Annotated in this window: 61 protein-coding genes, 1 tRNA gene and 2 pseudogenes (1 of these 64 cut by a window edge); 18 read left to right on the top strand and 46 right to left on the bottom strand. The window is 38.2% G+C overall.

The window, feature by feature from the left end; genetic code table 11:
* The 5 genes from OOZ15_RS08090 to OOZ15_RS08070 form a co-directional block, all read right to left on the bottom strand.
* Positions 1-309, bottom strand: partial view of a LacI family DNA-binding transcriptional regulator gene (locus OOZ15_RS08090; protein WP_265955682.1) — the 5' portion only. The gene continues 717 nt to the left of window position 1, outside the view; the window shows 309 of its 1,026 coding nt (coding positions 1-309); its start codon is at positions 307-309; its stop codon lies beyond the left edge, outside the window.
* Between the two features lie 109 nt (positions 310-418).
* Positions 419-1,393, bottom strand: a complete 975-nt coding sequence (locus tag OOZ15_RS08085) for a LuxE/PaaK family acyltransferase (RefSeq protein WP_265955681.1) — start codon at positions 1,391-1,393, stop codon at positions 419-421.
* A 275-nt stretch (positions 1,394-1,668) separates the two neighbouring features.
* Positions 1,669-2,841 carry an acetyltransferase domain-containing protein gene (locus OOZ15_RS08080; RefSeq protein WP_265955680.1) on the bottom strand — a complete coding sequence of 391 codons (1,173 nt, stop codon included), beginning with the start codon at positions 2,839-2,841 and terminating at the stop codon, positions 1,669-1,671.
* A 49-nt stretch (positions 2,842-2,890) separates the two neighbouring features.
* Positions 2,891-3,523 carry a LysE family translocator gene (locus tag OOZ15_RS08075; RefSeq protein WP_265955678.1) on the bottom strand — a complete coding sequence of 211 codons (633 nt, stop codon included), beginning with the start codon at positions 3,521-3,523 and terminating at the stop codon, positions 2,891-2,893.
* The gene (locus tag OOZ15_RS08070) at positions 3,523-4,023 is read right to left on the bottom strand and encodes a cupin domain-containing protein (protein WP_265955677.1); all 501 of its coding nucleotides are present in this window, start codon (positions 4,021-4,023) and stop codon (positions 3,523-3,525) included. Before OOZ15_RS08070 ends, OOZ15_RS08075 begins: the two co-directional genes overlap by 1 nt.
* A gap of 131 nt (positions 4,024-4,154) precedes the next feature.
* Here OOZ15_RS08070 and OOZ15_RS08065 point away from each other — a divergent pair, with 131 nt between their 5' ends.
* The gene (locus OOZ15_RS08065) at positions 4,155-4,601 is read left to right on the top strand and encodes an Lrp/AsnC family transcriptional regulator (RefSeq protein WP_265955676.1); all 447 of its coding nucleotides are present in this window, start codon (positions 4,155-4,157) and stop codon (positions 4,599-4,601) included.
* 456 nt (positions 4,602-5,057) lie between these two features.
* Here the strand turns inward: OOZ15_RS08065 and OOZ15_RS08060 are convergent, their stop codons facing one another.
* Positions 5,058-6,605, bottom strand: coding sequence for a T9SS type A sorting domain-containing protein (locus tag OOZ15_RS08060; protein WP_265955675.1), 1,548 nt, complete (start codon positions 6,603-6,605; stop codon positions 5,058-5,060).
* Between the two features lie 85 nt (positions 6,606-6,690).
* Here OOZ15_RS08060 and OOZ15_RS08055 point away from each other — a divergent pair, with 85 nt between their 5' ends.
* A complete protein-coding gene (locus tag OOZ15_RS08055; protein WP_265955673.1) occupies positions 6,691-7,167 on the top strand; it encodes a hypothetical protein in 477 nt (158 codons plus the stop codon).
* Positions 7,168-7,841: 674 nt separating this feature from the next.
* Here OOZ15_RS08055 and OOZ15_RS08050 read toward each other — a convergent pair.
* Positions 7,842-9,785 (bottom strand): hypothetical protein, encoded by a 1,944-nt coding sequence (locus tag OOZ15_RS08050; RefSeq protein ID WP_265955671.1) that lies wholly within the window; start codon positions 9,783-9,785, stop codon positions 7,842-7,844.
* 52 nt (positions 9,786-9,837) lie between these two features.
* Positions 9,838-12,630 carry a TonB-dependent receptor gene (locus OOZ15_RS08045; RefSeq protein ID WP_265955668.1) on the bottom strand — a complete coding sequence of 931 codons (2,793 nt, stop codon included), beginning with the start codon at positions 12,628-12,630 and terminating at the stop codon, positions 9,838-9,840.
* 417 nt (positions 12,631-13,047) lie between these two features.
* Between OOZ15_RS08045 and OOZ15_RS08040 the strand changes: the two genes are divergently transcribed.
* The gene (locus tag OOZ15_RS08040; protein ID WP_265955667.1) at positions 13,048-13,734 is read left to right on the top strand and encodes a response regulator transcription factor; all 687 of its coding nucleotides are present in this window, start codon (positions 13,048-13,050) and stop codon (positions 13,732-13,734) included.
* A gap of 214 nt (positions 13,735-13,948) precedes the next feature.
* On the top strand, positions 13,949-14,893 hold the full coding sequence (locus OOZ15_RS08035) for a sensor histidine kinase (protein WP_416337315.1): 945 nt from the start codon (positions 13,949-13,951) through the stop codon (positions 14,891-14,893).
* On the opposite strand, the gene OOZ15_RS08030 is transcribed toward OOZ15_RS08035, so the two are convergent.
* A complete protein-coding gene (locus OOZ15_RS08030; protein ID WP_265955664.1) occupies positions 14,846-15,886 on the bottom strand; it encodes a glycosyltransferase in 1,041 nt (346 codons plus the stop codon). The genes OOZ15_RS08035 and OOZ15_RS08030 overlap by 48 nt on opposite strands.
* Positions 15,887-15,977: 91 nt before the next feature.
* On the opposite strand from OOZ15_RS08030, the gene trmB reads away from it, so the two are divergent.
* The 3 genes from trmB to OOZ15_RS08015 all read left to right on the top strand — a co-directional run bounded on the left by trmB (position 15,978) and on the right by OOZ15_RS08015 (position 17,747).
* Entirely contained in the window at positions 15,978-16,652 is a 675-nt protein-coding gene (trmB, locus tag OOZ15_RS08025) for a tRNA (guanosine(46)-N7)-methyltransferase TrmB (RefSeq protein WP_265955662.1), read from the top strand.
* A 41-nt stretch (positions 16,653-16,693) separates the two neighbouring features.
* Positions 16,694-17,338 carry a LysE family transporter gene (locus OOZ15_RS08020; RefSeq protein WP_265955660.1) on the top strand — a complete coding sequence of 215 codons (645 nt, stop codon included), beginning with the start codon at positions 16,694-16,696 and terminating at the stop codon, positions 17,336-17,338.
* Positions 17,339-17,411: 73 nt separating this feature from the next.
* The gene (locus OOZ15_RS08015) at positions 17,412-17,747 is read left to right on the top strand and encodes an MGMT family protein (RefSeq protein WP_265955658.1); all 336 of its coding nucleotides are present in this window, start codon (positions 17,412-17,414) and stop codon (positions 17,745-17,747) included.
* A gap of 7 nt (positions 17,748-17,754) precedes the next feature.
* Here the strand turns inward: OOZ15_RS08015 and OOZ15_RS08010 are convergent, their stop codons facing one another.
* From OOZ15_RS08010 to OOZ15_RS07990, 5 genes are all read right to left on the bottom strand, one after another.
* On the bottom strand, positions 17,755-17,961 hold the full coding sequence (locus tag OOZ15_RS08010) for a GDCCVxC domain-containing (seleno)protein (RefSeq protein WP_265955656.1): 207 nt from the start codon (positions 17,959-17,961) through the stop codon (positions 17,755-17,757).
* Entirely contained in the window at positions 17,961-18,566 is a 606-nt protein-coding gene (gene merTP, locus OOZ15_RS08005) for a mercuric transport protein MerTP (RefSeq protein WP_265955654.1), read from the bottom strand. Before merTP ends, OOZ15_RS08010 begins: the two co-directional genes overlap by 1 nt.
* A 162-nt stretch (positions 18,567-18,728) precedes the next feature.
* Positions 18,729-18,929, bottom strand: a complete 201-nt coding sequence (locus OOZ15_RS08000; RefSeq protein ID WP_265955652.1) for a hypothetical protein — start codon at positions 18,927-18,929, stop codon at positions 18,729-18,731.
* Between the two features lie 37 nt (positions 18,930-18,966).
* Positions 18,967-19,359, bottom strand: a complete 393-nt coding sequence (locus OOZ15_RS07995) for a metal-sensing transcriptional repressor (protein WP_265955651.1) — start codon at positions 19,357-19,359, stop codon at positions 18,967-18,969.
* Positions 19,356-19,730: an ArsR/SmtB family transcription factor gene (locus OOZ15_RS07990; RefSeq protein ID WP_265955649.1), complete on the bottom strand. Its 375-nt coding sequence runs from the start codon at positions 19,728-19,730 to the stop codon at positions 19,356-19,358. The genes OOZ15_RS07995 and OOZ15_RS07990 overlap by 4 nt, the downstream gene beginning before the upstream one ends.
* A gap of 195 nt (positions 19,731-19,925) precedes the next feature.
* On the opposite strand from OOZ15_RS07990, the gene OOZ15_RS07985 reads away from it, so the two are divergent.
* The 4 genes from OOZ15_RS07985 (at position 19,926) to OOZ15_RS07970 (ending at position 23,002) form a co-directional block, all read left to right on the top strand.
* Complete coding sequence (locus OOZ15_RS07985) at positions 19,926-21,056, top strand: Mrp/NBP35 family ATP-binding protein (protein WP_265955647.1); 1,131 nt, start codon at positions 19,926-19,928, stop codon at positions 21,054-21,056.
* 11 nt (positions 21,057-21,067) lie between these two features.
* A complete protein-coding gene (locus tag OOZ15_RS07980) occupies positions 21,068-21,313 on the top strand; it encodes a NifU family protein (protein WP_265955645.1) in 246 nt (81 codons plus the stop codon).
* A 132-nt stretch (positions 21,314-21,445) separates the two neighbouring features.
* A complete protein-coding gene (locus OOZ15_RS07975) occupies positions 21,446-22,504 on the top strand; it encodes an NAD(P)/FAD-dependent oxidoreductase (protein WP_265955643.1) in 1,059 nt (352 codons plus the stop codon).
* 168 nt (positions 22,505-22,672) lie between these two features.
* Positions 22,673-23,002: a 2Fe-2S iron-sulfur cluster-binding family protein gene (locus OOZ15_RS07970; RefSeq protein WP_265955641.1), complete on the top strand. Its 330-nt coding sequence runs from the start codon at positions 22,673-22,675 to the stop codon at positions 23,000-23,002.
* On the opposite strand, the gene OOZ15_RS07965 is transcribed toward OOZ15_RS07970, so the two are convergent.
* From OOZ15_RS07965 to OOZ15_RS07920, 10 genes are all read right to left on the bottom strand, one after another.
* Positions 22,999-23,700: an SGNH/GDSL hydrolase family protein gene (locus tag OOZ15_RS07965; protein WP_265955639.1), complete on the bottom strand. Its 702-nt coding sequence runs from the start codon at positions 23,698-23,700 to the stop codon at positions 22,999-23,001. The two genes, OOZ15_RS07970 and OOZ15_RS07965, sit on opposite strands and share 4 nt — an antisense overlap.
* Before the next feature lie 45 nt (positions 23,701-23,745).
* Positions 23,746-24,645 (bottom strand): metallophosphoesterase family protein, encoded by a 900-nt coding sequence (locus OOZ15_RS07960; RefSeq protein ID WP_265955638.1) that lies wholly within the window; start codon positions 24,643-24,645, stop codon positions 23,746-23,748.
* A 73-nt stretch (positions 24,646-24,718) separates the two neighbouring features.
* Positions 24,719-26,221, bottom strand: coding sequence for an ArnT family glycosyltransferase (locus tag OOZ15_RS07955; RefSeq protein ID WP_265955637.1), 1,503 nt, complete (start codon positions 26,219-26,221; stop codon positions 24,719-24,721).
* Between the two features lie 54 nt (positions 26,222-26,275).
* On the bottom strand, positions 26,276-27,376 hold the full coding sequence (locus OOZ15_RS07950; RefSeq protein WP_265955636.1) for a DUF4407 domain-containing protein: 1,101 nt from the start codon (positions 27,374-27,376) through the stop codon (positions 26,276-26,278).
* A gap of 215 nt (positions 27,377-27,591) precedes the next feature.
* Positions 27,592-28,062, bottom strand: coding sequence for a hypothetical protein (locus tag OOZ15_RS07945; RefSeq protein WP_265955634.1), 471 nt, complete (start codon positions 28,060-28,062; stop codon positions 27,592-27,594).
* Between the two features lie 11 nt (positions 28,063-28,073).
* Complete coding sequence (locus OOZ15_RS07940; RefSeq protein ID WP_265955632.1) at positions 28,074-28,505, bottom strand: hypothetical protein; 432 nt, start codon at positions 28,503-28,505, stop codon at positions 28,074-28,076.
* Positions 28,506-28,747: 242 nt separating this feature from the next.
* Positions 28,748-29,317: a hypothetical protein gene (locus OOZ15_RS07935; protein WP_265955630.1), complete on the bottom strand. Its 570-nt coding sequence runs from the start codon at positions 29,315-29,317 to the stop codon at positions 28,748-28,750.
* A 580-nt stretch (positions 29,318-29,897) separates the two neighbouring features.
* Positions 29,898-32,267, bottom strand: a complete 2,370-nt coding sequence (locus OOZ15_RS07930) for a M56 family metallopeptidase (protein ID WP_265955628.1) — start codon at positions 32,265-32,267, stop codon at positions 29,898-29,900.
* Positions 32,268-32,272: 5 nt separating this feature from the next.
* Complete coding sequence (locus OOZ15_RS07925) at positions 32,273-32,635, bottom strand: BlaI/MecI/CopY family transcriptional regulator (RefSeq protein WP_265955626.1); 363 nt, start codon at positions 32,633-32,635, stop codon at positions 32,273-32,275.
* Positions 32,636-32,850: 215 nt separating this feature from the next.
* On the bottom strand, positions 32,851-34,239 hold the full coding sequence (locus tag OOZ15_RS07920; RefSeq protein ID WP_265955624.1) for a dipeptidase: 1,389 nt from the start codon (positions 34,237-34,239) through the stop codon (positions 32,851-32,853).
* Between the two features lie 365 nt (positions 34,240-34,604).
* Between OOZ15_RS07920 and OOZ15_RS07915 the strand changes: the two genes are divergently transcribed.
* Positions 34,605-34,686 (top strand) — tRNA-Leu (locus OOZ15_RS07915).
* A 254-nt stretch (positions 34,687-34,940) separates the two neighbouring features.
* Here OOZ15_RS07915 and OOZ15_RS07910 read toward each other — a convergent pair.
* From OOZ15_RS07910 to OOZ15_RS07890, 5 genes are all read right to left on the bottom strand, one after another.
* Positions 34,941-35,342 (bottom strand): hypothetical protein, encoded by a 402-nt coding sequence (locus OOZ15_RS07910; protein WP_265955622.1) that lies wholly within the window; start codon positions 35,340-35,342, stop codon positions 34,941-34,943.
* A 48-nt stretch (positions 35,343-35,390) separates the two neighbouring features.
* On the bottom strand, positions 35,391-35,651 hold the full coding sequence (locus OOZ15_RS07905; RefSeq protein ID WP_265955621.1) for a hypothetical protein: 261 nt from the start codon (positions 35,649-35,651) through the stop codon (positions 35,391-35,393).
* Positions 35,652-35,733: 82 nt separating this feature from the next.
* A complete protein-coding gene (locus tag OOZ15_RS07900) occupies positions 35,734-36,528 on the bottom strand; it encodes a DUF4138 domain-containing protein (RefSeq protein WP_265955619.1) in 795 nt (264 codons plus the stop codon).
* Positions 36,525-37,502: a conjugative transposon protein TraM gene (gene traM / locus OOZ15_RS07895; protein ID WP_323053830.1), complete on the bottom strand. Its 978-nt coding sequence runs from the start codon at positions 37,500-37,502 to the stop codon at positions 36,525-36,527. Before traM ends, OOZ15_RS07900 begins: the two co-directional genes overlap by 4 nt.
* Before the next feature lie 20 nt (positions 37,503-37,522).
* Complete coding sequence (locus OOZ15_RS07890; RefSeq protein ID WP_265955617.1) at positions 37,523-38,143, bottom strand: conjugal transfer protein TraK; 621 nt, start codon at positions 38,141-38,143, stop codon at positions 37,523-37,525.
* Between the two features lie 294 nt (positions 38,144-38,437).
* Between OOZ15_RS07890 and OOZ15_RS07880 the strand changes: the two genes are divergently transcribed.
* The 6 genes from OOZ15_RS07880 (at position 38,438) to OOZ15_RS07855 (ending at position 41,079) form a co-directional block, all read left to right on the top strand.
* Positions 38,438-38,629 (top strand): hypothetical protein, encoded by a 192-nt coding sequence (locus tag OOZ15_RS07880; RefSeq protein ID WP_265955614.1) that lies wholly within the window; start codon positions 38,438-38,440, stop codon positions 38,627-38,629.
* A gap of 115 nt (positions 38,630-38,744) precedes the next feature.
* The gene (locus OOZ15_RS20275) at positions 38,745-38,987 is read left to right on the top strand and encodes a helix-turn-helix domain-containing protein (RefSeq protein WP_323670658.1); all 243 of its coding nucleotides are present in this window, start codon (positions 38,745-38,747) and stop codon (positions 38,985-38,987) included.
* A 110-nt stretch (positions 38,988-39,097) separates the two neighbouring features.
* Positions 39,098-39,895 (top strand): DUF3050 domain-containing protein, encoded by a 798-nt coding sequence (locus OOZ15_RS07870; RefSeq protein WP_265955611.1) that lies wholly within the window; start codon positions 39,098-39,100, stop codon positions 39,893-39,895.
* Between the two features lie 69 nt (positions 39,896-39,964).
* Positions 39,965-40,207 (top strand): hypothetical protein, encoded by a 243-nt coding sequence (locus tag OOZ15_RS07865; RefSeq protein WP_265955610.1) that lies wholly within the window; start codon positions 39,965-39,967, stop codon positions 40,205-40,207.
* Positions 40,198-40,515: a type II toxin-antitoxin system RelE/ParE family toxin gene (locus tag OOZ15_RS07860; RefSeq protein ID WP_265955609.1), complete on the top strand. Its 318-nt coding sequence runs from the start codon at positions 40,198-40,200 to the stop codon at positions 40,513-40,515. Before OOZ15_RS07865 ends, OOZ15_RS07860 begins: the two co-directional genes overlap by 10 nt.
* A 165-nt stretch (positions 40,516-40,680) precedes the next feature.
* Entirely contained in the window at positions 40,681-41,079 is a 399-nt protein-coding gene (locus tag OOZ15_RS07855) for a lipocalin-like domain-containing protein (protein WP_265955607.1), read from the top strand.
* A 418-nt stretch (positions 41,080-41,497) separates the two neighbouring features.
* Here the strand turns inward: OOZ15_RS07855 and OOZ15_RS07850 are convergent, their stop codons facing one another.
* The 17 genes and pseudogenes from OOZ15_RS07850 to OOZ15_RS07775 all read right to left on the bottom strand — a co-directional run.
* Positions 41,498-42,043 carry a TPM domain-containing protein gene (locus tag OOZ15_RS07850; RefSeq protein ID WP_265955605.1) on the bottom strand — a complete coding sequence of 182 codons (546 nt, stop codon included), beginning with the start codon at positions 42,041-42,043 and terminating at the stop codon, positions 41,498-41,500.
* Between the two features lie 340 nt (positions 42,044-42,383).
* Complete coding sequence (locus OOZ15_RS07845) at positions 42,384-42,692, bottom strand: LytR/AlgR family response regulator transcription factor (protein ID WP_265955604.1); 309 nt, start codon at positions 42,690-42,692, stop codon at positions 42,384-42,386.
* 222 nt (positions 42,693-42,914) lie between these two features.
* Positions 42,915-42,998 carry a hypothetical protein gene (locus OOZ15_RS20430; protein ID WP_416337314.1) on the bottom strand — a complete coding sequence of 28 codons (84 nt, stop codon included), beginning with the start codon at positions 42,996-42,998 and terminating at the stop codon, positions 42,915-42,917.
* 1,097 nt (positions 42,999-44,095) lie between these two features.
* Positions 44,096-44,197, bottom strand: a complete 102-nt coding sequence (locus OOZ15_RS20270; protein WP_265955893.1) for a T9SS type B sorting domain-containing protein — start codon at positions 44,195-44,197, stop codon at positions 44,096-44,098.
* Between the two features lie 3 nt (positions 44,198-44,200).
* The gene (locus OOZ15_RS07835) at positions 44,201-44,881 is read right to left on the bottom strand and encodes a hypothetical protein (protein ID WP_265955603.1); all 681 of its coding nucleotides are present in this window, start codon (positions 44,879-44,881) and stop codon (positions 44,201-44,203) included.
* Positions 44,878-45,318, bottom strand: a complete 441-nt coding sequence (locus tag OOZ15_RS07830; protein ID WP_489666413.1) for a hypothetical protein — start codon at positions 45,316-45,318, stop codon at positions 44,878-44,880. The genes OOZ15_RS07835 and OOZ15_RS07830 overlap by 4 nt, the downstream gene beginning before the upstream one ends.
* Entirely contained in the window at positions 45,285-45,548 is a 264-nt protein-coding gene (locus OOZ15_RS07825) for a hypothetical protein (RefSeq protein WP_265955600.1), read from the bottom strand. The genes OOZ15_RS07830 and OOZ15_RS07825 overlap by 34 nt, the downstream gene beginning before the upstream one ends.
* Before the next feature lie 242 nt (positions 45,549-45,790).
* Positions 45,791-46,240, bottom strand: coding sequence for a GyrI-like domain-containing protein (locus OOZ15_RS07820; protein WP_265955599.1), 450 nt, complete (start codon positions 46,238-46,240; stop codon positions 45,791-45,793).
* 89 nt (positions 46,241-46,329) lie between these two features.
* The gene (locus tag OOZ15_RS07815; RefSeq protein ID WP_265955598.1) at positions 46,330-47,202 is read right to left on the bottom strand and encodes a phytoene/squalene synthase family protein; all 873 of its coding nucleotides are present in this window, start codon (positions 47,200-47,202) and stop codon (positions 46,330-46,332) included.
* 32 nt (positions 47,203-47,234) lie between these two features.
* Entirely contained in the window at positions 47,235-48,575 is a 1,341-nt protein-coding gene (locus OOZ15_RS07810; RefSeq protein WP_265955597.1) for a cytochrome P450, read from the bottom strand.
* Positions 48,576-48,819: 244 nt separating this feature from the next.
* Complete coding sequence (locus tag OOZ15_RS07805) at positions 48,820-49,230, bottom strand: hypothetical protein (protein ID WP_265955596.1); 411 nt, start codon at positions 49,228-49,230, stop codon at positions 48,820-48,822.
* 480 nt (positions 49,231-49,710) lie between these two features.
* Positions 49,711-50,234: pseudogene (locus OOZ15_RS07800) on the bottom strand (hypothetical protein).
* Between the two features lie 158 nt (positions 50,235-50,392).
* Positions 50,393-50,704, bottom strand: a complete 312-nt coding sequence (locus OOZ15_RS07795) for a hypothetical protein (protein WP_265955595.1) — start codon at positions 50,702-50,704, stop codon at positions 50,393-50,395.
* Positions 50,705-51,058: 354 nt separating this feature from the next.
* Positions 51,059-52,936 (bottom strand): OmpA family protein, encoded by a 1,878-nt coding sequence (locus tag OOZ15_RS07790; RefSeq protein ID WP_265955594.1) that lies wholly within the window; start codon positions 52,934-52,936, stop codon positions 51,059-51,061.
* 2 nt (positions 52,937-52,938) lie between these two features.
* Positions 52,939-53,895 (bottom strand): PorP/SprF family type IX secretion system membrane protein, encoded by a 957-nt coding sequence (locus OOZ15_RS07785; protein ID WP_489666414.1) that lies wholly within the window; start codon positions 53,893-53,895, stop codon positions 52,939-52,941.
* 34 nt (positions 53,896-53,929) lie between these two features.
* Entirely contained in the window at positions 53,930-55,180 is a 1,251-nt protein-coding gene (locus OOZ15_RS07780) for a T9SS type B sorting domain-containing protein (RefSeq protein ID WP_265955590.1), read from the bottom strand.
* A 721-nt stretch (positions 55,181-55,901) separates the two neighbouring features.
* Positions 55,902-57,671, bottom strand: a pseudogene (locus tag OOZ15_RS07775) (hypothetical protein); the annotation flags it as partial.

Genomic DNA, 57,671 nt, shown 5'->3' with positions numbered 1-57,671 from the left:
AGATTCATTGGAAATACAAACGATCACATTGTATCCTTTTTCAGAAGCCAAACGTTCAATTCCATTGATTACGGAAGAAAAAAAGTAATGCACAATTTCCGGAAGGATGACACCAATATTTTTGGTCTTCTGATTTTTAAGGCTTAAAGCAATATTGTTCGGCTTGTAATGATGCTCTTTGGCAAAAGCCTGAATTATTTCCTTTGTCTTTTGACTGATCTCCGGACTGTCCTTTAACGCCTTTGAAACTGTCGATATCGATACGTTAAATCTTTTGGAAATCTCTTTGAGCGTTATTTTTTGCTTCATTTTCTACCCTTCCTTTTTTTAAGAACTCAAATTTAAACTTTTTTAATTAGAACTCATTTAAACTTTTCTTAATTGGCTAAATCCCGATGCTTCGGGAGTTCTTTTTCATTTACAACACCATCAAATTACAGCCACGGATATCAGAATGATCAAAACGTCCGATGACTTCAAACTGATTCCCCCTGATCCGTCCCAAGTCTTGTGTGGCAATAAACGAACAAGAATTGATATTTGACAAATCGATGACATTGATTCCGCCCGACTTGCCTTCATCCATAATCGTAAGTGCATCTTCGGTGTCTCGAACCACGATTTTCATCCATGGCGGACATTCAAAAACCCCATCGCCCTTGGAATAGGCTTGGGAGAGCAGTTCGGTCATACCGTATTCCGAATGGATTTTCCCCACTCCAAAACCAGTCGCCAGCTCTTTATGCAATTCCTCCCTGATCATTTCCTTTCGTCTTCCCTTCATGCCCCCGGTTTCCATAACAATGGTATTCTTTAGCTGAAAATCGTGTTTTTCCACCAAATCCAACAATGCAAAAGAAACCCCGATAAGCAGCACTTTTTTCCCTGCTTCGTCAAGTAATCTCAACTGATGGGCCAATTCGTCCAAATTATGAAGGTAGAATCCGCTTTCAGGATGTTTAGACTGCTCAATCATATCATTGACCATATAGATCAAGGAAGATCCTTTGCGTTCCAAATAAGCCGGTAAAAGTGCTAAGACCGTATAATCTTTTACATCACCGTAAAAGTGGGAAAACCCTTTTCTAAAGCTCTTTTCATACACCGACAGATCGGTTACATGGTGTTTGCTTGTACGCGTTCCCGTAGTTCCGCTACTGGTAAAGGTAACCTGTACGGCTTCATCTTTGCTCAACACCTTATGCGACTTAAAAAACTGTATCGGTAAAAAAGGAATCTCCCGTACCGTACCCACATTTTTCGGATTTCTACCCAAATGATTGCAAAAATCCCTGTACACCTTATTGTTTTGATACTGAAACCGAAACACTTCCATAGCTACTTCCTCGAAGTGGGTTGCCGATTGAATATTAAAAATAGCTTGGGAATTCATGCACTTGTTTTATTCCTGCAAAAATAGGGAAAATAGTAGTGTTCACATCCCCTTGTCCTACTGAAGTTATATTCAGCACAGGTCTTCGAAGGACATCCTCCTTTCATCAGCTTGCTTATCCATGAGACACCCGGCCCACCTGTCTGCCGACAGGCAGGTTCGCTAAATTAGTCCATCGGACTAATTCTTAACGTTCTGTCCTCCCCTCAAAGGTCAGCCCGATAGTCATTGAAACGGGATTGTGGAGTAGTTAGCATTGATGGCAATAGTTATTGTTACAAATAACTAAGCCATTTTTTCTCCTTATGATTGAGCTTATATAAACTAAATTTTTTACACATAGGGTATAGCAAAAGTATTATACCTATCCATATTAGGTATACGCATACTAAATTTAAACCATACCCTTTGAGTTTAGAAGATTCTGTAACCCATCCTGTTATAATCATTTTTTGCCAACCAAAATCTGTCAACCAAGCCAAAAGTAAAGCTAATGTATGAATAATATATAAATGAATGATATAGTAGAAGAATGGCACCTTTCCAAATACACACAAAAAGTTTACAATTTTTCCTTTTGCATTTTCAGTATATGCCAAAATAAGAAATACTGGCCCTAATGTCATGAGTATATAAGTTAGCGAAGGAGGATATTTCGCAGGATTTAAAAACGAAAATACTGTTTTTAATATAGTGTCGTAACTTTTCCAATAATTAGGGTTTCCATACCCGTTAATTAGACGGATAACTATAAATGCAACTATAGCAGATGTCCCAACAATCTTAAACATCTTTTGTCGCTTCAAAGGTTCTTTGGATGAATTGTAGAAGGAACCGAAATAATATCCTAGCGACATTACTCCAATCCAAGGAATGATGGGATAGCCCACTAGTAAAATTTTACCATTTTCTAAGGTAAAGAAACCGAATTCATGAATAATTGACCAAAATATACCCTTTTCAATAGTGAGGTAGTCTAGTATGTTGTGTCCAAAAATCAACAAAACACTGAAGATTAAAACATATTTTAATGGTAAGTGGATGAGTGTAGCAAGAAATATCATACTTATTCCTAACGACCAGATTACCAGTAAACTTATCGTACCAAAATGAATGTCGAAATACCAAGAAAAATTCACTACTATTAATTCAATGAAAACCAACCAAATACCTCTTTTTAAAAGAAAGGAGGATAATTCTGGTTTTGATTTTTTTCTACCGACTAAATACGCAGAAATACCGGCTAAAAAGCTAAAAGTAGGAGCACAATAATGCGTAATCCAACGCGTAAAAAAGAGAGCGATATTCGTGTTTTCTGGATCGGCCGGGTCAAAGAAAAAAGCATCGTAATGAAAATAATCCCGTACATGGTCTAATGCCATAAAGACCATAACCAGACCTTTCAGTAAATCAAGGGATCCTATTCTATTCGATTTATTTTGATTCATATTGTCTTTTAATTATTGCAACGTTTGATGGTATGGTGTCGTGTAGTATTTATTGTTTGGATGTCAATAATTTAAGCCCTAATCCAATAAAAATCAGTCCGCTTAGTTTTTGCATCACCTTTCCGATTTTGCCATTTTTTCGCAGTGTTCCTGTAATCAATGAAGATGAATATGCGAGAAACAAACACCAAATGGTTCCAGTTGCCATAAAAGTCAAACCAAGTAGTAAAAACGGAATTGCTCCTTGTGCATAATCTGGGTTAATAAATTGTGGTAGAAATGCAAGAAAGAATAGCGCTACTTTAGGATTCAATACATTGGTCAATACTCCCTGTCTGTAAATCTTTTTCAAGTCCATTCGCTCTATGTTACTTTTTTCATTCTCAAAAATGTTTGATTTATCAGTCAACATTTTTATGCCAAGGAACACCAAATAGGCTACTCCAATATATTTTACAATCGAAAATGCGATGGCCGATTTTGCAAGAACAATCGATAATCCAAAGGAGGCAAACAAAGTATGTATTAATCCACCCGTCACGATGCCATAAACAGAATAATACCCTGCTTTTCTTCCTTGGGCAATGCTTCTGGTCAATATATACATAGTGTCAGTGCCGGGGGTGAGGTTTAAAATGGCTCCGGCGATTAAAAATCCAATATAGTTTTCAATTCCAAACATTATTCGTCTTTTAAAAAGTCAATCTCAGTGTCTAAGTCAAAATATTTCCAAATGTTCCGATTTTTATTGTTTTGGCAGGGTGCTCCTCCTCCAAACAATCCAACTTTATTTGAATCAGGCATGAACACTAAATCCGGATGATTGGTGGTTCCAAAATCCAGATATTTTAAAGTTTTGTCAGTCGATGTGTTTTTAAGTTGATGGACTCCTTTTTCTCCAATTGGAAATCTTAAAAAATCACCTGATTTAACTTTCAAAATTTTATCATTTGTCCTCAGTTCACCTTCTCCGTCAATGATGTAAAAAACCTCCTCATTCGCAATATGATAATGAAAAGGCCAATTTACTTTTCCGGGAGGGATTTCATAAAGACTTGCAACCATTTTATTCGTAGTCAAGTCTTTGGTGAAATTTTTTCTCTTATGCTGAATTTTGTCACCGCGAGACCAGGAGTCCCACTCTAATTTGTTTTCATTAATTCTTAAAGTTTCGTTTTCCATAGTTGCTTATTTAAAATTACGTTGTAAAGATATAGCTGCCACAAAGCATATTCACCAGTGATTCTATGGTGAAAAGATAAAATTTCCGTGAAATATTTCTTATTTTTACAAAAATTCAACCGATTCCTAAAATGGATAAACTGGACTGGAAAATATTAGATCTGTTACAGGAAAACGCACGCTATCCTATAGCTGAAATTGGCAGAAAAATAGGATTAAGCGCATCAGCAGTTGCTGAGCGAATACAAAAAATGGAAGAGAATGAAATTATAGAAACTTATTCTATCAGGATTAATAAGAAAAACATAGGCTTGCCCTTATCGGCTTATATTTCTTTAAGCGTAAGCTATATTAATTTCAACCCTTTTGTTAAAGCGCTTGAAAATTTTCCTGAATTGGAACATTGTAGCAGGGTAACAGGAAAAGATTGCTTGATTATGCGTTTTAACCTTCGGGATAGTGAACATTTGGAGGAAGTAATAAATCGTTTGGCTAAATTTGGCGATCCTTCTACCTTAGTAATTCTCTCAGATATTATCAAAAACAAACCCATTACCAACCCCATAATAAACCACTGATTATAGCACTAATTCACCCAATTGGTATCTGGTTAGAATGCAAAAAGGGAATCTCTCGAACTGTCCCCACATTTTTCGGATTTCTACTCAAATGATCGCAAAAATCCCTGTACACCGTACACCACATTGTTTTGATACTGAAACCGAAACATCTCCATAGCTACTTCCTCGAAGTGGGTCGATGATTGAATATTGAAAATAGCTTGGGAATTCATGCACTTGTTTTATTCCTGCAAAAATAGGGAAGCCCTGTCGGGTTATAGAACCTGACAGGGCTGTATATAATTGAATATGGGGCACTAAAAAGAGGGTGCCTAAAAAGATATTTTATGTCAGTTCGAGCGCAGTCGAGAACTAAATAACTATTGAAAATGAATAGGTTTCGACTGCGCTCAACCTGACAATATCTAGTTTGAATTCCTTTTTAGACACCCTCTAAATTATGTTTAAGAAAATTTAGTCCTTTGAAATTTTATAGGTTTTATTATTTGCTTTGATGATATAATTCCCTTTGGGCAAACTTTGTATTACTTGTTCTTCCTCTTCTTTACTGTTCACTTCTTCTGATAAGACTCGGTTGCCTGAAAAATCAAATGTTTGAACTTGATAAGGTTTTAATGGTGGTTTAGAGGCTGTATTTGTAGAATAAATAAACCCAACACGATTTTCATATTCAGACAAACTATTATCGCTGTTTTCATATACTACTGAAAAAATAAAATAATACCCTTGATTGTTCGTAACGCTCGCACTACCTATATAACCATTACCCGGAGTAACATATGTTTTAAGTGTAGCCTGACCTCCGGGAGAAATGGAGCTTATCTCATCATCATCTATGAAATAGTCATTGAATTGATCAAACGAACTATTGTATGAAAAAAACTTAGACAAATTAATATCAACAGCCTCTCCTCCACTATTTTTCAAGGTATATCTAAATTCATAACTATTATTATAACTTAAAGTAGGTGTACTATTAGTATTAGAGTTAAATATTTCAGTACTTCCATTACGTATAATCCTTAGGTTAGTAATTTCAATATCGGCTAACTCCGATGAACAATTTGCAAAAAATGAACTTCCTATGTTGGATGTACCTATATTTGTTTCAGCAGATGAATTAGGATTATTACTTGTGTTTGTTACTTCATAATATCTATGACCGATACCTGTACCTCTATCAATATAGTATATTTTTCCTATTGTTAATGCTTGATCAATATCAATATTGACACCAACAGAATTTTCAGCATCATTATTACATTTTGAAGCCTCTGCTTCTTGTTGTGTTCGCCCTCTATATTTAATTACATGGTATTTATCATTACTATCACATACATCAATAACCCCATCATTATCCGAATCCGGGAATGATACTGGAGATATCGAACCAGTACCAGACAAATTTTCATCTTCATCTGCAGAATCGGCATAATATGAAGATTTGAGATAATAATATCCGGGTGGGTAACTATTTAAGCTGGTATTTACATAATAGACCCTGTCTGGTGTTAGGGGTTCGGGTGTCAATATATCAACTTTAGCATCTCTTCTACTAGATGCCACATTACAATATTCATTTTGAGCTTCTGAAGATGTTTCACCTAAGAAATAAAACCTGTGATATTTTTCGGTATTGACACAAATATCTTGGATTGTTATACTACTTCCACTTATATTGTAGTCCCAATCATCGTTCCTAGAGTCTCTAGAATATGTAACTGCCCAAAGTCCACTATCTGCTCCAAAGTCATAATAAAAAGTTGTACCTATTGGAAGCTTATCTTCTATAGAAATATTCACTTTGCGACTCAGGGTAGATGTTGTTCCATTTAAACAAAACTCATGTCTTGAAGACATATTTGTATAAACCTTTTTTACCCTATGGTATTTTTGGGTCACCTGTGCTGTAACATTGATGACACACAGCATCATTAAAATAAAAGTAGTAATTTTTTTCATGGTAAAGTTTTTTAAGATTTGAGAGATAAAATTACCCATGAATAGAATTTTTTATATTTATTTAATGTTAACAAACCGTTATTTAATATATTTACTCCTATTATTAATTTAATTCTTATAAACAATGAAAAACGTTATCCAAACATCACTGACCGAAAAAGACAAAAGTCAGGTGGACGAACTGATTACAAAACTTGAAGATCTATTAAAAGGAAAGCTATCTGCTTTAACAGAACAGGAACGTATAAAATACGGTTCTATCAACGAACAGAACAAGCTTTTTGTAAACAAAGTGAACGGTTATGTGCAAACAACACCAACCTTATGTGCTCCCGAAGTAGATTGGGAGGATTTTAAAAAAGATTATAATGCCCGGTTATTTTTAGAAAGCCGTACCGAGCGTTTGCAGAGTTTGGCATTCCAAATGGAAAGTACAAAAATGATGCACGATTATGACAATTTCCGCGATGCTTTAATAGACTATAATTATGCTCAGTATAAAAAAGGTGCCGGAGAAAATGGCTATACCGAAAAAGTGGCCGAACTCAGGCAATTTTTCCCACGTGGCAACCGTAAAAATGGAGACAAAACCATTGAATAGGTTGTAATTATATATATTCCCTCATTCTTTCTTTATTCCCCTCATTCTTTTTCTTCAAAACTCCTCCTCTTTCCTTTACATTCATTATTAAATTAGAACTCGTTTAAGCTTTCTTAATTGAAGCGAAAAATAGAGATTTTTGCTCCAGATGAAGGCTTTTTTGCGCTGCATAGCCATAGCTATGGAGCAATAAAAAGACAAAATATGGGGTAAAAAGATCATTTTGTAGCCAATTGGAGAAAGTTTAAATGAGTTCTTAGTCAAAAAGGTATCCCTAATACGTTGTCAAGGTGGTCCGTTTAGGTTAATGACCCAAAAATATACGTTGTAGAACGTAAACGGATACGTCCTGAACGTAAAATTATACGTTAAGTAACGTAAAAAAATACGTTGTGCAATGTAAAATTTTACGTTAGACAACGTATTCTAACACGTTCGGAACGTAAAAACTTCATCAAATAACGTAAAAACAGGGAGAAAGCACCTAAAAATAGTGCGTGAACACCCCTAAAGAGCTACGCTCGCAAACTTCACTACAAAATATATTTTGTCGCTCTGTTTATCCTCAAGGGGACAGTTTTTCGTGTCTTATATGCGAAAATAAAACAAAAAACCCCGGCGCATTGCCGGGGTTTGGGTTTATAGAATATTATTTTATTCTTCTTTCTCTCTGCTTACAAAGAAGCTTCAATCCAAGACCATCCTGAGATATCCAAGGCAGTACCATTGAATACATCGTCTTCAGCAGTTGTTAAAGGTGTACCATCAACTATTACATTACTTGGAGCACCTCCATTAGGAAAATCAACATTGGTTGTATAACCTGAAAGGTGTGCGTTTTCAAAAGTTGCTCCAGATTCCTTTTTAAACTGTAATCCAGTACCAGCTGTTGAGGCTACTGCAGTAAAGTTTACCAAGGTAGGGTTACCGTTAGTTCCATCAGCTTCTACTGCTGTTGAGAACCCTTCAATGCTATGAGAAACATAAACATTGGTTACAGTTCCATTCCATCCTTCAGTCCAGTCTACAGCATCGTCTTCATTATTTTCCAAATAAAGGTTTGTTGCAGAAACAGTTCCTCCGAAGAATTCAACTCCGTCATCAGCACCATTTTTAACCGCAATGTTTTCAATTGTTGTTCCTGAACCTACAGCATATAAAGAAACTCCATTATATTGAGACTCAGAATTAATTTGAGCTCCAGTTCCAACTATTACAAGGTTAGTGATACTTCCTGAGCTATCGGCATCATCAGTTCCACCGTAAATGAAACCACCAACTTCTGCTACAGCGTCTACACCGGCAGTTGTTGTAGCGTTTCCGCAGATGGTTAATCCACCCCAATCGCCAGGGTTACCATCAACAGATCCTATCACTACAGGGTTTTCAGGAGTTCCTTGAATATCTATTTCGCCTCCTTTTAATACAGCAATGTAAACAGAAGTTCCGCCATTAGCAGCTGTTATTTTAGTACCGGCAGGTATAGTTAATTTACCTCCATCTCTTACAATATAAGAAGAGTTTAATTCGTATGCTACAGAAGCATCTAGTGTTACTTCAGCATCAACATATCCTTGAAGCACTTCATCACTTATAGTTGCATTAGAGTTTACCCAAGCAAATGTACTAACATCTACGGTTGGTTCTGTAGTATAACTTTTAAATTCATCAGCCGTTTCGCCTTCTATAACCACATTGGCAAGAGGACCACCATCTGCCATATCTATAGATGTAGTATATCCGGTAAGCGATAATCCATTAATAGTAGCTCCGGATTCTTTTTTGAACTGAAGAGCAGTACCTCCGGTTGCTGAAACAGCTGTAAAGTTATTGAATGTAGGATTGTTGTTTACTTTATCCGCTTCAATAGCTGTAGAGAAGCCTTCAATAGTGTGCAACACATAAGTGTTATCCACAGTACCACTCCAACCTTCTGTCCAGTCAACTGCATCATCTTCATTGTTTTCTAAATACAGATTGGTAGCTGATACAGTACCTCCAAAGAATTCAACACCATCGTCAGTCCCGTTCAACATAGCCACATTGCTGATAGATGTTCCAGAACCAACAGCATATAAAGTAAGACCATTGTATTGTGATTCTGCGTTAATCTGAGCACCAGCATAGTTAATGATCAGATAGTTGATTGAACCTGAGTCATCAGCATCGTTATTCCCACCATAAATAAATCCACCAACTTCAGCAGATGAGTTCGCACCAGCAGTAGTTGTAGCGTCACCAAGAATAACCAATCCTCCCCAGTCACCTGGAGTTTCATTCTTGGATGTCATTAATACAGGGTTACTTTCCGTACCTTGTACATCTATTTTAGACCCTTTGTCGATAGTTATGTACTTATCTGTTCCTGATTCAGAAACAATTTTAGTGCCAGCTGGAATAGTCAAAGTAGCTCCTTCGGTAACAAAAAAACTTCCCGTCAAGGTATATTCTATACTTGAATCTAAGGTAGTATCCTCAGTAAGGTTCCCTTCAAGGGTATCGTCTGTTGGTTCCGGTGGCTCCGGACCATCTGGTGTGTCATCACTGCTACAGCCTGTGATGATAAGTGCACATAGAATTGTGCATAATACTGAAATTTTCATCATTGTTTTTTTCATAATAAATAAAATTTAAAAATTGATTCTCCTCTTTTTGGTTTAATTGTTTTGATTAAAAACTATAATTAACTCCTAAACTTAGTCTAACACCATTTGTATAGGATCTTACTACTCGGTTTGTTTCAATACCCGTAGTACTTGGCTTTACATTTTGTGTTCTTTTTACATCAGGATTTAAAAGGTTTCTTCCCATTAATCGAAAGCTCCAATGTTCTCCAAAATCTTTACTGAGCACGGCATCTAAGACTACAAACCCTTCTTCAATAATCTCATCGTTATAGTTGATATCACTTTCGGTTTGTATCTCAGGGGCTCCTATAGCAAATATCTTATCTGAAGCATAATTCGCCGTTACGGTAGCGTTAAATTCATTCTCTTGTTTTGTTGAAAAACTTAACGAAGAATTAAATATCCATTCTGAAGCTCCTTGTAAACCTGTTTCTGTTAATCCTTTGTAACGGAATGTTCGTATGAAATTCCCTTCTTCATCATGCATTTCTTTTAAATCCTGCTGATGCCACATTCTTGTTGCATTAAGATTTAAGTTAAGGTCATATCCTGAATCAACCTCTTCAGACTTTACCAAGTCTAGTCTCGTTTCTAATTCTAAACCAAAAATCCTTGCCTCTTCTCCCGAATTAAAATATGAGAATACTCCTGCAGAACCCCTGTCCTGCACTTTGTTAATAGGATCTTCTATAGTTTTATAGAATCCTGCAAACGAAACTAATTGTCCCGGAGTAATGAAATATTCATACTTTAGGTCGTAGTTATAATTAGTTGACGCTTCTATATTTGGATTACCACGAGTTACCTGCCCAGTGGGTGACACATATTCAAAAGGAGCCATTTCCTTAAATTCAGGTAATGTAATGGTTCGGCTTGTTGCAAAACGGATACCGTGTTTTTCATTGAAGTTGTATTTCATATTCAGACTAGGATACACATCTGAATACGATTTGCTTGAAGTCCCCTCTCTTCCAGGGTAGTTATTCACGTCAAAGTTAACATCAAGATCATCTACCTCATAACGGAATCCTACATTTGCAATAAAGTTTTTAATTCCAATGCTAAAATTCACAAAACCTGCAATTGAGCTCAATTCACCATCGTAATAATCCGTTGGTAAAATGTTTTCAGTCAAGGTTCCATTATTCCAGTTTTCCCGTGTAAATACTGAAGATATATCATCAATAGATGTCGGGTTTAATGTGTTTGTCGAAGCTTCTTCCAGCCCATAAAAATTAGATTCAAAATCACGTGTTTTATTTCTGAAATTTGCACCAACATTAATATTAAACTGTTTTTCTTCCTCATCTATAAAAACAAGCTTATCCTTAATCAACCCATTAATCTCCCTATCACTGATTTCCTGACTGGATTTTCTTTGTTGAAACCCACCTGTTCTACCAAGCTGAACAAAATCACTATCTATATCAAAATTCACCTCGTTACGAATTCTGTTAGGCTCATCGGCATCTACCATATTATAGCCCACTGCCCAATCCAATTGGTTTTTTTCTGATATAAAATGAGTTCCCACCAATTGATTGATCCATAATCTGGTTTGTTTGATATTTTGGTCTCTTATAAACTGTGAAAGCCCCTCAGCGGTTTCCGTTTCTTCAAACGCCCATCCTTCACCATTCCTTCCTCCTTCATAAACTTCATCGGAAAGTTTATTTACAAAAAGACTGTGAAACTTCACCTTACTATTAGAATTAATAAAATAACCTACATCCAACAAACCGGTTGTAGTGATATTTTTAGAATAATTCACGGCATCTGTTATACTATCATTGATAAAGTTACTTCTGTATTCTCTAAAAACCCCTTCTTTATATTCATGACTTGTGGATTGTGAACCTGTAAAGAACAATGATAATTTTTCTCCTATTTTTTTACCAGCTGTAATGGCATAACGATAATTCATGGGGTTATCGGCAGTCTGTGTATTCCATGTCTGGTCAACAAGAGCATTATAGGTATGGATATCTTTTTTATAAAAACCCATAGTAACATCACTCGTGTTAGGCGACACTTTAAAATTATCGCTAACTCCACTTTGCATTACATTAGTATTAGCACCCCCACGAATTCCAATACTGAATTCTTCACTTCCTGCCAATTCTCTCGTTGCTATATCAATATTACCCGATGCCTGATCTGCCGAGCTTTGAGTAGAATACGTTTTACTTATACCCACATTTTGAATTACTCTTGTGGGAAACAGGCTTAAATCAATATTTTTACGCTCTACATCATCAGAAGGCACAGGTAAACCATTCATTGTAGTTGACAGATACCTGTCCCCCAATCCTCTTACATAAACATCCCCAGATGCTTCACTACTGGTAACACCAGAAATTTTTGTAGTTGCAGTCGCTACATCAGAAACCCCCAACTTACTGAGCTGTTGAGCTCCAATACTCTCTTTTATTTCAACAGCTTTTTTCTGATCAAGTAATAAAGCAGTTTCAGAATCTCTTCTAACAGTGGTAGTCACCACTACCTCATCTAAACTCACGCTTCCTGCACCTAAACCGGTATTGATTTCAGTTACCTTACCTGCTTCAACCACAACATCCGGCACTTTCAGCGTTTCATATCCTATAAAACTTACAACTATTGTGTATGTTCCCGGTTCTACATTACTGATTTCATACAAGCCATCTATATCGGTTGTAGTTCCTTTACTCGACCCCTGAATCTGCACATTCGCAAATGGTAATGGGTCATTATTCATTTCCTTATCAGTGATCACTCCAATTATTGATCCTGTCATCTCTTGCGCCATGGCTAAGGCACTAACAAACAGCATTAAAGCTGCAAATAAATGTTTCATTCTTCAATTTAGATTTTCGTTGCAAATAAACGAGCGATATCTAAATATCAAGTTACCCACATGTTAAACCTAAATCAGTTTTATGTTACCTTTGTGTTATCATATTAAATCAATGTTAAGTGCTTTTATATTTTAATATTATATTTACTTTTGACCTGCGAAATGTAACGTAGTTGTTTTTAAAATGTTAAAAATGATTATATTACAAAATAGGTTGTTTAAATGAGATTATCTAAGAAACAATAAGTACAGATGTCATACTGAGCCTGTCTGCCGAACAGGCAGGCCTGTCGAAGTATAAGTTAATTAACGATCAATAAGTCTTCGACAACCCTTCGACAAGCTCAGGGTGACAAGGGTGACAGTGGACAAGACAACAGAAACAATTGTGTATTATAAAACCAAACTTTATAACAAATGAAAAAGAAGGAAATCAAGATCCTTTTAGTCGATGACGAACCGGATATCTTGGAAATTGTAGGATACAACCTGTCTTCTGAAGGCTATAATGTTTCTACCGCCAAAAACGGGATTGAAGCCATTGCCAAAGCTAAAAAAGAAAAACCACACTTAATTATTTTGGATGTTATGATGCCGGAAATGGATGGTATTGAAACCTGTGAACAGATAAGAAAATCGCCCGACCTCGAGAACTCCATTATTACCTTTTTGACCGCTCGTGGCGAAGATTACTCACAAGTGGCCGGTTTTGATGCCGGTGCCGACGATTATATCACCAAGCCTATCAAGCCGAAAGTGCTCATCAGTAAGGTCAAAGCCCTATTAAGACGTCTGAAAGAAGATGAAGAATCTGTAAAAAGTATTGTTAAGGTTGGAAACATTGTCATCAACCGTGATGAATACAAAATTGTCCAGTCCGGAAAGGAGATTATCCTTCCCCGCAAGGAATTTGAATTGCTTTCCCTTTTAGCCAGTCGTCCCGGAAAAGTCTTCAAAAGAGATGAGATCCTTGACAAGGTGTGGGGTAACGAAGTGATTGTCGGTGGTAGGACCATTGATGTGCACATCAGGAAACTCCGCGAAAAGATTGGGGACGATCATTTTAAAACGGTGAAGGGAGTAGGATATAAGTTTGTTCTCTAGATCACTAGATTGTTAGATAGCTGGAAGCATTTTTAGCTGTTCAATAACTCAACTTGCTAAATTGTCTTAACTTTATCGGCTCAACACAGTACTTTTGAGAACCAAACTGAAAAAATCATATCGATTCGCATTCCGGTCGTCTGCACTCATTACGTTTTGTGCCGTCATAGGATTGTGTTTTTTACAACACTATATTACCGATATCCATGTATGGATGATTGTGCTCTTCGGTATTTTTTTGTTCGTATTTTCCTTTTTTATCATTCAATACCGGGTGGAAAACTTCATCTACAAACGGGTGAAAAAGATCTACGACGATGTTTCCCTGTTGGAATCGACTACTTTTCAGGACCAACCGGTCACTACCGATATGCGAACCCTCACGGAGGAAATCGAAAAGTTTGCCCAGAATAAAAAACTGGAGATCGAAACCCTGAAAATACGGGAAGCCTATCGGAAGGAATTCCTCGGGAATGTATCACACGAACTCAAAACGCCACTATTTACCGTTCAAGGCTATATTTTGACCTTGCTGGACGGTGGGATGAAAGATAAAAGCATCAGAAAAAAATACCTGAACAGGGCCAGTAAAGGAGTAGAACGCCTTATTTATATTGTCCGCGACCTCGATATGATCAGTAAATTGGAATCGGGTGATCTGCATTTGGATTATGAGGAATTTGACATTGTTGATCTCATCCAGGGTGTTTTCGACCTGATGGAAATGAAGGCCAGCAAAAAGAACATCACACTCACTTTCGACCTTGAATACGATGAACCTATCATGGTTTATGCCGATAGGGAACGCATTCAGCAGGTATTGACCAATCTGGTGGTAAATTCCATTAAATACGGAAAAGAAAGTGGCACTACGGAAGTTAGTATTGAAAACCTTGTCCAGAATAAGGTGATTGTTCGCATAACTGACAACGGGGAAGGTATTGAAAGTCAAAACATCCCACGTTTATTTGAGCGTTTTTACCGTGTTGACAAAAGCGGAAGCCGGAAAGAAGGGGGCTCCGGATTGGGACTCTCCATTGTAAAACACATTATTGAAGCCCACATGGAAAAAATCTATGTAGAAAGTGTTTTTGGCGTGGGTTCAGAATTTTCATTTACCCTTGAAAAGGCTAAACAAGATCGCGAATTCACAGGTTGATCCAATTCCTTGCAATCCTTTAAAATCTGCTACACGTTCCAACATTCCGATTTCAAAATCATCCTGTTTGCAATAGGGCACTAATTTTTCCTCTTGCAGCCGTTCTGCCAGATATTCTTGTTCGTATTGTCCGGGTGTAGGGATAAAAAAGGCCTTCTTCCCCAGTTTTGCAAGATCCAAGACCGTTGTATACCCCGAACGTGATAACACCAAAGCACTTTCGTTAAAAGCGGTTTCCAATTGGGAGGAGTTCATATAATTATAAACCGTTACATTTCCCTCTTCAACAACTTTTTGCTTCGCTTCAATTTTTCCCCTTACAAAAAGCACCTTCCCTTCCAATTTTTGAGTTTCTATAAGCAAACGGCTTTCCAGCATACTCCTTTGGGGTTCCGGTCCTGAAATAATAACCATAAGATCGTATTGCTGTGGTAAATCCTTTTTTTCCAGCCTGCTCAACGGGCCAATATATTTTATGGTAGGATCGTCTTTTTTTAAATGTCCCAAGCGTCCGCTTAAATTAGGTTCTCCTTTTATGTCGGGCACCCAGCACTCGTCAAACTTCTTGATCACCCTTTGGTGTACTTTAGAACTAAACCAAGTGGTATTTCCCGTTAATACATTCAGCTGATGGGTAATAAACACACAAGGCACTTTTTTGGAGTGTACCCCTAGGCGGTTATCAGAAATAACTCCATCAATATTCAATTTTTCCACCAAGGCCTCTGTCAGTTCCTTTTCCCTGGTCATCGCCTTCAATATCTTAGGAGAATCCCAGATCATTTTCAGTTTGAAATGCTTCGCCTTTTCAGCATATTTGATCTTATAAGAAGGCATTTCGGCAAACTCCAATTCCGGAAATTCCTTTTTCAACAGGCGCAATGCCTCGCCATCGGAAGCGATCACAGGGCAAAAACCTTCATCCAACAACCCCTTGATAATGGGAATACATCTCGTGGCATGCCCCAATCCCCAATTTAGAGGAGCTACCATAATTCTTTTCGGCTTTACCATAACTACAAATGAACTTAATTTTTCTCTGTGAAAGATTTCCTTAATTTTGTCTTTAAATTAAATTATTGTTGTGGGGAGCAAAAACAAACTCAAACGTTTTAAAGAAAACGAGACCTTTTCTAATGTCATCCAACCGAGCCGTGAAGAACTCGTTAATGCCGATTTTGACCTGAAAGGGAAATGGAGAAGTCAATATTTTAAGAACAACAACCCCATTGTTTTGGAGTTAGGCTGTGGAAAAGGGGAATATACTGTTAGCCTTGCTGAAAGAAACCCTGACAAAAACTACATCGGTATCGACATCAAAGGAGCCCGTTTTTGGAGGGGCGCCAAAACAGCTTTGGAGAAATCACTGCCCAATGTCGCTTTTGTACGATCACAAATAGAACTTATAGAATTCATTTTTGATATCGATGAGGTAGATGAAATATGGATTACCTTCCCCGATCCCCAGATCAAATACAAGCGTACCAAACACCGTTTGACCAACACAGATTTCTTAAAGCAGTATGCCAATATTCTAAAGGGAAATGGTGTTGTTCACCTCAAAACAGATAGTGAATTCATGCATGGCTACACCCTAGGTCTCTTACACGGCTTAGGTTATGAAGTGCTGTATGCCAATCACAATGTTTACAGAAACGAAGGTAGCCCTGACGAAGTAACCTCTATTCAAACTTTCTACGAAAAACAGTATCTTGAGGAAGAAAAACCGATTACCTATATCAAATTTAAACCCAACTAATGCTAAATCAACCGTTAATAGAAACTATGTAATCCTAACTAATGTCACATTTATTCATTCTTTTCTTTGCTACTTTTTCCGCTGCGTTGATGGCCGTGGTTTTTCCCGGTCTCATTAACATCACAGCAGCAAAGACCAGTGCAAAGCGAGGAAAACCCAACGGAATGCTCTTTGCTGCGGGTGCTTCGACTACAGTTGTTTTTCAGGCATACCTCGGGATGCTCATTTCTAAATACCTGTACAACAATCCGCTTGTGATCGATATTTTACTCAAGATCGCCTTGGCCGTTTTTGCCTTTTTTTCCATTTATTTCTTCATTTTGGCCAAAAAGAACAAAAACCAAAAGAAAGTTCGGAAGAAAGTAGAACTCAAAAAGAAAAACGTCTTTTTTAAAGGGATGTTCATTTCTGCCTTAAACGTTCTGCCCATTGCCTATTTCTGTGGACTCAACGCTGCGTGGAATGTTTCCGGATGGATCAAATTTGAATTGTGGGACATCCTTGTGTTTGTCATCGCCGCCGGCTTGGGGACTTTTGCCATGCTCTATATGTATGTGGTCTATTTTGATAAGCTTCAGGAAAGAACCGATACTTTTTCCCGTTATTCTGATTATATTTTAAGTGCTTTAATGGCTGTTTTGCTCATTATCACATTTATCCGGCTTTTTTATTCTGAAATGGTGTAGAGTCACATATTTTTTCGGTTGATTCTTCCGTTTTTTTAAATTAACTTCAGCAATCTATTCAAAAAAACCACGTATGAAACCGGAAAACCAGAATTTTTTTGAACGTGTTTATGATATTGCCCGCTTGATCCCCTACGGAAGGGTTACTTCCTATGGAGCTATTGCCAAATACCTCGGGGCGGCACGGAGTGCACGAATGGTGGGTTGGGCCATGAACGGCTCAGGATTGAAAGAAGACATCCCCGCACACCGGGTAGTGAACCGCAAAGGCATCCTCACCGGGAAACACCACTTTCAGGGGACTAACTTGATGCAACAATTGCTGGAAAGCGAAGGCATTCCGGTAAAAGACAATCAGATACAGGATTTTGACAAGTATTTTTGGGATCCGGCAAAAGCGTTGGGGTGATTTTTTATCAGCAACATTCCTTATCCTGTTGAATTGACGGACATTTTACACTTCCGTAGCTACAATACACACAGCAATCGCCTTCTTTTGGTTTTATGACAGCCTTGCAGTTTTCACATTCGTAGAAATACTGACAGGCGTCTATCGGCATCGTTTCTTCTTTCTTGTGCCCGCAATTGGGACAAGTGATTGTTGATTGTAATATCGCTTCCATTACTGCTCTTTTTTATCGGTTACGGTATATCCTGTGGCATTGATCGCTTCTTTAATTTCCTCAACATCGGTTTTTGAACTGTCAAATTCTATAATCGAATTTTTATTCTTATACGAGGTCGTTATGTTAATTATTCCCGGAAGCTTATTCACTTCGTGATCAACATGGGCAGCACAACCGTTACAAGTCATTCCGCTAATGGAGAATTCTACTTTTTGTACATCCGATTTATCTACTATCACCACCTGTTTTTCTACTTTTGGGTAAAAAACATGGGCGTACATCGGAAAGGCAAGCATTAAACTTGCAAAAACCGTTACTATTCCTAAAAATGTTTTACTCTGAATAAATTTTGATCTCCCTGTTTTGCTATCCGTTTCGCAATTGCAGTCAACTTCTTTTTTGGGCTTCAATTTATGATACCAAGCAAAGCCGAGTACCAAAATGGTCATCCCCACAAGATATGGTCTGATGGGTTCAACCCAGGAAAACGCTGAAGCAAATCCGCCTACTCCGGCTATCAAAGCCAGAACCGGAACAATACAACATAAGGATGCCCCTACGGCCGTAAGGATGCTACTTCCCAGTAAAAGTCTTTTTTTCATATTAATTCTGTCCTAAATAAATTTTCATCTGTTCTTTTTTGCATCGCCCAAAAAAGAACCACAAACGTTGAAATTGCATCAAAACCTCAGCAAACTCTATTTTCCATAAATTCAATAAAACCGTTTTTGACGCTATTGATTTCGTGTCCTAATTATTTGTATCTACTCCCTACAGCAAGCAGGTAACACTTCTATTGTTTTGTCATAAGGACAGTCGGGTGTCCCAGCCAATGGACAATTAATTTTCGGACATTCAGGTGTTCCTTCCAGCGGACAAGCACTGTTTGATGAAGAAAACCCATATGCGAGTCCACCAATGGTTAACACTCCTGCTGCGGCTATTGCCATTATCATATTTTTCATAACTCTTAATTTAAATGATTAAACAATAGTCCAAAGATCAATCACGGGGGGAGGGGGTGTCCAAATTATTTTTTGATAAAAATTTTAAAAGTTCTTCCTCTACCCGCTGAGCCTCTTTCAATTTATGAGGTACTTCATCTGCGGAAAAGTCCGGAAACAGCTTGCACAGTCGCTCTATAGTTTCTTCATTTCCGCAATTTCCCGGACAATTTTGATAAGCAGATGATATTTTTTCTGCTATTGCCTTCCTGTAGGTATTATCCAGAAGTTCAAAAGTAGTTTTGTTCAAAATAGCTTGTACTGCTTTAAATTGAAGCAGGATATTCTCGGCTTGCTGTTCATCATCAATCTGCTCCAGTATATAATTCAACTGCCCCATTGCCGTTTTGATCGAAACTTTGATATTTTTTATCAAATCAGAAGTAATCATGTTGTTTCCAAGGTTTTGTTTTCTTCAAGTATGCTGAAAAACGGTTTGAACATTTCTTTATACTCCTTTGTCAGTGAGTAAAAAATGGTTTGTGCCTGTCTTTCTGCTTCAATAAGCTTTCGGTCTTTTAGTTTTCGCAGGTGCTGTGAAACTGCCGAAATCGTCATTCCAAGGACATCACTCAGGTCGCAAACGCAAAGCTGTTGCTCTTCATAAAGCAGAAAGAGTATTTTCAACCTTACCGTATTACCCGCCAATTGAAGTCCGCCGGACAATTGATCAAATGTTCCGTTAATTTTCGAAATGCTGTCTTTACAACGGTTGATCTGCTTAATATCCGCCTGTTGTCTTATGCAAGAAATCTTATCCATAGTATCAAATATAGTGAATTCACTTATTTAAGCAAATACTTAAATAATAAAATCTGATTCATCTCTCTTTCCCCGGTTGATAAAAAAGTGCTTTTAAACTACACAAACTTTATTATCTAATCAGTATACCTTATCTTTGTAATTTAGAATGAGTATAAAAAACATTCTTTTTAAAAATTGCATTAAAGACAATACATGAAAATAGAAAAGAAAGAGGTCATAAAAGCATTGGAAACCATTTCTGCTCCAGGAGAAGGAAAGAATATGATAGAAAGCCGTGCGGTTAGGAATGTAATGATTTTTGACGATGAAGTTGTTGTTGACATTACTATAAACAACCCAAGTTTACAGGCGAAAAAGAAAACCGAGGTTGAGATTTTAAAGACCATTCACGACAAAGTCTATCAAAAGGCCAAAGTGAAAGTCAATATCAAGGTAGAGGCTCCGGAAAAACCACAAATAAAAGGAAAGGTTATCCCCGGCATTAAAAATATTGTCGCGGTTGCCTCCGGAAAAGGTGGTGTAGGGAAATCTACCGTAACGGCTAACCTTGCCGTTACACTGGCAAAAATGGGCTTTAAAGTAGGTTTGTTGGATGCCGATATTTACGGTCCTTCGGTACCTATCATGTTTGATGTTCAAAACGAAAAGCCTTTGGCAGTCAATGTAGATGGAAAATCAAAAATGAAACCTGTCGAAAATTATGGGGTGAAAATCCTCTCGATTGGTTTCTTTACACAACCTGACCAGGCGGTTATTTGGCGTGGGCCTATGGCCTCAAAAGCGCTAAAACAAATGATCTTTGATGCGGCTTGGGGCGAATTGGATTTTCTGTTGGTTGATCTTCCTCCGGGAACGGGAGACATTCATCTGAGCATTATGCAATCCTTGCCTATTACAGGTGCTGTGGTAGTAAGTACGCCACAAAATGTAGCCTTGGCAGATGCTAAAAAAGGAGTAGCCATGTTCCAACAGGAAAGTATTAATGTGCCTGTACTCGGAATTGTAGAAAATATGGCTTATTTTACACCGGATGAACTTCCTGACAATAAATATTATATTTTTGGTAAGGAAGGCGCCAAAAACCTGTCTAAAGACTTAAAAGTCCCATTTTTGGGAGAGATTCCATTGGTTCAAAGCATCCGCGAAGCCGGAGATTTCGGTCGCCCGGCTGCATTGCAAACTGCAACCCCATTGGAAGAGGCTTTTGAAGAACTGACAAAAAACATAGTGAGTGAGGTGGTAAACCGCAATGACAGCCTCCCTCCCACAGAAGCCATAAAAATAACGACCATGGCAGGTTGTTCGGCGGTTAACAAGAAATAATTTATAAACAGATGACGTCGGAAGAAGTTAAATTAAACGTAGAGAAAGCCCTGCAAGAAATCAGGCCTTACCTGGAAAGTGACGGAGGCAACATCAGCTTGGTGTCTATCGACAATGACAAGCGTGTCACAGTGAGGCTTGAAGGGACGTGTGTGGGGTGTAATGTCAACCAAATGACCCTGAAAAGCGGTGTTGAAATGACCATAAAAAAATACGCTCCACAAATTGAACAGGTGGTTAACGTTGGTGATATTTAGTTCACCTAGCTCAATACTAAAGAAGGCATCAACTGCTTAACTTTTGGTCATGGGCTCAAAACATTTTGATGTGTAAGCTACCTCTCAGTAAGGAATGGCTTACGCAATAGAATACTTTTTTAAAATAAGTACATGATTAAAACAGATATACTCATCATTGGAGCCGGCCCTACAGGTCTCTTTACTGTTTTTGAAGCCGGCTTACTCAAACTAAAGTGTCATCTTATTGATGCACTTCCACAACCCGGTGGACAGTGCTCTGAAATATATCCAAAGAAACCGATCTACGATATCCCCGGATTCCCGGAAGTATTGGCAGGGGATTTGGTCGATAATTTAATGAAGCAAATTGAGGTCTTTGAACCCGGATTCACACTGGGTGAAAGAGCCGAAACCATAGAAAAACAAGATGACGATACTTTTATCGTTACCACCAACAAAGGCACCAAACATCAGGCTCCTGTCGTAGCCATTGCCGGTGGTTTGGGAAGTTTTGAACCCCGAAAACCTCAATTGGAGAACATTACCGATTTTGAAGACAAGGGGATCGAATACATCATCCGGGATCCGGAAATCTACCGCAATAAAAAAGTAGCTATTGCCGGTGGGGGTGATTCCGCTTTGGACTGGAGCATCTATTTAGCTGATGTAGCCGACGAGGTCACTTTGATCCATCGTCGAAATGAATTCAGGGGTGCTTTGGATTCCGTAGAAAAGGTAGAAGAACTCAAAAAACTCGGAAAAATCAACCTCATCACGCCTGCTGAAGTTACTTCGCTTCAAGGCAACGGACAATTGGAAGCCATTACCGTTAAACAGAAACCGGATGATAAAGAGATCGAACTGGAACTCGATCATTTTATTCCGCTTTTCGGACTTTCCCCAAAACTTGGGCCTATTGCCAATTGGGGACTCGAAATTGAAAAGAATGCCATCAAGGTTGATAATACGCTCGACTATCAAACCAATATTCCCGGTATCTATGCCATTGGCGATGTAAACACTTATCCCGGAAAATTAAAATTGATTCTCTGTGGGTTCCACGAAGCTACACTGATGTGCCAAAGTGCTTATAAAAGGATATTCCCGGACAAAAAATATGTGATGAAATACACTACAGTAAGTGGTGTAGACGGTTTTGACGGCAGTAGAAAAGAAGCGGAAAAAGCAGTTGTGAAGTCTATAAAGTAAAGTGGGTTCGATCTATAAGAAATTCAAGTTTATAGCTTTTCCAAAGTTCAAAACTTTGGAAAAGCTATAAATTTATTCAAACTCCAACTTTTTCTCTACTAATTTACTAGGGTAATTAGGTTTCTTTTTGAAGTTTTACCTATTTTTGTGCCTTCAAAACATGAATCGATGTCTGATATTACTATAAAAATAAAGGATAGGGAGGGCGAAATCCACGAAGTACAAGCCCCAACGGATATGGCAATGAACCTTATGGAAATTGTTCGTTCCTATGAATTGGCTCCAGAAGGAACCGTTGGTGTGTGTGGTGGAATGGCTATGTGTGCTTCATGCCAATGTTATGTGGTATCCGATCACGAGTTGCCCGAAATGAGTTATGACGAAGATTTGATGCTCGCCGAGGCCTTTAATGTAAAAGACAGTAGTCGTTTGGGTTGCCAAATCCAAATGACGGAAGATTTGGACGGTCTGGAAGTAGAACTCGCACCTGAAGTTTAAAAAAGTCTTTTCTTTCTGATTTCAAACAAAATTTGAGAAACAAAACTACTGTATGCCGTTTTTGACGGGTGCAGTCTGTCACTCGCTACCAAACTCGGATTATTAAGTCCTTCCCGGGTAATATCTGTTATGTTGATATAACTCACTCCGTTGTGTAAAGCAGTTTTCTTCACAAACGCATTGTATTGGTCTATCTCTACAGAAATCTTCAAAGGACTTGGTCTTTCTTGCCCGAAAGGTGTATATGCATAATCCGGGATCGAGATGACAAACACCTTGCTTCTATCACCCCCGGCGAGTTGAATTGCTTTGGCCAAAAGCGTTGTAAAATCCTCTTCAAATAAGGAAAAATCCTTCCCCTGATACTGATTGTTCACCCCGATCATAAGCGTTACCATATCCTGATCCTCGCCAGGGGCTTTTTTTTGGATTCCTTGAATCAGATCTGAGGTCGTCCAACCTGTTTCAGCAATTACTTGGGCTCCTACCTTTATATTTTCATCACTGGCAAGCTTTTTCATCAGTAGTAAAGGAAAACTACATCCTTCACAAACACTTTCCCCGACAGTATAACTATCGCCTAAGGCCAAATACTTAATTGTTTTAATATTATCCGGAGTTTTACTTGTAACCGATCGTTGTGTTTTACACGCAAATAGAAGCGTCGACACTCCAACAAAAAGTAATATTTTTTTCATTCTTTTATATTTTCCTACAACAAAAGTACTTTTTTATCTGCTATTTTAATGTTTCAGCTGATAATCAATTAGTTTTTGTGGTTTTTCAAGCACTTCCCTCACTACTTTTAGCACCCCTTCTTCGGTGGTATCGACATACCATTTGATGAGCTTGATCTTTCCCTTTTCTATTTCTATTCCGGTAATACTTCTGGGATGCACACAGCTGCCGGCGTTGAAGAAAGCAAGGTCTCCGGGTTCGGGAAAGCGGGGTCTGTGTGTATGTCCGATGATGGTAAATCGGTTGTTATTATCGGCTATCCACTTTTTGGTACGCCGTTCGACTTTTATAAGCTCAAAATTGTTTTTTGCCGGACTGGTAGGATCTGAAATCCCAATGACTTGCAGGGGTCGCCATAAAACCCTCACCATAAAACGGCTCCATTTCCAAAAGGTGTAATTCCACCAATCAGCTTGATGCCCATGGATAAGGAACAACTCTTGTCCCGTTTGTTTGTGTCTTAAAATAAGTCCTTCATGATATTTCAAGTTCGGCATAAAGGGCACTTCTTCTTCCAAATCCGGATCCAACCAGGTATCGTAATGCTTTTTTATAACCGCCTCGTCTTCATACACCATGTCGTGGTTTCCGTAGATAAAATGCAGCTTTCCTTCGTCATGAAATTGTTTTAGCAACAAAAAGATATTCTTATGAGAATCGAAAATGCTTTTAAAATGAAGGTTTTCCCACAATTCGTTACCGTCGCCTAATTCACAATAGGTAAAACCTGTCTTATAATATTGTTTTAAAGCATGGTAATATGTATTTCTGTTATTGGCAAAGTCATCGGCAAAACTATTGTCTCCCCTGTGGCAATCACTAAAAAGCACAAATTTAGAAGTGTCATCAAATTCGATGACACCCGCGTTCTTATATGCCCTGTCAAAACGTTTCTTTGTAGACATGGTTTAAATTTAAATAAATAATCTATAGGATTTATTTTTTGCTGAAGTATTCCCAAACGTTGATAAGAATATTCTACCCCTTCCGCTTATATATTCCGGCTGTACCGACAATCTCTTGAATCTGATAATTTTTCCTCAATAAATTGTGGAAATATTTAACCTCTTCGATATCTGATGTATCTTTTGTCCTGTATATTTTTTTCGGTTGGGGTCCAACAATATAGTCCGGTTTTACAATATTGAATATACGCAAGATCTCTTCTTCGGATGTATCCTCTTGAATTCCCATATAAGAAAAAAGCTCATCTCTATATATATTAGATGGATGGGTCATTACTTTTGATGGAATATTTTCATCCATGATCCAATACCCGATATGAAAATTCATAAACAAGATATTCTCCGGATCAATTTTCTGTTCGCTGAAATATTGAGGAATTTCAAAGCCTTCTTCGTTGTACAGGGATTTTCCTTCTGCCAAACGTTTGCCCAACACGCCATATTCCAAATAGGCTTCTACGGGTGTGACAAAAATAAGCACTAACAGCACCCATTTATAAGACCAATTTTCTGCTTTTTTTAGTGTGGCAATCCATCCACAGAGCATCATGATCAAAAAGGGATAGGCCTGAATTAAATAATGTCCGTTGATTTTCCCGACATCAATGAAAGAAATCATCACACCCAAAAAAGAGAAAGCGATAAGTGGATAAAGATTTTTAAGGGTATTGTTATGTCGTATATGTTTTTTATAAAACCTATAGAACAGCACTGCAAACATTACAACAAGCAAAATCATAACCCATTTATTGAGAGGAGAACCTTCCGGATTATATACTATCGCCGCCATAATGACCGAATTCCACCAAACATCAAAACGATCGATCAATATATATGGCAAAGCCGTGAGAACGATTGTCGTGGCAGTTCCTAAAAACAAAACAACTCCGTTTTTAACACCCCTCATGATGTTTCTATAAAAACTACTTCCGCACAAAAACAATCCCAAAAGCAATCCCGGATAGACCATATTCAGTTTTGTCATTATAGAGCAACCCAGCAACAATCCGGCACAAAAAATCCCAAACAGACGGCTTGGATATTTCCACAGGAAATAAAGTGCAGGCAAATAGAAAAATATAGAGATGTGCTCACTCATCACCCCCTGAATATTCCCAAAAAGGCTTGAAGTTAAAATAAGCAACAACCCCCCGAGCAGAGCAATCTTCTCATTTGACATTTTTTTTGAAATAACGTAAACGATCATGGCAGAAGCCACAATAAGCAAGGATCCGATCAATCGAATGGCTATAAAACTTTTTCCGAAGAGAAAAATTACAGCCGCAAAAAAATAAAACAGCAAGGGTGGTTTCAGGTCCCACAGGGTCATATATGGCAGGTGACCATCAACGATGGACTGTCCCATGAGGATAAAAGTGCTCTCATCACGGTCGATATAGTCACGAAAGAAAAAAGGAAACCTGATAAACAATGTAATTCCCAAAAAAAGGAAAAATATTGCAGTCCAATTGTAGGTTTTAAGTCTGAGGGAGACTCCTTCCAAATTGAAATTCATTGTTTTATGTTATGTCATCTATCTTTAACGGCAGGACAATATAAAGAGATTTATTTATAAATTTCGCTTCTGTTGCTTATAAAAAGCATCAGCCTGCAATTGCATGATCTCCCGTGCCATTTTTTGTTTATAGGCATAGAGTTCTTCTTCCCCGGCCAGATCTTCATATACCTTGTCATTTATTTGGGCATCGGTAGCCAATTGTTGTTTACGCTGATATTCTTTTTGATCGACCCAGGTTTTTACCGTGCTTTCGGCATCTTCCAGTTTCATGTCATATTCCCCTTTCGGAGCCAATAATTTTGATATCACCGGAGCGGTTTCAATCGCCAAGAACAACAGGAAAATAAAAAACGAAGGAAACCAAGGCAGTTCATCCAAAGCCGATATCCTCGCCATAAGTCCGTCGAAGCCATCAATGGTCGGCTGTGTGTCTGCCACCTTTCCTTTATAATCCATCTCTAAAGCTGCTATCTGACTTTCTTTTTCAGCGATTTTACTGTTGTTTCCCAACCTCAACGCTTGTAGTTCCGACAAAGCAGCGTCATGTTTTTCCCTCTTTTCTTTGTAAACAGGTCCTTTCCCAATCTTTAGGGTGCCTTCGCGGCCTTCGGCTTCAGCAATATAGGTATCGTACAAATTGTTTACCTCTGCTTCTTTTTCTGAAATTCCCGCTTTTAGGGCGTCGATTTCGGTTTGTAACTGTGTCGTTTCCGGGTTGTATTGAAGTGCTATTTGCTCTTGGTTGTCCAGTGTCATCTGATTCTTTTCCTCCAACAACACCCGATCTATTTCCTTCTCAAAAATTTTAAGCTCCAAGGGTTTGGCAATCACAACGGCAATGATAATCGCTAGGATAATCCGCGGTACCGCCTGAAGGAATTCACTTCGGAAATTATCCCGTTTTTTTATTGTAGAAACGATGAACCTATCCAAATTGAAAATAAGTAAGCCCCATACGAGACCGAAGAAGACCGCAATAAGAACATTGTCGAATACGGTATAAAGGGCATAAGAACACGCTATAAAAGCCATCACGGCTGTAAAAAACACTGTAGCCCCTATCCCGGCTTGTTTTATCTGTTCGGCTTTAGAGCACTCCTCCAGCAATTCAGTATCAGCTCCGGAGCACATCCGGAAAAACGAGTTTAACATAACACCTATGATTTTGATTGATAAAACTATATAACGTGAAATCAGTCAAAATGTTACATGGGATCCGGGAGTTATCCCCTCCCAGCCTCCCCTAAGGGGAGGAGAAAGATTGCGATACTTCACTCCCCTTTAGGGGGGAGCCGGAGGGGGATGTAAGACAGGATTTTTGCAATATGATACCTGGGATTCAGGGTTTGTTTATTGGCTAGTGATTTTTAGTTATTTATCAGTTCTATCTTTTCATTTACTTTGTCCATAAAACTGTGTAAGTATTCGGGGACATTGGCTTTTACTTGATCGATTCTCCAACTTTTTACATTTCCGTTTTCTAAGTAGCGGATAAATAACCCTCCGGCATCTGCACAATCGGGACAACCAAAAACCGAATCCTTTTCATTAAGCAATTGATTGGGGATAAAACTAGGCAAATCCTTGACTTGTTCAAATTTACTGTCCGATTGCTCTGCAAAACTGAATTCCTTCTTTGTATAGTCATCTTTTGTGTCTTCAAACAACTTATCATCGGTCAGTTTAAATGTTTCAACACAGGATTCCCCGGCACACATTCCGTAGAAATGACCGAAAATCAAGTAATTGGCTTCGTATGATGTTGCGTCATCATCATTATTACAAGAAATAAAAGCCCCAATCAAAAGGAGTAATCCGATTAGCTTTAAATTTTTCATCATTATCTATTTTAATCAATTACAATATCTGTTTCCCCTTCGGCTAAATATACGTGGCAACAATCTGCTCCGACCTTGAAATAAGCACTTACAATTTCCTGATCGCTCTCATCAAATCCTTTAAAATTTACCTCAACTGTTGTCTTCTCGTAAGTTTTTCGGTGTTCGTCCCCGAATAGCGGATAGGTTCCGGATGCTTTCATCATTTCAAATTCACTGTCGTTCACCTCCCTTGTAATATCTTTTCCGGAATCGATGGTCGTAACGGCAAAACTATCCAAGGCCACCGGGTCTCCTACCGGGTCTTTAACAGAGACCGTAATGGTCACAAATTGCTCCGTACAAGCAAGCCCGGAACAACCTGATTGGTCATCATTATCATCTTTATCGCTACAACCCAAAAAAGAAATCAGAAGGGCTATTATCGCTATTTGTCGCATCATAAACGCATTTAAGTTTTTTATAAGATGCTATTTTTATGGAAAAGTTGCGTGCAAATGCATCTTAACTCATTTATAAACCTTTATGATATAAACATTTACGCAAGAGCAACGCTACCACACCCCCAAAGCTTCGGGAGCATCGTGTGGTATTTCGATTTTAACCAACAAGTCTTAAAAAGTGGCTATGGGTGTCAATATTTTACAATTTATAGGCTTGTGCAACCGATGTTGGCAACTGGTATTTATTCTATTACTTTAACTTGACTCTTTTTATATAATTCAATTGCGTTTAAATAATCTATAGCACCTTTCATATTTAAATCGTTAATAAACCCATCCAGTTCAGGATGGTTAAACTTCACCCAATTTACTAGAGTGTCCCTTTCTTTTTGCCATATTTCCCAATTTGCATCAATACAATCTAAGGTTTCAATTTTGTTTATTTTTCCTGATTTAAAATGGAACTTATGTTTACAAGTCAAAGGATTATTCTTCAAAAATTCAAATCTTAAAGAATTCACAGAGACAGTAGCAACGACTTGCTTATTCTCATTTTCTAAGCTAACCAACTTATAAACTGGCTTAAAAACAGAATCCCATTTAAATTGGTTATAAAAACTTTCAGGTGTGTAGGCCATTGTATAATCACCCTCAATAATTGTGAGACTGTCAGATATCGTTCTTTTTATCTGGTTGTAATCGGAATTTTTAAAGCCTTCGTAATATTTTATTATTTGCTCGGATTTCGTACTTTTTTTCTCAGCACAACTAGTAATTGATATTAAAATAAAAATGAATAAAATTTTCTTCATCGGTTTTAGCTTCTTTTGGTACTTGCTGCCAACTCGCTATATAAATACTAAAATACATTTTCTCTCACGTTAGCGCAAACATCCACTCATAAGCAAAATCCGACCAGTGGAAGTAATCCAAAAAAAAGAAATTAGACGAGGTAATTTGTTGCCAACAAGATACAAACTAGAGCAAGAGCTCCGTAAGTTAATTTTTTCCATTTTGATTTTATAGTCTCACTTTTGTAAAGTCCGTATAATCCAATTGGAGGCCAAAAAATTAACAAAGTACCCACCATCTGTGGGTCGTTATACCATTTCACTTTAGTTTTCACTTTCATATATTATGAAATTTAATCCTAATTGAATTCTAAGATAGCATTTTTTTTCGACTTACAATTTTACTTATAACAATTACGATTATTTTCTCATACTTTTTAAAAGCTATAGTCTATCAGTTGCTTAGGGGTGTAAAATCCCGAGCTTATAATTTAATCACTGAATGTGTGTGTTTTGTCTCAGAAAACAATCTTTTTAATTGATTAACGGAATATACGGCCTGTATTTTTAACATCTGGAATGATTATAACAACTTTATTTATCAGTTTTGAATAGGTTCATCAGAAAGTTTAACCTCAGGGGCCTCCATATTTACTTCCTTGACAGAAATGTTGATTGTTTTTTTGTTTTTAACTATTTCAATAGCTTTTTTGGCTGTGATCTTCTTGCCGTTATAGTAAAAGTTCGCATTCTTTTTTTCCAACTCTTTTAAATGCTCCACAGGGTTAGGCGGTGCAGGAGGGGCTATGGGCACTTCAACAACTTCTATTACTTCTATTTGTTCTGATACTTCCGGGGCTTCAACGACCTCAATAACTTCTTCTACTTCTACTTCTACTTCAATAATTTCATCTTCCTCAACCACTTTTATTACTTCCTTTACAGGAGGCGGCGGCGGCAACTGCTCTTTTTCTTCTTTGGTAAGCTCTTCAAATTTTTTGAAGTAAATCCTGTCTTCCTTTCTAAGTCTTATATATGGCCATATAGGGTTTTTCGGACGTTCTACAAGTCTTTTATTTTTACGGGATAATCTAAAATACATACCGCCCAAATCAGAAAACAATGCATCCATTTTTTCTTGTTCTTCTTTTGGCTTCTCAATGTAATGCGGTGGTTTATCCATTAGGGTTTTGTATATTTTATACTTACTCTTGTATTGTTCTACCGGATCCTGTATAGTCCCCTCCTCTATTGAACCTTCCTTAGCCGTCTGTTGCGTATCGTAAGAAATTTGAGACACATCATCATCATAAAATGAAGTAATATCCACTTGACCGTTTGGGGAAATATAACCTACTTGCCCCTTAAGAGCCTGTTTTTTACCTGTTGAAATGTTCAAAGAATTTTCTTTGGTAAAAATAATTTCTGTTTCCGGTCCAAGAGGTGTTGGGTAATTTCCAGTTTTGTATTTTAATCTGTAATAAGCATTTGTATAAATACTTAAATGGTATTTATACTTGCCGTAATCTTTTGCATTTTTTAGTAAGCTGCTAACGGCATAATCGTGTATCTCATTTATAGAGAGTTTATTCAGTTTGTCATTAGCTATATGCTTACCGTCTAACCACACCCCGTATTGCGATGGGTTTTTCCATGAATCGAACTCTTTCTTTGATGGAATTTTTTTAACAGGTTTTGCGGGTGGCGGCAGCAACCTTGCTTTTTGCTCGTCTGTTAGCTCCTCATATTTTTTCTCTATAAATGTCCCATCTTGCTGTTCAATCTTAAATGTAGCATTCCTATAATAAGAGTCTTTATCGATCTGAACAGTATAACGAGGTGATTCCATAATAATTGAAGAACCATTTTTAATATTGTTTATGAAAATTCCATAACCATTCAATACTGATTTAATATCAGTGATGACACCCATTTTGGTTTCAGGTGAAACCATAAGATGCGCCACAAGTCCGTTTTGCTTTTCTTCTTCAGATAATTTTTTAAGTTTTTCCTGAAAGTTTTCTAAAGTTACAGGTGTATTGTTCAACCTGATAGCCCCATCATCATCAATATGGATATTGATGTCTTCCGTAGTATTAAAAACGGATTCTTTCTGTGCTACAACCTTATCGCTAAAGCTGTAAATAAGTACTGCTAAGAGCGGCAATAATAAAGCCGACTTTAGCCATGTGGATGTTGATCTTTGTTTTTTCATAATTGCAAATCGTTTTTTGAGTGATGAATAATTAATGGCGCTTGCCATTGTTGTTAATGGTGTGGCATTTGATGAGAACGCCAATAATAATTGTTGATATGCTGATGAATGCACTCCGCAATTCAACACTTCACGGTCTGCCAAAAACTCATGGTTGAGTTTGACCAACCGTTTGGTGAAAAAGATTAGCGGGTTGAACCAAAAGATGATCTGTGCTATTTCCAACAGGATAATATCAGCTGAATGGTGCTGCTTCACATGGGTTTGTTCATGGATAAGGACTTCCTTCGGAATAGCATTGTTGGTATAGTCTTCTTTGTTTAAAAAGATATATTTTAAGAAGGAATGCGGCGGAAGTTTTTCCTGCAACAAAACATTGGTAAAAATGGAATAGCTGAATCTTGGATTGTTTTTTATCCTGCTGATAATCTCTTTGAACTTCAACACAAACCGGATAAAGAAAAACAACATTCCAACACCATAAACAGACCATAAAACCATAGGCCAATAATTAATCGGATTTTCCTCAAGTGCAACAGTATCCATCGGAGCACCCTCCATAACAACCGGAAAATTATTTACTGTAACTTCCACATATTCGGTAAAGGTGATCAATGGAATTGTAAAACTGATCACAACCGACAACAGCAGGTAGTAACGTTTAAACGTATGGATGCTCTCTTTCTCTAAAACAAGTTTATAGAAGAGTAGCAAAACAGCTAAACAAGCTCCCGATTTTAGCAGATAAAACAGCATGGGTTCTATTTTTTAAGTTGATGGTCTATGAGCTTCCTCAATTCTTTGAGTTCCTCTTCAGACAAGTCCGTTGACTCGGTAAAAAAGGAAGCGAATTGTGCTGGGGAATCATTAAAAAAGTTTTTGATCATTCCCTTTAACTGTTTCGAAAAGTATTTCTCTTTGGAAACTAGAGGATAGTATTCCCTGGATTTTCCAAAGACCTTATACGAAACAAATCCTTTATCCTGCATACGCTTTAAAAGTGTAGCAATGGTAGTATTGGCAGGCTTTGGCTTGTCGTACTGCTCCAACAGATCTTTCATAAAAGCCTTTTTTAGCTTCCACAAATGATTCATGACTTCTTCTTCTGATTTTGATAACTTCATGCTCTACAATCGTGTATCGTTCTCTACAAATGTAGAAATAAATTTTGATTCTACAAACGTAGAGATGAAAAATTGTGTAAAAAAAGACCTCACAGGTTTTGCTTGTCCCGACATGTCACCCTGAGCGCAGTCGAAGGGTATCTTCGGTAAAACCTGTGAGGTTTATCATTTTAGTATGCATATGCTTGCAACTTCCGACTTCTAATTTCGTACCTTCATTCGCTCAACTCCGTAAAATATTTATAAAAATACGGAATGGTCTCTATCCCCTTGAGGTAGTTCCACAGTCCGTAGTGTTCATTTGGCGAGTGGATGGCATCACTGTTGAGTCCGAAGCCCATTAGAATGGTCTTGCTTTTCAATTCTTTTTCAAACAGGGAAACAATAGGAATACTTCCTCCGCTACGTTGCGGAATAGGTGTTTTTCCAAAAGTGGCTTCATAAGCTTTGCTGGCGGCCCTATACCCCACACTATCGATGGGAGTCACATACGGGTATCCACCATGGTGCGGTTTTACCGATACTTTGACACCGCTGGGTGCCAAGCTTTCAAAATGCGCTTGAAAGAGATCTGTGATTTCCCGCCAGTCCTGATCGGGCACCAGACGCATGGATATTTTGGCGTGGGCCTTACTCGCGATCACGGTTTTAGCACCTTCACCTGTATATCCGCCCCAAATACCGTTTACATCCAAGGTCGGACGAATACTATTTCGTTCGTTGGTAGAATAGCCTTTCTCTCCGTAAACATCATTTATATCGAGGGTTGCTTTATAATCTTCTAATGAAAATGGTGCTTTGGCCATTTCTTTACGTTCTTCCACAGCGAGTTCTTCTACTTTGTCGTAAAATCCGGGAATCGTAATATGGTTGTTTTCATCGTGCAGTGCGGCAATCATTTTGGTAAGCACATTGATGGGATTGGCAACTGCCCCGCCGTATAATCCACTGTGCAAATCCCTGTTGGCAGCGGTTACTTCAACTTCAACATAACTCAATCCTCTTAATCCGGTGGTAATGGAAGGTACATCGTTGGCTATCATTCCGGTATCGGAGATCAAAATGACACCGTTGGCGAGTTTTTCACGATTGTTTTTTACAAACCACTCCAAACTTTCTGAACCCACTTCTTCTTCCCCTTCGATCATAAACTTAACATTGCAAGGCAGGTTTTCGGTTTTTACCATCATTTCCAATGCCTTTACATGCATATACATTTGTCCTTTGTCATCACATGCTCCTCTGGCAAATATAGCTCCTTCGGGATGTATATCTGTTTCTTTGATTACCGGTTCAAAAGGTGGGGAATCCCACAACTCTATCGGATCGGGTGGTTGTACATCATAATGTCCATACACCAAAACTGTCGGCAAGGAAGTATCTATGGTTTTTTCACCATAAACAATGGGATATCCCGGGGTTTCACACACCTCAGCCACTTCACATCCTGCTTCAAGCAAGGCGTTTTTAACAGCTTCGGCCGTATTGAGGACATCTTGTGAAAAAGCCGGGTCGGCACTGACAGATGGTAGTTTTAATAATTCTATAAGTTCTGTGATAAATCGGTCTTTATGCGTATCGATATACGACTTTATATTTTCCATTCGGTGTAGATTGTGTATTCAAAAATACAAAAAAGAACTTTTTCAGCATATTAAGTTTGAATATTGAAAATTTGAATTATATTTGCACCCACAATTTCAACGCGGGTGTGGTGGAATTGGTAGACCTGTCTGCCGACAGGCAGGCACGCTAGAAAGTCTAGCGTTTCAAAAAGGTCTAAGTAAGTATTGATAGTTCTTTAAATAAAATAATGCGGGTGTGGTGGAATTGGTAGACACGTCAGACTTAGGAATAAACCTAATTTAAGTTCTTAAAATATTGTTAAAAATGCGGCTGTGATGGAATTGGTAGACATGCTTGACTTAGGAATAAACCTAATTTAAGTTCTTAAAATATTGTTAAAAATGCGGCTGTGATGGAATTGGTAGACATGCTTGACTTAGGATCAAGTGCCGAGAGGCGTGGGGGTTCGACTCCCTTCAGCCGCACTGTAATTTTTCTTAATTAAATGTTAAAAGCTTCTCTAAAAAGAGAAGCTTTTTTTGTTCAGGTACAACATAGGTACAACATTTTGTATTTGCCCTCGCTCTTTTTGATTTGCAGTCCATTTATCAGAGGATTTATAAAGCAGGTACCTTCTTCTTGCAAGAAGTTGCTTAAGTAATCCCGTTTATTAATCAATTCCTATATTCTTCCTCTAATAATATCCCTACTCCCTTTTTGTTCATCAATTTTTGTTTTTTTACACATTTATTTTTCGAATTATCATAAAACTACCATAGGCGGCCGAATCAACTCCACTATATTTAATTTTGTCTAATATATTATTTCTATCAGGTAGGGTTAATTCAATTTGCCAATCTCTATAAACTGGAAATATTATTGGTTTGGTCAATGTTTCACCGTCCTCTAAAAAACTTAAATTCCATATCCATTTTGGTTCAACCCCCCTTGCTTGATAAGGTTCACAATTCCATAATTTGATGACTGATTTAGTGCTTTCTTCCTTAGAAGCATTCAGCGTGTCAACAAGTGTTTTATACATGTTTATCGTTGATTGATACGGAATCCCGGGAAAATTTAAAAAACCAATCCTTCGCCAAAAGGGCTCAGAGTTTTCAGGAGAACAAAATAATTGTGTCACTAACACCCTTTTTGATTTGAAAAACTCCAAAGTCCCGTCAATCAGCTTTTATGCAACACCTTTTTTCCGTTCAGACAGTTTTATTTCTACAATGTCAATCACAGCTATCAAGTTATAAACACGGTAAACCACAAATCCGATTGCGTTATCATTTTCAGTTATTGTACTCAATCTTTTTTCTGTAAATGCCTGCAAAATTATATTCCAATTACAATAAAACCCTTGGTTGGTTTTATTTTTTTCATCAATCAGCCATTCTTCTATATAACCAAGATATTTTTTGTTTGGTTGTAGATTCAATTTCAGCATAGTTCAAACATTAAGTACAATCATTTGCTGTAGATATTATTATATCTGTACAGAATATTAAGATAAATGTAATAAAAGAGGATTAATACTTCAGACAAATCTTTCTATTACCATTCAGTTCCCCCAGTTCCAACTGAAGTTTTTCCTTACCCCCCAACACAAATTTGGGCAGCATATACACAAACCGAAAGGACTGACTGTCCCATACTTTTGTGGGCATTTTATGGGTATAGATCGGTTTCACTAAAAGCTTTTGATGTGATGCTTTTCGTTTTTTGTCCCCACTAATCCTGTAAACATTCAAAAAATCGATCTCAAAGTCAATACCGGAGGTATTGCTAATTTCCATTACGAGGTAGGTTTCGGAACCGTTGTAGGCCATCTTTTGCAGTTGAAGTTTGATGCCCTTTTTTCGTTTGGTCTTTAACCGTCTCAGTTTTGACTTTATCAAATAATCTCCAAAACGTTTAAAGTATTCCAGACGTCTGGCCACACTGTCCAATGTTCTTTGAGAAGGCTTGGGGATGACCTTTATTGGCATCTCCTTTCCGATACTTGCTGTTTTTGTAATAAAGTAATTCAGTTTGGGGAGGGTTTTGGCGTATTTCAGGATATAGGAATAGACACTTCCGTCATCCGTTACCACCAAAAGGTTGCTTTCCTCCCCGGGCTGTGCTTGTAACAGTCCAAAATATTGTTCTCTTTCCCGGTTATAGGTAAACACAAAATTGGATGTTCCCGTAATACCTTTCCGGATTGGTTTCGGGAAAAACAAGGCCACGTTCTTTTTCTCGTTGGCATATAGGGTGTCCAATGCTTGTTGGGCGCGTAGCGAGCCCGAAAAAAGTATTGTTAAAAGTATGATTGTAGTTCTCATTGTTTTGGTTTTAAGATTAATTGATAACCGTCCATCACCGTCACTTTGACATTGCGGTTGTTCCTTCTAAAAAGCTGTTTGATGCCACTGACCTGCGGTACGCCGGCCACATTAATGTCGTCTACCACATCCCCGACGAGCTGTTGCCGGGCATCCGCATGAAAACTGTTCTCGATATAGATGCCCTCACTGTCGTCTTCCAAATCATACGCCCTTAATTTTACAGGTTCTTGGGCAATATGTCCAATCGTAATCATGGTACGATTGGGCTTAAAACTCACAAAACCATATATAGGGGTATTTTTAGGAAAATAATGACCATAAATAGTAGCCCCTTTTAACAAACGCAATCGCAATCGGAAATCCTTTTTAACGGTCTGGGTGCCATCCACACGGACAAAAATCCGGGCATCGGTATTGTGGCTGTTTGTTATGGGGTTCTCCTTGGGGTCGGAAGCAAAGAACAGTTGGTGTTCCAAGCCAAGTTCCTTGGCGGCGACCTCTTTTTCTTTTTCAGTTATTGCAGTAGTGTCCTTTTTTACCCTGTTTGGTGTTTGAACGGGATCAACCCTTGGTATTCGATCAGGCTCCTGAAAATCATTAGCCTCTAGATGTTTTAAAGCCGTTAGCCTTTGATAGCGTTGTTCCCCGAGGGCATATACGCTATCGATCATCCGTCTTTTATGGATGCTATCGAGCTTTGGGCGATAGTACCCCATAGAATCCAACAGGTGTTCGTCATAAATACTTGGGGCATTCACCTGTCGTTCTTCTTTTAAATCTTCCAAGGCTTCCATTTTGGAGTCGTATTCTTTTTGACCGCCTTCTTCCAGTTTTGGAACGGGCACTTGGCCGTCCTCAATAGTAGGTTCTTCATCCCCGCCCAAGAACACGACCGCATACGCCCCGATAAACAGGACTATACAAACGATGACCAAGGCAAATACGATTTTATTTTTTTCAACTTTCATCATTGTTCTTTTCTTAATGCCCATTATGGGCTTTCATAATTCTTGATTTTACGTAAAGTGTTTTCAAAAAAATCCGTCACCAACAGCCCGTGGGTGTTGTGCGGAAAGTTCCTGTCCACATGGATGAGGCTTCCAGTGGTGATCAGCTCATAGGTATCGGTCACCGAACCTCTGTTGATCTCAAAGATGGTTACTACCTTAAACCGATAAGGTTCTTGTCTCACATCCACTTGGGGTTCTATACTTACCGCCTCCTGTACCAGCGAATACTGCAACAAGCGGTTGTACACCCCTTCAGCCTGTTTCTGCTTGTACAGGTCGGCCACGGAATTGTCCCCGAGCCATAGGGCTTTTTCCAGGTTCTTCTTGTAATTGTTGGCGTTGATGTTATATAAATAGCGGTGGAACAGTTCCAAGTGTGCCTTGGCCTCCACTTCGAGGTTCTCCCGTTGGGACACCATCTTCAGGGGGATGACACTTCCGTCCCCGTTGACCACAAAGGCACTGTTCACTGTTTCCCTGTGCAGTTTGATGACCATCAGCACCGAAACCATACAGGTCAATACCGACCCGATAACCACGGACAGCACGATAAAGCGGTTTGTCCGTAAGACATTGTAAATATTTTTATAAGGTATTTTCATTTTTCATTATAATTTTAGGGTATTATTTAACCAACTTAAAAGCGCCATCGGGGATTGGGAAAACCGTTACGTGCTACAGTCGCAAATAAACGGGCGGGTTACATTTTTGAACTTTTGGAGCAAAAACCAAACGGTAAACCAAGGCGATTTGGTGTTTACCGTTATTCCAAATGAAAACTCTTCTTTTATAGCCAAACTGAAAACACCGGCACAAAACTCGGGCAAACGGTCCACATAAAACTGGAAACCTATCTCGACACGGAATTTGGGGTACTGACAGGCGAGGTCAAAAGCATGTCGGCCATTCCTGATAAGGACGGTTTTTACTACGTAGACGTGCAACTTCCTAAAAAACTCGTTACTTCCTATAACAAAGAAATACCGTTTAAACAGGAAATGTCCGGCACGGCCGAGATTGTTACAGAAGATTTACGGCTGATGGAACGGTTTTTTTATCAGTTTAAAGAGGTATTACAGCGAGATTAAAATTACTTTTTGAGATAATGATTCAGCCTTTGTTAATACTACTGAACATAGACACAGCTTCCCTGTGAATTACTCCGTAATTCTTAGCTAAATCAGTTAGGGCATATCGTACTTTTTGCCTTGGCCTTTCTTTATAGATAGCTTGGAGTTTAAACCGAACCTTTTTATCCTTCCCATCAACAAAAAACTGAGTTATAGAAAATTAGCACAACTGTGCGACGTTGACTATAGTGATATTAGCAAAATCGAGAAAGGACAGATAAGAATCCAATTGCCTACAATCTATGAGTTAGCAAAAGGTTTAGGGGTTCATCCCAAAGAATTATTTGATTTTGAGTTACCTGAAATTGGGGAGTGAAAAGGATAATAATATAAAAGTGTTATCCTCTCGGGATTTTTAAGGGGTAAATTACTATTTTAGCGCTGATATAACGAGTTGGCATTAATTGTAAAAAGACTTCATAGAATATGAACGAGCACATTGACAGAATTAAAAAGGTGACCGAACCTTTAAGACAGCAAATTATTAATCATAAAGTCTATTCAGCAATCAGTGACATAGACGACCTGAAAGTTTTTATGCAGTATCACGTTTATGCAGTTTGGGACTTTATGTCTTTATTAAAAGTACTGCAAAACAACCTGACCTGCACTTCCGTTCCTTGGTTCCCTAAAGGTTCAGCAGACACGAGACACCTTATCAATGAAATAGTTGTTGGCGAAGAATCTGACATTGACAGTTTCGGAAACAGGAAAAGTCATTTTGAAATTTATCTTGACGCTATGCACCAATGCGGGGCAGACACTTCTCAAATAGAAAAGTTTATAACAGCATTAAAAAAGACAGGTGACTTTAATTCAGCATTCATAGCTTCGGGGACACCTAAAGAAGCAAGTGACTTTGTTGACTTTACATTTAAAAATATTACAAGCAATAAAGATTATATACAGGCAGCAATTTTCACCTTTGGACGAGAAGACCTGATTCCGGGAATGTTTATTTCAATAGTCAACGACATCCATAAAACCTTTCCTGACAGTATTTCAATTTTTAAATATTATTTGGAAAGACACATTGAAGTTGACGGTGACCATCATAGTCATCTTGCACTACAAATGACATCAAACCTTTGCGGTCCAGACAAGCAATTATGGAATGAAGCGGAACAAGCAACTATTGAATCTTTACAAAAGCGCATTGACCTTTGGGACGGTGTTTATAATGAAATTACAAATAGAAAAACAACTAATGCTAACAGGGCTTAAGCAAGCTAAAAAATCTTCTAAACAAAGCCATAAACAGATTAATTCGTATATTTGATTAAAAGAAGAATTATGAATATTGAAGCTAGAAAAATAGAGTTTATCCAAGAGTTTTTAAAACTTCAGAGTGAAGAAACTATTTCTAAACTTGAAAAAATACTACGAAAAGAAAAAAATTATTCAAGAAACAGAAAAATAGAACCAATGTCAGCTGAAAAATTGAATAAGCGAATTGATAAATCTATAGAAGATTCTAAAAATGGAAGATTAACCGAGGTTAATGATTTAATAGCTGAAATTGAAAAATGGGATTAAAAATATTTTGGACTGATTTTGCCAAATCTGAACTCAAAAAGAATTTTGATTACCTAAAAGAAAATGCAAGTTTAAGGATTGCAAAAAACGAAAATCGCAAAATAGCTCTTGAAACGGTAAGATTGACAAAACTGCCTGAAATTGGTCAAATTGAACCAAGGTTAAAAAATAAAGAAAAAGAATATCGTTATTTGGGCCATCAAACCTACAAGATAATTTACTGGATAAATAACGATGAAAAGCGGATCGAAATAATGGATGTTTTTGACACTCAACAATACCCTGATAAAATAAAGAGAGCGAAATAAAGCCAGTCTAGACTTCCCTCTTTTGTAGGCTTCCCTAAAATCCTGGAATTTTAAAGAAAAAAAGTGTAATTTAGTGTCGATATAACAAGTTAGTGGCAATTTACCCGCCAACCTGTGTTGCAAAAAAACATCATCAAGTAGAAGAATAATTAAAAAAATAGAGCAATGACAAAAATAACTTTAACTATCACAATTCTAGCTGCATTTACATTCCTAGCTTGTAATAAAACATCAAAACAAACAATAAATGCAGGAGGCTCTAACTCAGAAACCGAAAATATCACAAATCTATTAATAGGTTCATGGGTACAGCTTAATCCCATTGATGAAAAAGAAGTGCAGGGTTTTACACTTAAAAATGATGGAACGGCAGAATCTATAAATATGGCAACTTTAGTTTATAAAAAATGGTGGATTGAGAAAGGAAAATTCGTCTTGGTAGCTGAAAGTATTGGGAGTGGTTCATCAAGTATAGATACAACCAAATATGAGATTGTAAACAGAACAAATTCGGTCTTAGAATTGAAAGACGGAGATTATACAGATAGGTATACAAAAAAATAAAAACTGCCACTAACAGCAAGTTTGTAGCAACTGCGCGGCTTGGATTTCTCACCGAGTTTTCTCCGAAAATTCAAAGAGTAATTTTCTACTTGAATCGCAGTATAAATCATCACAGCTGCTATGAGCTGTGGCGAGGTTTTGCAACTAATTTAGCAAAAAGAACCGAACCATAGGAAAATCCGCAGGATTTTCTGAGTAGGCTGTTTTTGCCAACTTATTTCTACACAAAGTTTGTAAGGTCAAGTCATGCTTCAAACACATAATATCTATGTTTATAGGATCGAACCCTATCTCTACCAAGAGCAAAAACACAAACCACTTTACATTTGGTAGGGTTTATGGCCCGATTTAAGGGGCTTTTATCTTCATTACGCTGTTAATGATTTCAGGGTATTTTGCTGAAAAAAATCGGCCATAATCATTTCTTTAAAATACGTTTCAATTCTTCCATACCATTACTTATCCCATCATATGGTTTGTTCTTTCTTAATTTAGGTTCGATTTTTTCTAAAATAATAGAATTACATATAGAATCTGAAAGCTTCTCATCTAAGCCTTCATTATAAGAAATGCCTATTCCTCTTAAATTAACATTAATTTCAAATACGATAAGATTATTTATACCGAATTTCTTTTCAAGAATTTGGTTTAACCTTTTAATATCTTCAGCTATTATTCTCCCTTGCATTCCTATCTTATCCGTGGTAAGTATAATAAAGGTAATTTCACTTTTGCTTTCATAATTTTTAATTTTTCGCAATAAGGTATTTCTCTCATCCTTGGTCAACAAGGAGTCAAAATCATACAAATACAGTAGCTCGTGGTCCTTATCCAAATAGTTATACCTGTTAATAGTATCGCTAAATATAGCATTCTCTTTATGAGAGTTTGAACGACAACTCACTATAAGAAATAAAACTATCACTAGTACTGCACTTTTGTTTAACTTTTTTATTTGCTTCATACTTTTTAATTAATTTCTCAACATCGGCTTTCTGCATTATACCATGCGCAAAATGGTTAAGACTTGCCATAATGGCGCCCCGCCTAAAGCCGTCCCATACTTCGGCAGGCTCGGCAACCTTTTGCCAATGGCTGCGGGTTACCCCGTAAACATGTTTCACCTGAAGAAAAACTTGAATTGAATCTTAGTAAGAAAAGTACGTCAGCTAACAATGGCACCCGTTGTGCGCGCTCTTAAAAGAACAAAAAACACTGATTGAAAAGCGCCCTTTATCGGGCGTTTTTTATACGGGAAAACCATTGCTCCGCTTTTTAAGACGGGTCCAAAGGCTTCCTTACTTTTAGCTTCTTTCAATATCCAAAAACTTAAACAGTCGTTTCAACCTCCTTTTAGCGATAGGTACCAAGGTTCCATTTACCATATTGCAATACACCTCTGGTTTTCTTGAAATACTGGAAACGTGCATTAAATTGACTATATAACTTTTGTGCACCCTGTAAAAAAAATCGCTGTCGAGCAAGTTTTCATATTTGCCTAGGTTTATTGAAGACACTAATTCTTTATTACCTACCAGAAAAAAAATAGTATACCTGCCATTCGACTTGCAGTACAATATTTCTTCAAGCCTAACAAAATCTATTTTGTTCATAGAGCGTATGGTTATTTTCTTATAAATGGTATCTTTATCTTTACATTATACTACTAATTATTTTTCGGGTATTTTACTGAAAACACATCGACCGTATCCAAGGATAGTTTAATAAAATTAATGTCTTCCATCAGTTTATCTTTAAGCATGTCGGGGAGCTTTTCGTTATGTATTATTTTTTTAAATGGATTAGACATAACTACAATCTATCGTAAATTTTAACTACTTTTTTTTTGCCCTGAGCAAACGCATTTTAACCATACTTAAATCTACCTCCAGCATGTCTTGAATCTCCTTTATAGACATGTCGTCCTGATACTTCATAAGTAAAACCATTTTCTCATTAGACTTCAATTACGCCTTAATGCCAATGCCAATTTTTCTGATTTTAATCTAAAAGAGGCCCTCATCACCTATCCTTTCTTCTTTTAGACTAGCAAATCACTTCCTATGAATGCACAAACTCTTCTTTTTGTCCCTTTGTGTATTATTCACGCAAAAATTATATGTAAAATAATATAGCCACGTTAAAAATTTAGATCTTCCCTTAAAAGTCCTGATTTTAACAAAAAACTTTACAAATATATCGTGTGTTAGCTCAATTGAATTGACAAAACTTAGCCATTTATTATATATAACTTCTGCATACTGTCATACAAAACAACGAATAAGTCCGTATTATTAATTTCTAATTTCCCCAACCCACAATAATTGCTCTCTAACTGTTAAAAAGAAAGGCTTTATCAACCCTAAAATTTATTATCAACTATTTTACACCAAAATCCAATGTTAACTTAAAATCAATTAAATGTATATGAAGAAGTTCTTGGATTGAAAAAAGTCTTTCATACTATTTATTCAGTTGCTCCATAAGCACTCTTTCTGTTACGTTAGAGCCCTTTGACAGAATTTCGACAAGCTTAATACAGGCCAAGTCTATTTTAAAATGTGTTTATCCTGAAAGCTTCAAACTTTCTCCACAAAGAAAGGGGATTTGTGATTAATTGAACCTGATGCCCTGTCACATTTAAATCAAAAAAGATTATCGAAAAAGAAGTTGAATTGAAGGGTAAAGCTAAGACCAAGGCCACAGAAATCCGCTGAATCTTCTTCGACATACACACCGCTAATTGCCTGAAAACCGGCAGACGGATAGCAGGTAACAGTTCAGAAAAGTTACCTAATATTTCTGAAACACATATAAATCACCGGGACACCTGTCTTTTTTGAGCCAAAACCCATCTAAAACACCAACGGCACTGCTGAACAACAAAAAACTCGGGGAACCCCATATGCCCCTGATTTTTTGTTTGTTTTTTTATGAAATCAGCTTACTTCTGAAACGTGCCTTTTAGTTGACCAATTATCGCTTCAAGGTAAAATTAGCTTTAAACACTTTAACGTCAGCGGTGCCGGGTTCTGTACTCCACCATGAACCAGTAGTTAGTACTGGGCAGCGGGTTTCCATTGCAGGTACCGTCCCAGCCGGTACCAGTGGGGCTGATCCGCTACCCCATAAATGTTCCAGGTGTCGTTATAGCCATCACCGTTGCCGTCGCGGTGCCGCAGCCCATCAAGTCACGCGCCGTTACCACATGCTCGCCCGGCGGAACGTCCGTGAACGTGCCGCTGGACTGCCAGGGACCGTTGTCCAGGCTGTACTCGAACTCGGCATCCTTATGCCCACCAACTATCTCGGCTACAGCCACTATGACGTGCCCGTCGAAAAAGGCAGAGGTCTTTACCTCTACCTCAAGTACCGGTGAGGCACTCGCCACCACCACCGTCGAAGCACTGCTTTCACAGCCGGTGCCTAAGTCGGCCACCGTTACGCCGTAAGTGCCCACCGCCGTGGGCCTGTAGCTGCTGCCCGTCTCAGTCAGAACGTTACCGTCCATCGTCCACTCAAAAGCGTAGAGTGTTTGGTCAAGCCCGGTGTCCAGCACCGCCGGGGACGCTACCTTGATCCCATTGGAGTTCACGCAGATGGTGTAGCTCTCGTCCAGTTCAAAGGCCGGCAGCGGCAGCACCTCAAGGGTGGCCTCCGCTACTGCGTAGCAACTGTTCTCCGGCGTGCCGTCGTTGTCCACCCGCACGTATATGGTCTGTGGGTTCTCCTCGTTCTCGTACAGGACGGGCAGGAGGCCGGTGCCGGCCTCGGCATCCGCTTCGGTTTTATAATAGCTCACCGTGTAAATACTGGGTTCTGTCCGTCCAGCACGTCGGCATCCAGGGCCGACAGGTCAAACTCGCCGTAGCCGTCGTTGTCGGGGTCGCAGAACAGCAGCCCCTGGAGGACGTTGGCCGCAGGGGCGTCGACCACTTGAAGTTCGATCTCGGTGGTGGCATGGCAGCCGGTGGCGGCGTTCTCAACGCGCACGTGAACGATTTCCAAATGGCTGCCCATGTAGGCCGTGGCTAGGTCTGTCAGGTCGGGCGAGGTACTGCCTTCCCCGGCACCCGCCGCACTGGTGTAGTAGCTTACCAGAAGGGCGGGGTGGTTGCCCGTTATCTCACCGTCCTTCTCCGTCAGGTCCATCTCTACTGTCAAATCGGACGTCGCGTCGTCGCAGGCAACAAGGGGGGTGGGGATTAGGGCGGTGGGTAGGGGCCGTTGGTAGTGCATTCTACTTCATATGTTGTGTTTGGCGTACCGTTGGTGATTTTACCGGTGTTGGGGTCTATTGCAACTATATCGAGGGGGGCGGTAGCAAGCACAAATGTTCCGTCCGTATTCCCGGTTATGGTTGCTGTAGCGTCGTAACAAGAGGGGGATAGCGTAAAGCTTGCATCTTCATACGGGAGTACTGTTATGGTAAATAAGGTTGTATCAAAGAGGTTCTTAAAGCCCATCATAGAACCCATCGCAATTATTAAATTACCATATTTCGTTTTCTAAGTCAGGTATGGATTCTACCCAAATTTTATCGTTCCCTACCTGGCAAACCAAAAGCCCGCTATCAACATACTCCTGAAAGGCTACACCTAGGTCAATACGGTCATTGAACCGCACCCGTTAAGATTTTATCAGTGCTCTCGTCAATTGTAATTTGATTAGTCAAGTACTATTTCTAAATAAAAAGTCTAAGCATTACTGTTTATTTTATCGCTATATAAATATCTACTTTTGAATTTTCTCCGTTTTGTGATTTCTCTCCGTAAACTTCAAAGTCATAGCTGTATTTTCTGTCCAGTTCTTTATCTCTTTGCCAAATCTCAATCCAAGTATTTACAACCACATTTGGCATTTCTCCTTTTGCGGTAAATTTTTGAAAATTTTCAGTTTGAAATTCACGTCCAATTAGTCCGTTTGGAATTTCGTCAAGAGTAGAAACAGGAATACCGATTATTGTCGTATAGTCTTCCGTGAAGTCGCTTTTGTAATCTGTATAAATTGCTATAATTTCATTTGAAAGTTTATTCGGTATTTTATCGAATATATTTTCACTATAAAATTGTCCCCAAAGTTGTTCCAAATCTTGTTCGGCCTTATTGTCTTTATTTGTCGTTCGGGTTGAAATTCCGATAATTTTAAATCCGTTTGTCATCTCTATTTTTCGATTTTAGTAATTCTGTCAACAGTTATTATTCTGTACGCGTATAAGTTAATAGTTGTTTTTGATATGGTTTTCAGTGTCTATATGGTTTTCCCAAAAAAATTATGCTTCAGGTAACTTCTACATAATAATTTGACTTTTGTACAATTCGAAATTCTCACTCTTTTAGATTTAATAGTCTCAACGGGCGTTCTTTTAATTTTCTTCAATAGCTCCTTATAATATATATAGGCCATATATACTCCAAACCGAGCTTCCTTTGGTAGTAACCTAATACCCGGGGCAGCATTGTTAAAGTCAATTTCAATATCCTCAACTATTATCTGTTTCTCTTTTTCACCTAAAGAGAGATAGTTTATATTAGGGAAATATGTTCTATTTAAGTTTTGGAAGTCTTCTCCAATGTCCCTTAAGAAGTTAACCTTTTGAAAAGCAGACCACATGCTTAATGTACTATTCCTAAGCGACTCAAATTTTTCCTTATCATTTTTAACAAATACCTTTAGACACATAAGGCCAATACATTTAACAGACCCGTAAATATATTTTTCAAATTCATCCGGTGTCAAGGACCTTATTTCTCCAAGATCCATCTGCATACTATTCATGTAACCTCTCACCCAATTAATACTTAGTTTATTATTGTGAAATGTATATTGAAATGCATTCAATATTGGATTTGTACTTACCTTGTTCTCAATTGCTTTTTCCAAATCGTTGTAGAAGCTATTAAATAGGGTTTGCCTATGGTCATTATTTGAAAAGGTGTCTACAATCTCATCTGCAAGTCTGGCAAAGGCATAAATATTATATATATCCCCACGCACCGATCTATCAAGCATTTGGATTGCAATTGAAAAAGAGGTACTATACGATTCGGTTACTACCTTACTACATTTACTTGATACATTTTGAAAAAAAGCTCTTGCATTATTATCTGTTGCGTATAACATTTCTTTGCTAGTTCATTTAACAGGAATCCATATTACTTTGGATCCCTCTTTGTAAAAATCATCTTTATCGGCCCAGGTCTCAACGAGATAAGCGGTTCTAAGGTGAGCGTGCTTTTTGAAGTCTTTACATCAAAAATATTGATAATTGCATTTATTGCTAAAATCATTTCATACATGGCAAAATTGTTCCCAATGCATAATCTTGGGCCAGCGCCAAAAGGCATATAGTGGTTCAGATTTTTTTTTCTTTGTAGCTTCGAAAACCGGTTGGGATCAAATTTTTCTGGTTCATCCCAATATTGATTGTTCCTGTGTATTTCAAATATTGAAATACCAAAATAGGTTCCTTTTTTTATATGAACCCCTTCTATCACATCATCGTGTAAAGCCTTCCTATCTGTAAACCATCCCGGAGGGTACAAACGCATGCTTTCTTCAATGCAATTTTGCACGTAGAAGAGATTGTCGATCTGGTCTTTTATATTTACGTTCTCCTTGACACAAAAACTATACTTTTGAGCCCTATTTAATTCATCCTTGTTATTAGCCAGAAGAAACAACGTAAAAGAGAGTGCACTTGCTGTTGTCTCATGTCCTGCAAGAAATAGAATCATAGTTTCATCAATCAGTTGCTCATTATCCATGTATGTACCATCTTCATACTTACAATGTATCAGCATATCCAATAAATCAAAATACCGTTTCCCCTTAGACCGCCTGTGATTTATAATTTCCCGTATAATATTCCTGCTTTCATAAGCTAACTTCATAGCGTTACTATACTCCCCATTGATATAAAACCAAGGTCTTTTGTGTGGTTGACGCAGATTTTTAGAAATAAATCTCTGTAAGAGAGGAATCATTTTTTGCAGCCTTTTCAATTCATATGTATTCCCTGTATGAGAGAATATTGTCTTAATAATTACTTGAAAAGCCAAGTTATTCATTATCTCATAGAGATCTACATATGAGTCGGTTGGTATTTTGGATATTTCATCTTGAATGATTCTGTGCAAATTAGATGTTAACTCATCTAATTGACCTTTATAAAACATGGGCTGTATTAACCGCCTTTGCTTTAGCCAGTAGGAACCTGTTGAGGTTAACAATCCATTGCCAATATATTTGGATAGAAAAAGCGTTTGAAGTTTAGATTTTTCATAATAATTGTAACTCTTGATCAAAACATGTTTAGCAATTGCAGAATCCTTTGTAAATACAATAGGGCTGTCAAATGGAGGTGAAACAGAAAAGTTATTCCCAAACTTGCTGAACATTTGTTGATAGAAACCAATAGGATCCCTTACCATTTTGGAGGAACTTAAAATAAATTTTAAATACGAAATCCTTTGAGAATGAAAATCATTTTTCATATTACGTGCCTTATTAAAGTAATTGCTATAAATAAAATGTTCTTTTTTTTCATTATCTATAAATTTAAATTTGACAAGATTGCTTTCTAAAAGCGCAATTGGAATACAACTTCAGTCTGTCTCAAAGGCATCTACGTACTTCACTTACCCGAATCCTTTCTCAAAAAGATAGGTTGTGAGACAGACTGACAATCCTGTATATGAAAAGTTTAAATCAATTCATCTAACCTTTCTGTCCCTGCTCTTATTTCACCTTTATCCTTTTGGACCTAAAGACTTCAAAATTGCCGGGAACGGTCACTTCCCCTTCTCCTTCCGCCGTTATAAAGATTTGTTCGGGCTTGAACGGAGTCAGGGTTTGCAAAGCGGCCTTATTATTTTTTTTGCTTACCAGCCTGCCTATGTTTACGGGCAGTCCCTCGTCTTTTTCAACCCATGTGTAATAATACTTTTGCGGAGGCGACAAGCGGTCTGGGGCAGCAAGGTGCTCAGCATCTATTTTTATCAAGTAATTGCCGTTGCTTTCCTTCTTGACCGTGGAAACAACGTTTGCGGCAGGCTGTACTCTCGATACCGGGAACGCTACCTTGGTTCCACAGGAATTTAAGGCTATAATAGCTAATATAAGCAGGGTTGTGTTTCTGTATTTCTCCATTTTCTAAACTATGTTTACGATTTTACTGTTATTTTATTACTATCCATTTAACCGTGGTGCTATTGCCCTTTTCATTTTACGGTTATTGAAGTACCTGTTCTACATTTACCATCCAGTTGATTTCAAATTTATCAGTAAGCATTTCGAAATAAGTATCCCAAAACGTTTTACTCATATGCAGTGTCATTTTTCCTCCTTCTGCAAGGGTATTAACAACTTATCTGCTTCTTTCTTACTAGGCGTATTAATAAAAATATAAAACTGTTGCCTTGTAAAATGGACAATCCATCAACTGCATCAATTCCCATCAATCTTGTCGCTTTACTTATAGGGAAACTGACATACATTATTTATGCTTTTCGTTACTTGGGAACAGTGGACATCCTATCTTGCTCTGGTATTTCCTCAAAAAGTTTTTTGTATGAAAACTCTCTACTAAACACTAAGCGATAAAAGTCATAAGCTTTTTTACAATTACCTTTAAAGATAAGATATACGTTTACTGTAGTCATTACCTACATAGTCTTGATACCTAACACCCAAAGCCACGCCGTAACCAAATTTATCTGTGTGGTCTGTTCCAAACCCAAATTCAGGCCTAAAATCAAGTGATAACAACAACGGAATGTCAAAATCATACTCAATCCCTATATCACCGGCAGCAAAAACAAAGGTCTCAGTTTCTTTATAGTCGTTAGCCTTCCATTTAAATGAGCCAAAGCCACCGCCCAAACCAGCATACCAATTAAAGTCCCCTTCTATATTCCAGACCCATTGGTATATGCCTGCTAATTTTACACCACTAAAGTTTTTATGGTTTTGCCATCCCAAATCGGCCTCCAGGCGCGGTTGTTTTCACTCAAAGCACGTTGGTAGCTTATCTCGGTGCCAAAAGCACTGCCACCTCCAAACCTTAATCCGATGGCATTTTCTGATATTTTTTGCGCATTGGATAACGCCGTAAAACCTATAAAAGCTATAGTAATTAGCACTAGTTTTTTCATAAAATATATAATTAATAGATTGTTTTTTATTTAGTGTGGAATACTTGGTGACTTGAAATTTATATTATGTTTTATCCAATTCATATGACTTTATCCAAGTTCACAACTTCATCCACCATAGGGAATTTAATTATGAGCTTTCATATAAAAATTATGGGTCATGACCCTACTTTTATTATTTCTATGATGGTTAATTGATTGGCCCAACCTTCTGCTCCTTTGGGTTTAGGTGAAACTTTAGCTCTCACCACCACGAGTACCATTTCGGTAGGCTCGCTTTTTAAAAGGGCCACTTGGTCGGCTAACTCATACATCTTCTTGTCGATAACCACTCCGTAGTTTTCCTCTTCAGTAAGCAAAACGGCCGCATCGGCAAAATACAAAAAGTCGCCTTCCAGTACTTGGGCCGTTTCCTTCTCACAACCCGAAAGGGTTAATAGAAAAAGGGATAATGCGATTAGTTTTTTCATTTTTTTAAATTTTTATTTAAAATGCTTTTGCAATTTCAATCCGTTTCTTTGTCCTTGATAAACACCCGGGCCAAGAACTTGCTCGCAAGCAGGCCAAACGGCATTGCTTCTATTATTAATAAAAGCGGGACAAGTAGTCCCATATTATCTTCTTTCCTTTTGTGGGGTCACTTCGTTTTTATCTCCTTTTTTATTATTTAAAAGGAAATACTTTATCAGCCAATAAATAGCTGCCTAGAACAGCCTAACTTAGTATCTACAATAGTTGTTAACTTATCTGTTACAATTAATAGATAGCTTGGCTTGATAAAGTATTTCACAAATCAACGAACTAACTCTTGATTTTACTGCTACTTACTTGATTACTATGAATTCACTTCTCCTGTTTTGTTGGTGGGCACTTTCACTACATGCCGCTCCATTGTAACAAAGGTTAACCAACTGTGTTTCTCCATAGCCCGTACCAGAGAGTCTTGACCTGTCAATACCTTGAGATACTAAATAATCTACCGTGGCATCTGCCCTGCGCTGAGAAAGTTGCATATTATAATTGTCGTTTGCTCTACTGTCTGTATGAGATCCAACATTTACTTTAATAGTTGGATGCTGTTTCATAATAGCTACAACCTTTTGAAGTTCAATTTCTGCATCAGGCCTTATATAGCTTTTATCCAGATCAAAATAAATAGGTTTCAGTAATAAGGCAATATCTGTTCCTGTCTCTAATGGTATTTCGTTTCTTTCTAACAGAAAATCTTTATACACTTTTCTATCTGTTGGCTCCGGTAAATCAACTTCAGCAGTTTGATACTCTCTTCTTTCAATACGTACCCTTTGTACATCGTTACAATTTATCTCTTCTAAAGAAAAAGCTCCGTCGCTACCTCCCTTTAATCTATTAACAATTTCATTTTTACTGTCCAACAAAGAAATAACAGCGTCAGCCAATAAGTCTCCCGTATCTTTATCCTTAACCAAACCTTCTAGGTCTAATTCGCATGGTTCTTTAAAGTTAGGGTTCGTTTCAAATGAATAAACATCGTCATTTCTGTTTTCTCTATTGGAAGCAAAATACCCTTTTTCTTCACCATCTATAAAAAAAGCAAAATCATCACCACGGCTGTTAACAGGGGCTCCTATATTTGTTACCTCTCCATAACCACCATTATTGATGGCAGTTGAATACACGTCCAATCCTCCTATATTTGGATAACCGTTAGAAGAAAAATACAACGTACCGTCACTGGCCATAAAAGGAAACATTTCATTGCCCGGTGTATTTATGGCCTGCACGTTTGTAGGCGAATCAAACCCTCCATCATTAGAAACCCTTACACTATAAATATCAGTCCCCCCTTTTCCGCCAGGCATATCACTAACAAAGTACAGCATCTTTTCGTCCTTGCTTAAAGCAGGATGCCCTACTGAGTAGCTACTATTGTTAAAGGGAAGTTCTTCTACGTCACCCCAGTTGCCGTCTGCTTTTTTGGCTCTGTACAATTTTAGTTTAGTGGTATTGTCTGCATCTTTACCTCTTTTTTTATTGTTATAATCATTTCTGGTAAAATACATGGTATTACCATCTTTGGTAATAACCAAGGAGCCCTCGTTATATTTGGTATTGATCTCGCCTGCCAAGTTTTGTTTGTCGCCGCCCTTTACAACATAAATATCTGAAGCTCTTTCATCAGACCAATTGTTTTCAAGGCCATTTGAAGCGGCTGTTGCCAAATACAACTTCTCACTATCCATAAATGCCGGATAATCTGAATTTTCAGTATTAAAATCTTCTTTTTTAATGGTGTACTTATCGCTATAATCAGCGATCTTCTTATCTAAGTCGCTATAATTAATGCCTTTACTGGCATAATACTCGGTCAATAGGGCATTGGCCTGCGTATCTTTACCAATACTCTTTAAGCTTTGTCCATATCTAAACTTCTGTTCCAGTGTTTGCCCGGGCGACATGGTAAAAAGTTTATCATACCACTGTGCCGCTTGTGCATAATCTGCATTAAAATAATAGGCATCGCCTATTTTTCTGTACAAATCAGGATCTTCATACCCCTTATTGGCAACCGATTCATATATCTTTACGGCTTCTATATACTCTAAGTTCTCAAACTTTTTATCAGCTTGTTTTATTTTATACTTTTGCGCATTTAAAGCAATACTCAGGGTTAAAAATATACTGCATAGCAATACTGTTTTTACGCTTTGTCTCTGTTTCATAATTAAAAGAATCTAGGGGTTAAAAATCTCTTGGTTTTAGGACTTCCCAGTTCAAAACGCAGGAATATTTCGTGTGATCCAGAACTATAGTTTTGTAGTTCTGTCGTACTATAATCATAGGCATAGCCTATCATTAACTTCTCACTAATTTGAAAACCTGCCAAGGCACTTACTGCTGCATCCAATCTATAGGCTGCTCCTAGTGTAAAGCGTTCCGAAAACAAAAAGTTAGCTGATACATCTATAGCTGCCGGCGCTCCCATTACAAATTTTCCTAACACAGCAGGTTTAAATTTAATATTCGGGTTTAAGGTAAATACATACCCTCCTATGGCATAAAGATGTGCCTTCTCACTTGCGTTAGAAACCGTAGCGTCATCATAATGTGTGGTTTCCAATATATTAGGAACCGACAATCCCGCATACCACGTTCTGTTATTGTGCAAATAAAGTCCTGCGCCTATTATAGGCTTTAGCTTATTATCTATGTTGTGTTGCTGCAAGGCATCGTTGGGATTATGGATGTTCAATACTGAATAATCAATATTTAGTAAGTTTATGCCGCCTTTAATACCAAACGCCAATCGCACATCATTGTTAAAAGGAATCGTATACGAAAAGTCGGCCGCTATCGTACTTTTGTCAGAAGGTCCTATTTTATCTTGCGTAAAGGTTAATCCTACCCCTACTTTCTGTTCATCGCCCAAAGGGGTATTGGCCGTAAAGTTTAAGGTTTTTGGCGCGCCGTCCAGCCCTACCCATTGGGTGCGGTACAAGCTGGTTAAGCTTAATACGCCCCTAGAGCCGGCATAGGCGGGGTTAATGGTTTCTGTGTTATACATATATTGGGTAAACTGCGAATCTTGTTGTGCCCGTGCTGTATGTGATAGACACAACAACATGACCATTGTTACAATACCACTAAGCACCATAGGGCCCTGTTTGTGTTTTTTATGCATTTGTATTGTTTTCATATTGCTGTTGTTTTATTAATCATTTACCTGTAGTTAAATACAAATAACCTGCTTGTTTCACTCGCTCTGTACTGCCATTGGCGCTATAGTCATACGTCAATATGTAGAAATATGTTCCTGTGGGTAATTGGTTGTCTCCATTTAGTGTCAACCTACCTTCAGAATACCCATTAAATACATTGCTATTGGTATCGTAGTCCTCGGTTTCAAAAACCTTTACGCCCGAACGGTTAAATATTTCTACTTTGTTATTGGCCAAGTCTTGTATGTTGTCAATAATAAAATAATCGTTTAACCCATCTCCATTGGGTGTTACCCCATTATAGACAACCACATTGCCCGGTAGTATCAAGTCTTCTTTTACCCTTGCCAATGTAAACACACCATAATCATCTAGTGCTATTACGGTCGTAACTGTTTTATTGGCTGCATCTACAGTACCGCCTTCATCTACCCACTGTTGCTGTACTTCATCCCAACGCACAATGTGGATTGCAGACTGTGGCTGTGCCACAATGGCTGCCGGCGTGGTTGTGCCTTCTTCCCAGCTCAAGGTCAACATTACGGTGCTATTGCCCGCATCTCTTGTAATGGTCCAATACTCTTGGTCATCAATCAATTCAATAACCCCTGTATTGTTTGCCAACGGATAATTGGGATTTGGATTTTCATAAAAATATTTCCCCGTGAACACGTCACCTCCATCATCCGGTGCACTTATGGCTGCATATCTAAAAAATTGTTTGTCGCCAATGGGATAATCAAAAGCTTTGTCTCCATTTTTTTGCACCAATCCATCTACATGGCTACCATCGTCTACATTGACATGTGTGGCATCATTTTCAAAAACCACCAAACCTCCAAAATCATCATCCTTAACAATGCCTCTGGTAAAATCTGCTTCGTTGTCAATACTTATTTCACTGCTCAACTCAAACGATGCCACACCGCTCGATGCATTGTCAAACAGCACATCATAAAAATAACTGATGTTGCCCCCTGACAGCTGTTGTACCGCTGTACCTTCAAAGCGGATGTAGCCCTGCTCTCCTGGTGTAAAATCTACAGAACCGTCATTATTGAAATGGCTATAGATAAACGCCTCACCATCATTAACAAACGCACCTGTTGGTGTGTTATCAAAACGGCTGACCGTAGAAAACTGTGTGTTGGGAGAAACGTATAGCTCTCCAACGTTAACCGTTTGTGCCATGCACACTGCCTGAAACAGCAACGGTACCACAATTAAATGTTTGTGTATTGTTTTCATATATTTTATACTGTTATTAAGATTATTAAGATGTAGGGCAATTAGGGCAGTTTAAAAATCTACTTACTTTATCCAACCTTTCACATAATATCCCCCTCTAAAGAATATTATGCATCCTAATTGCCTTTTCACCTTTATCAAAAAAAACTAACTATGAGTAATGGTAAGAGGTTGATTTGGCACAATCAAGAACTCATTAAATACCATTAACTTATAGTAAATAACCTATACCCTCTAAGAATAGGCAACTTAACATGCCCAAACAACTCTCTGTCTCTGTTGTGGGGGTTTTACCAGTAGCATGTGCTTCAAAACCGCTATTGCCCGGTTCATTGCCCCTTGTTGTGGGGCCAGGAACCACAAAAAACTGCTTCATGTACTCATAAATACTGGTAGTGCCGGATACATTCTCTCTACTTAAATATCTCATATTGCGATAAAAAGTCAGTGCGTTAAAATAATTATTGTGGTCCAGTAAAATTCTAGTATCATTGAGCTACCCTGTCATGCTTAAAAGCATTTGCAAACGCCCCTCTATTTGTTGCCTGTATTTGTAGTCTTGGTCAAACTCTCTTGCTTGCTCAAAAAAACAGGCACGTACTGAGGAGGGTGTTGCTCCATGAGCATGCATCTTAGCCTTGTTTACAAAAACAGTTTGTTTTGCCCTGCCGTTGTGAAACCGATACTTATTAAGGTTTACAGTGCCATCATATTACTAGTTTTATTGGAATGGAGTTAAAAGTATCAGTCTCTCTGCGGATACATCTACAATATAACTAGTCAAATTCTGATATACGTATTTAAAATAATAAGATGTACCCACTGTTAAATATTTAAATCCATAAGAAGGGGTATTTGTGAACTGCCTAGAAATCACAAAACGACTGTCTGCAACTACTGCCCCTGTATCCATAAGTACATCGCTGCTTGTTGAAATTTGTGTCCACAATAAAGCATTATTATCTGTTATAGGGCCACCATTTGGTGTAGCAGAAAAAAACCATCTAAAAGAAATATCATACCATCCAGACTGTGAAACAGTAAAAGGACCAACAACGTAAATATTATCAGCTGTTAAATTAAATTGAGCTCCACTATTATCTACTACTTCTGGCGTAGGAGCCACAGTACCTGTACGTTCGCTCAATAAAGGTGCTACCCATTTTGTTCCATCAAAGAAATAAACGTTTTCTCCTAAATTCTCATCAGAATCTACTGTAGTGTTATACACAAACATTCCAGCCTCCGGGGTAGCTATGGTAACAACATCTGTAATAGACGTAAGTGCTACCCTAGGCAACAGTAACCCTTTATCGGTTTTTGAAAGGTCTAACTGTGCAGAAGGATTAGGTGAGTCAGTACCAATACCTATATCACCTATACTATACTTACGCTCTGTATTGCTGGTAGCAGGGCCACTAGTAGCTGTTGAAAACCAGGGTTCTGTAGACGAAGCGGTGGCAATGTCCACCGTTTGTGCCGTGCCCTCCTCATTGGTGTAGGTAATGGTGCCGTCGCCGTTGTCCACCAAATTGGTAACCGTTTCGTTGGCTTCTACCATAGTGGCAATGTCCACCGTTTGTGCCGTGCCCTCCTCATTGGTATAGGTAATGGTGCCGTCGCCGTTGTCCACCAAATTGGTAACCGTTTCGTTGGCCCCCACTATGGTAACCATATCGATTACCGTTGCGGCGCCATCTTCATCTGTATAGGTGATGGTGCCGTCGCCATTATCAACCAATGTTGTCAATGTTTCGTTGGCGTCAATGATAGTCGTTAAGTTATTGATGACATCTTGTAGTGTAACCCCATTATCTGGTGTTCCGTCTCCATCAATGTCAACCGTACCGTCTGGAATTTGGGCGTTGTCTGACAAAACGGTCGTAGTTATAACTGTTGCTACTCCATCTTCATCTGTGTAAGTCATGGTTCCATCTCCATTATCTACTAAAGTAGTCAGCGTTTCGTTCGAACTTATGATGGAAGCCATATCGATTACCGTTGCCATACCTTCTTCATCTGTATAAGTCATCGTACCGTCGCCATTATCAACTAAGGTTGTCAATGTTTCGTTGGCTTCTACCATAGTGGCAATGTCCACCGTTTGTGCCGTACCGTCCTCATTGGTATAGGTAATGGTGCCGTCGCCGTTGTCCACCAAATTGGTAACCGTTTCGTTGCCCGCTACAAGCTGTTCCAAGTATTCCTCAAAGGTGTTGTAGGTGTTTCCGTCTATGGTCACCGGACCTTCGTTTAAAATCTCCTCAAACTGGTTTACCACAGAGGCAGGAACGTCTACCGTGGTCACGGTGCCGTCCTCACTGGTGTAGTCATAGGTGCCGTCGCCGTTGTCCACCAAGGTGGTCACCGTTTCGTTGCCCGCTACAAGCTGTTCCAAGTATTCCTCAAAGGTGTTGTAGGTGTTTCCGTCTATGGTCACCGGACCTTCGTTTAAAATCTCCTCAAACTGGTTTACCACAGAGGCAGGAAC

This window comes from Galbibacter kalidii, assembly GCF_026241135.1.
Taxonomy (GTDB): Bacteria; Bacteroidota; Bacteroidia; order Flavobacteriales; family Flavobacteriaceae; genus Galbibacter.
Note: the sequence above shows the minus strand (reverse complement) of the source record. Positions and strands in the feature narration are given on the sequence as shown.

Bases quoted from the DNA above. Each gene is read 5' to 3' on its own strand.
- OOZ15_RS07805 (WP_265955596.1), bottom strand. From the start codon at position 49,230: ATGGAGAAATACAGAAACACAACCCTGCTTATATTAGCTATTATAGCC.
- OOZ15_RS08020 (WP_265955660.1), top strand. From the start codon at position 16,694: ATGTCACATTTATTCATTCTTTTCTTTGCTACTTTTTCCGCTGCGTTG.
- OOZ15_RS07905 (WP_265955621.1), bottom strand. From the start codon at position 35,651: ATGCTGAAATTGAATCTACAACCAAACAAAAAATATCTTGGTTATATA.
- OOZ15_RS08070 (WP_265955677.1), bottom strand. From the start codon at position 4,023: ATGGAAAACGAAACTTTAAGAATTAATGAAAACAAATTAGAGTGGGAC.
- OOZ15_RS07865 (WP_265955610.1), top strand. From the start codon at position 39,965: ATGAATATTGAAGCTAGAAAAATAGAGTTTATCCAAGAGTTTTTAAAA.
- OOZ15_RS07955 (WP_265955637.1), bottom strand. From the start codon at position 26,221: ATGAATTTCAATTTGGAAGGAGTCTCCCTCAGACTTAAAACCTACAAT.
- OOZ15_RS08075 (WP_265955678.1), bottom strand. From the start codon at position 3,523: ATGTTTGGAATTGAAAACTATATTGGATTTTTAATCGCCGGAGCCATT.
- OOZ15_RS07945 (WP_265955634.1), bottom strand. From the start codon at position 28,062: ATGAAAAATTTAAAGCTAATCGGATTACTCCTTTTGATTGGGGCTTTT.
- merTP (WP_265955654.1), bottom strand. From the start codon at position 18,566: ATGAAAAAAAGACTTTTACTGGGAAGTAGCATCCTTACGGCCGTAGGG.
- OOZ15_RS20430 (WP_416337314.1), bottom strand. From the start codon at position 42,998: ATGTCTATAAAGGAGATTCAAGACATGCTGGAGGTAGATTTAAGTATG.
- OOZ15_RS07860 (WP_265955609.1), top strand. From the start codon at position 40,198: ATGGGATTAAAAATATTTTGGACTGATTTTGCCAAATCTGAACTCAAA.
- OOZ15_RS07900 (WP_265955619.1), bottom strand. From the start codon at position 36,528: ATGAGAACTACAATCATACTTTTAACAATACTTTTTTCGGGCTCGCTA.
- OOZ15_RS07845 (WP_265955604.1), bottom strand. From the start codon at position 42,692: ATGAACAAAATAGATTTTGTTAGGCTTGAAGAAATATTGTACTGCAAG.
- OOZ15_RS07935 (WP_265955630.1), bottom strand. From the start codon at position 29,317: ATGAAGAAAATTTTATTCATTTTTATTTTAATATCAATTACTAGTTGT.
- OOZ15_RS07795 (WP_265955595.1), bottom strand. From the start codon at position 50,704: ATGAAAAAACTAATCGCATTATCCCTTTTTCTATTAACCCTTTCGGGT.
- OOZ15_RS08045 (WP_265955668.1), bottom strand. From the start codon at position 12,630: ATGAAACATTTATTTGCAGCTTTAATGCTGTTTGTTAGTGCCTTAGCC.
- traM (WP_323053830.1), bottom strand. From the start codon at position 37,502: ATGATGAAAGTTGAAAAAAATAAAATCGTATTTGCCTTGGTCATCGTT.
- OOZ15_RS07920 (WP_265955624.1), bottom strand. From the start codon at position 34,239: ATGGAAAATATAAAGTCGTATATCGATACGCATAAAGACCGATTTATC.
- OOZ15_RS07950 (WP_265955636.1), bottom strand. From the start codon at position 27,376: ATGTTAAACTCGTTTTTCCGGATGTGCTCCGGAGCTGATACTGAATTG.
- OOZ15_RS07810 (WP_265955597.1), bottom strand. From the start codon at position 48,575: ATGAAAAATGATTTTCATTCTCAAAGGATTTCGTATTTAAAATTTATT.
- OOZ15_RS08010 (WP_265955656.1), bottom strand. From the start codon at position 17,961: ATGGAAGCGATATTACAATCAACAATCACTTGTCCCAATTGCGGGCAC.
- OOZ15_RS08055 (WP_265955673.1), top strand. From the start codon at position 6,691: ATGAAAAACGTTATCCAAACATCACTGACCGAAAAAGACAAAAGTCAG.
- OOZ15_RS07890 (WP_265955617.1), bottom strand. From the start codon at position 38,143: ATGAAAATACCTTATAAAAATATTTACAATGTCTTACGGACAAACCGC.
- OOZ15_RS08060 (WP_265955675.1), bottom strand. From the start codon at position 6,605: ATGGGTAATTTTATCTCTCAAATCTTAAAAAACTTTACCATGAAAAAA.
- OOZ15_RS07780 (WP_265955590.1), bottom strand. From the start codon at position 55,180: ATGAAAACAATACACAAACATTTAATTGTGGTACCGTTGCTGTTTCAG.
- OOZ15_RS08015 (WP_265955658.1), top strand. From the start codon at position 17,412: ATGAAACCGGAAAACCAGAATTTTTTTGAACGTGTTTATGATATTGCC.
- OOZ15_RS07985 (WP_265955647.1), top strand. From the start codon at position 19,926: ATGAAAATAGAAAAGAAAGAGGTCATAAAAGCATTGGAAACCATTTCT.
- OOZ15_RS08085 (WP_265955681.1), bottom strand. From the start codon at position 1,393: ATGAATTCCCAAGCTATTTTTAATATTCAATCGGCAACCCACTTCGAG.
- OOZ15_RS08030 (WP_265955664.1), bottom strand. From the start codon at position 15,886: ATGGTAGCTCCTCTAAATTGGGGATTGGGGCATGCCACGAGATGTATT.
- OOZ15_RS07970 (WP_265955641.1), top strand. From the start codon at position 22,673: ATGTCTGATATTACTATAAAAATAAAGGATAGGGAGGGCGAAATCCAC.
- OOZ15_RS07850 (WP_265955605.1), bottom strand. From the start codon at position 42,043: ATGAAGCAAATAAAAAAGTTAAACAAAAGTGCAGTACTAGTGATAGTT.
- OOZ15_RS07980 (WP_265955645.1), top strand. From the start codon at position 21,068: ATGACGTCGGAAGAAGTTAAATTAAACGTAGAGAAAGCCCTGCAAGAA.
- OOZ15_RS08000 (WP_265955652.1), bottom strand. From the start codon at position 18,929: ATGAAAAATATGATAATGGCAATAGCCGCAGCAGGAGTGTTAACCATT.
- OOZ15_RS07880 (WP_265955614.1), top strand. From the start codon at position 38,438: ATGTCGGCCATTCCTGATAAGGACGGTTTTTACTACGTAGACGTGCAA.
- OOZ15_RS07960 (WP_265955638.1), bottom strand. From the start codon at position 24,645: ATGTCTACAAAGAAACGTTTTGACAGGGCATATAAGAACGCGGGTGTC.
- OOZ15_RS07785 (WP_489666414.1), bottom strand. From the start codon at position 53,895: ATGCATAAAAAACACAAACAGGGCCCTATGGTGCTTAGTGGTATTGTA.
- OOZ15_RS07820 (WP_265955599.1), bottom strand. From the start codon at position 46,240: ATGACAAACGGATTTAAAATTATCGGAATTTCAACCCGAACGACAAAT.
- OOZ15_RS07830 (WP_489666413.1), bottom strand. From the start codon at position 45,318: ATGCACTACCAACGGCCCCTACCCACCGCCCTAATCCCCACCCCCCTT.
- OOZ15_RS07870 (WP_265955611.1), top strand. From the start codon at position 39,098: ATGAACGAGCACATTGACAGAATTAAAAAGGTGACCGAACCTTTAAGA.
- OOZ15_RS08080 (WP_265955680.1), bottom strand. From the start codon at position 2,841: ATGAATCAAAATAAATCGAATAGAATAGGATCCCTTGATTTACTGAAA.
- OOZ15_RS07995 (WP_265955651.1), bottom strand. From the start codon at position 19,359: ATGATTACTTCTGATTTGATAAAAAATATCAAAGTTTCGATCAAAACG.
- OOZ15_RS08065 (WP_265955676.1), top strand. From the start codon at position 4,155: ATGGATAAACTGGACTGGAAAATATTAGATCTGTTACAGGAAAACGCA.
- OOZ15_RS07940 (WP_265955632.1), bottom strand. From the start codon at position 28,505: ATGATGCGACAAATAGCGATAATAGCCCTTCTGATTTCTTTTTTGGGT.
- OOZ15_RS07990 (WP_265955649.1), bottom strand. From the start codon at position 19,730: ATGGATAAGATTTCTTGCATAAGACAACAGGCGGATATTAAGCAGATC.
- OOZ15_RS07855 (WP_265955607.1), top strand. From the start codon at position 40,681: ATGACAAAAATAACTTTAACTATCACAATTCTAGCTGCATTTACATTC.
- OOZ15_RS07815 (WP_265955598.1), bottom strand. From the start codon at position 47,202: ATGTTATACGCAACAGATAATAATGCAAGAGCTTTTTTTCAAAATGTA.
- OOZ15_RS08040 (WP_265955667.1), top strand. From the start codon at position 13,048: ATGAAAAAGAAGGAAATCAAGATCCTTTTAGTCGATGACGAACCGGAT.
- OOZ15_RS07965 (WP_265955639.1), bottom strand. From the start codon at position 23,700: ATGAAAAAAATATTACTTTTTGTTGGAGTGTCGACGCTTCTATTTGCG.
- OOZ15_RS07790 (WP_265955594.1), bottom strand. From the start codon at position 52,936: ATGAAACAGAGACAAAGCGTAAAAACAGTATTGCTATGCAGTATATTT.
- OOZ15_RS07975 (WP_265955643.1), top strand. From the start codon at position 21,446: ATGATTAAAACAGATATACTCATCATTGGAGCCGGCCCTACAGGTCTC.
- OOZ15_RS07825 (WP_265955600.1), bottom strand. From the start codon at position 45,548: ATGATGGGCTTTAAGAACCTCTTTGATACAACCTTATTTACCATAACA.
- OOZ15_RS07925 (WP_265955626.1), bottom strand. From the start codon at position 32,635: ATGAAGTTATCAAAATCAGAAGAAGAAGTCATGAATCATTTGTGGAAG.
- OOZ15_RS08035 (WP_416337315.1), top strand. From the start codon at position 13,949: ATGATTGTGCTCTTCGGTATTTTTTTGTTCGTATTTTCCTTTTTTATC.
- OOZ15_RS08050 (WP_265955671.1), bottom strand. From the start codon at position 9,785: ATGAAAAAAACAATGATGAAAATTTCAGTATTATGCACAATTCTATGT.
- OOZ15_RS07930 (WP_265955628.1), bottom strand. From the start codon at position 32,267: ATGCTGTTTTATCTGCTAAAATCGGGAGCTTGTTTAGCTGTTTTGCTA.